The following is a 55201-nucleotide window of genomic DNA, read 5'->3' as shown; positions in this document are numbered from 1 at the left end:
CTGGGCATGGGCGTAGATGTCGGTCAGGCGCAGGCTGATCTTGCGTAGATGGGCGGTGATCGCCGGGAGTTCCTGGCCGCGGTGGCGCAGCGCGACGTAGATCAGGCCGCCGGCGTTGATCACGTAATCCGGTGCGTAAAGAATGCCGCGCGCCTCCAGCTCGTCGGCGATCTCGACACAGGACAATTGGTTGTTGGCCGCCCCGGCGACCGCCGAGCAGCGCAGCTTGCCGACGCTATCGGCACTGAGAATGCCCCCCAGACCACAGGGCGCAAGAATGTCGCAGGGCGTGCTCAGCAGCGCGTCGCTGGCCACCGGACGCGCCCCCAGTTGCTCCACTGCCAGTTGCACGCGGCCAGCGTCGAGGTCGCTGACCAGCAATTCGGCGCCCGCTGCGGCCAATTGCTCCGCCAGCGCATAGCCGACGTGCCCGAGGCCCTGGATGGCGATGCGCAGCCCTTCCAGATCGTCGCTGCCGAGACGCGCCTGGGCGGTGGCGCGGATTCCGGCGAACACGCCCATGGCGGTGTGCGGCGAAGGATCGCCCTCGCTGGTGGTGCTGGTGACATGGTTGGTGTGCTGGGCGATGCAGTCCATGTCGGCGCTGGAAGTGCCGCTGTCCACGGCGGTGATGTAGCGTCCATCGAGGGTTTCGATGAAGCGGCCGAACGCCTCGAACAAGGCGCCGCGATTCTCCAGGTGCGGCGGCCGGATGATCACCGCCTTGCCGCCGCCCTGGTCGAGCCCGGCCAGCGCGGCCTTGTAGCTCATGCCCTGGGCCAGGCGCACGGCGTCGCGAATGGCACTGCTCTCGTCCGGATAGGCAAGGTAGCGGCATCCTCCCAGGGCGGGGCCGAGGCGGGTGTTGTGGATGGCGATGATTGCCTTGAGGCCGGTGGCCGGGTCTTGGGCCAGATGCAACGCCTCAAGCCGGGCGGCTTCCATCATGGCGAACATGGCGGGGGCTCCCTTGCTGAATATTAAAAGCAGTATAGGCAGCAACCCCGGACGCGCCCGGCGACGACCACTGGCCGACCGCCAGCACTGGACGAAATTTGACCACCCGGCTACACCCCTAGGAAGTCCCTGTGGAGATTTCCATGAGCCCCCGCCAGGCCTGCCTCGACTGCCTTGATCGCGATCCGCCCGCCCTGCTCGAGGCCGCACTGTGGATCGCCGCCGAACACGATCCTGCGGCGAGCCCGGCGCAGTTGCTCCGCGAGTTCACCGACCTGCAGCAACGGGTCGCCGTCTGCCTGCCCGACCTGCCCGAGCGGGAGCTGGCCCAGCCGCTGCTGCGCCAGCTCAACGCGCTGGACTTCCACGAAGACGAGGGCTCCCCGCTGCGCCCGCAGGCCGCCCTGCTCCATCACGTGCTGCAACGCCGCCGGGGCCAGCCGCTGAGCCTGGCGCTGATCGCCCTGGAACTGGCCAGGCGGCTGCACATCCCGCTGGCCGGCGTGAACTTTCCCGGCCACTTCCTGCTGCGCGTACCCGGCGCCGACCACCTGCTCGACCCCTGCGGCGGTCGGCGCCTGTATACCCGCGACTGCCGCGAGTTGCTGGCGCGCCAGTTCGGCCCGCGGGCGGAACTCGACGCCGGCCACCTGCACACCTGCGACGCCCGCGCCATGCTGCTGCGTCTGTCGCGCAACCTGCGCCACCTGCATCTGCAGGCCGGCGATGCGCTGGCCGCGCTGAAAGATGCCGAGCGCGTCCTGCATCTCGGCCCGCCGACCGGCGCCGACCACCTGGCCCGCGCCGATATCTATCGCGAACTGGACTGCCCCCAGGCCGAGCGCTATGACCTGCAGCGCGCCCTGCTGCTCAGCGACGACGCGGCGCAGCGCCTGCAGCTGACCCAGCGTCTGCACCGGCTGGCCCGGGCACCGGCCCTGCATTGAACAGGCAGCCCGCCGTCGGGCATGCTGCCGCCTCCCCTCGCCCACGGAAACCGCCCCTATGCCAGCCTGGCGCCAGATCAGCCTATGGATGGATCGCCTCGACGAAGCGCTCGAACCGAGACCGGCCTTGCATGGGTCGCTCGACGTCGACGTGGCCATTATCGGCGCCGGCTACACCGGCCTGTGGACCGCCTACTACCTGAAGCGCCAGGCCCCCGAGTTGCGCATCGCCATTCTCGAAGCCGAAACCGCCGGTTTCGGCGCCAGCGGACGCAACGGTGGCTGGCTGATGGGCAACCTGCTCGGCGAGGACCGTCTCCTCGCCGGCCTGCCGGCGGCGCAACGCCGCGCCGGCTTCGACCTGCTGCACAGCATTCCCGATGAGGTGGCCGAGGTCCTGGCCCGCGAAAGCATCGACTGCGATTACCGCAAGGGCGGTGTGCTCTATTGCGCGGCGCGCTACCCGGAGCAGGAGGCCCGCCTGCGGGCCTGGCTGGACGCGTTGCATGGCGAAGGGCTGAGCGAACATGACTACCGCTGGCTGGCGCCTGCCGAGCTGAGCGAACAGCTACGCATCGCTGGCGCCCTCGGCGCCATTTACAGCCCGCACTGCGCGACCATCCAGCCGGCCAGACTGGTGCGAGGCCTGGCCCGCGCGGTCGAGCGACTCGGCGTGCAGCTGTTCGAGCGCAGCCGGGTCAGCGACTGGCAACCCGGCCGGGTGCGGACCTGCCACGGGGAAGTCCACGCCCACTGGGTGGTGCCGGCGGTGGAAGGCTACGCTGCCGAGCTGCGGCCGCTGCATCGCTACCAATTGCCAGTGCAGAGCCTGCTGGTGGCCACCGAACCAATGCCGGCGGACGTGTGGGCTGAAATCGGCCTGGAGCACGGCCAGGCCTTCAGCGAATTCAGCCGCCAGGTGACCTACGGCCAACGCAGCGCCGACGACCGCCTGATCTTCGGCGCCCGCGGCGGCTACCGCTTCGGCGGCCGGCTGCGCCAGGATTTCAACCTGAGCGCCGATGAGATCGGCCTGCGCCGCCATCTGTTTGGCGAGCTGTTTCCGCTCTTGCGGAACGCGCCCATCAGCCACGCCTGGGGCGGCAACCTGGGCATGGCGCGACGCTTCCAGCCGCACATGCTGATCGACCGCACGCAGCGCGTCGCCCTCTCCGGCGGCTACGGCGGCGAAGGCGTCGGCGCCAGCAACCTCGGCGGACGCACCCTGGCGGCGTTGATCCTCGAACAGGACAGCGCCCTGACCCGCCAGCCCTGGGTGATCCAGGACCGCCCGCTGCGCAGCCTGCGTGCCTGGGAACCCGAGCCCCTGCGCTGGCTGGCCTACGGCGCGATCATGCGCGGCTTCGTACATGAGGACCGGGTGCTCGCCGATCCTCACAGCCCGCCCTGGCGGCGCCGATTGGCGCAGAAATTGGCGGATGGACTGGAAGGATTGATGGGGCCTTGAGCCAGGACATGCAGACTCCCGGCATCGGCACTGCCTGCCCCTGGGTACCGGCCTACGCCGGCACGACGAGGTTTTCTCATCTGCAACGAATGACCCAGGCCCCGCCCATGCCGACCGACTGCGCTACTCCCTCACACTCGTCTCCCCGGCGCAGGTCGGGGCCCAGGCGCGTGGGCTCCAGGCATCGGCGCTGCCTGCCCCTGGGTACCGGCCTGCGCCGGCACGACGAGAACTTCTCATCTGCAGCGGATGATCCAGGCCCGCCCATGCCGACCGACTGCGCTACTCCCTCACACCCGTCTCCCCGGCGCAGGTCGGGGCCCAGGCGCGCGGAATCAAGTCATCGGCGCTGCCTGCCCCTGGATACCGGCCTGCGCCGGTAGGACGAGGTATTTTCATCTGCAGCGGATGATCCAGGCCCCGCCCATGCAAAACGCTGCACTACTCCCTCAAACCGTCTCCCCCGCGAAGGCCGGAGCCCAGGCGCGCGGACTCCAGGCATCGGCACTGCCGGCACGACGAGGTTTTCTCATCTGCAACGAATGACCCAGGCCCCGCCCATGCCGACCGACTGCGCTAGTCTCCACACCCGTCTCCCCGGCGCAGGTCGGGGCCCAGGCGCGTGGGCTCCAGGCATCGGCACTGCCTGCCCCTGGGTACCGGCCTGCGCCGGTAGGACGAGGTATTTTCATCTGCAGCGGATGATCCAGGCCCCGCCCATGCAGAACGCTTGCACTACTCCCACAAGCCCGTCTCCCCGTCGAAAGCCGGGGCCCAGGCGCGCGGAGGTCGGGCGTCAGCCAGCCAGTCCCCCACATAAGGCTAGAAGGCCCCGTGCCGCCCCTGCCCAGCCTTGAAGCGCTGTGCACCGGCCAGGGTTTCGCCCGTTTCGATCACCCCCAGGCCGCCGCGGAATTCGTTGAGCAGAGCCTGTTGCAACGGCAACTCCCATTGCCGATAGGCGCTCGCCCGGTCGGCGAGCATGCAGCGCTGCGGGAACTCGGCTATCTGCCGGGCCAGCTCTTCAGCCACGGCACGGGCCTGGCCCCTGTCCGCCACGCGGTTGGCCAGGCCCATCTGCAACGCTTCGTCTGCCTGTACCGGACGGCCGGTGAGAATCAAGTCCAATGCCCGCCCTTGCCCGACGATGCGCGGCAGACGCACGGTGCCGCCGTCGATCAGCGGTACGCCGAAGCGCCGGCAAAACACCCCGAGCACGGCGTCCTCGGCCATCACCCGCAGATCGGCGAGCAGCGCCAGCTCCAGGCCACCAGCCACCGCGTAGCCTTCGATGGCGGCGATCAGCGGCTTGCTGAGCAGCAGGCGGCTCGGCCCCATGGGGCCGTCGCCATCCAGCGCCAGTCGATTGCGACGCCTGCCATCCTCGGCCACCGCCGCCAGGTCGGCACCGGCACAAAAGTTACCGCCGGCGCCGGTCAGTATCGCCACCCGCGCCTCGTCGTCCGCCTCGAAGGCACGCAAGGCCGCGGACAGGGCGTCGGCGGTGGGCCGATCGACCGCATTGCGCACCTGCGGGCGATCAATGATCACCGTGGTGACCGGGCCGTTTTTCTCGATGATGACGCTCATGTCTCCCTCCCGCGCTGAAGTCCTGGTAGGGGCGAATTCATTCACCCGAGGGCTGTCTAGCAGCCCCCGGATGGGCCGCCAGTGGACTGCCTGGCGAATAAATTCCCCCCTACAAATGAAAAGGCCGGCATCGCTGCCGGCCTTTCACCTTAAGACCCTGACGCCCGGAAGCCAGCCCGCTGGCCGATTCCCCCGCCAATCTGTCCGATCAGAGGGCGTACTTCTGCAGGTTCGCCATCATTTCCTTGAGCGCTTCGAGGTTGTCTGCCGGGTGCACGGCGTTGTCGAAGTCGCAGATGCGCTGCCAGTTGGCCGCCACGTCTTCCGGGCTGAAGCCCTCGCGCGGGTCGAAGCCGACACCCAGGCTGCGCTCCCAGCGGGTCTTGCCGACCCAGCCGCCGCCGACTTCGAACAGCCCGGAGGTCTCCTGGCATTCGGCGCTGGCGAGGTACACCACCAATGGGCTGACCAGCTCGGGCTTGAGCTGCTCGAACATCTGCGGCGGCATCAGCCCTTCGGTCATGCGGGTACCGCCGGTGGGGGCGATGGCGTTGACCAGAATGTTGTTCTTGCGCCCTTCGATGGCGAGGGTACGGGTCAGGCCGTAGAGACCGAGCTTGGCCATGCCGTAGTTGCTCTGGCCGAAGTTGCCGTAGATGCCGGAGGTGGACGAGGTGAAGATCACCCGGCCGTAGTTCTGCTCGCGCAGATGCGGCCAGGCGGCGCGGGTGACCTTGTAGGAGCCCTCGACGTGAACCTGGTAGACCAGCTCCCAGTCGGCATCTTCCATCTTGTGGAAGGTCTTGTCGCGCAGGATGCCGGCGTTGTTCACCAGCACGTCGACGCGGCCGAAGTGATCCAGCGTGGCCTGCACGATCTTCTCGCCGTCGGTCACCGAGTCGTGGTTGGCCACGGCCGTGCCGCCGGCTTCGCGAATCTCGGCGACCACGCGGTCGGCAGCGGAGGCGTTGGCGCCCTCGCCATGGGTGCTGCCGCCCAGGTCGTTGACCACCACCCTGGCGCCATGCTTGGCGAACAGCAGCGCGTGGGCGCGACCGAGACCGCCGCCGGCACCGGTGACGACGACGACTTTATCTTCGAAACGAATGGCTTCACTCATGGGCAGGCTCCTGAACGGGTTCGGCAATGCACCGAGTGTCGGTCAGTCACCGGCCCGTCACAATCAAGCGACCGGCGCTGAATGGTGCGCGATAAGGCGTGGGGATGATCAGGCCGGCCGGATCAGGCTCAGGTGGTTGTACAGGTGCAGCACATGGGCCTGGGCATAGGCCTCATGATCGAGCGCACCGTAGGCGAAGTGTGGCTGCAGGTCGCCGGTATGGCCGGCGAAGCGCTCCAGGGCCGCTTGCAGGCGCTGCAGGGCGGCCTCCTGGGTGGCCGGCTCGACCAGCGCGGGCGCTCCTGGGATCGGCTCGCCCAACGGGTGCCGCATCGCGCCGCGGGCACTGAACAGGGCGAACGCCGCCGGGCCGACGCTGTGGCGGAACCAGGCGGGCTTCAGCTGGGGATAGCCATCCAGCGAGAACTCGATGCTCTGCGCGCAATGGTTGAACACTTCCGCCGGGCTCCACCCCTGCACGCTGGCCAGCGGCCGTCCCGCCAGACCGGCCAGGACCTGCCGCGCCCCGTCCAGGCTGACCGCGGCCGGCGCCGTGCCGCCGGGCAGGGCCCAGAAACCGCCGGCAACGATCGCGACGCCGCCGAGGGCGGCGCCTTGCAGCACGGTTCGTCTACGCATGAGCGGCGCTCCTTGACTCTCGAAACTCCAGATAGTGGACCAACACCTGTTGAGGTGCCTCGGTCTGCGGATAGTGGCCGATGCCGTCGAGCAGCACGCAATCGGGATTGGGGATCAGCTCGCGATAGCGCGCCACCATATGGGCGCCGGAGATCGGGTCGACCGCGCCGTCGATCACCCGCAGCGGCACGCCGCCGCGCTGCATGGCCGCCACCCAGCGGTCACGCTGCACGCGTCGCTCGGGCATGTAGCGGATCAGCCGGTGCATGATCGCCGGACCATCGCGCTGGGCGACCAGGCTCCAGAAGGCGTCCAGCTCGTCCGCGCTGGGCTGGCTGTTCGGTCCGAAGATCTTGGCGAAGCTCTCGGCCAGCCTGGCCCGCGAGAACAGTCGGCCGAACAGAGGCCCGAGCGGGCTGAGCAGCAGCTTCTGCACCAGCACCGGGCGATGGGTTTCCGGAAACAGCCCGCCGTTGAGGAAGACGCAACTGGCCAGCCGGAAGCGCCCTTCGTGATGGCGCGCCAGCAGTTCCTGAGCGACGCTGTCGCCGTAGTCGTGGGCCAGCACGTGTACCGGGCCGTCGATCCTGAGCTCCGCCAGCAGCGCCTGTTGCAGGTCGGCCTGCTCCAGCAGGCTGTATTCATGGCCGCGCGGCTTGGCCGAGTCGCCGAAGCCGAGCATGTCGCAGGCGATCACCCGGTAGCGCTCGGCCAGCGGCGCCCACAGATAGTGCCAATCCCAGCTGGCGGTGGGAAAGCCATGGATCAGCAACAACGGCTCGCCCTGCCCGGTCATCCAGTAGCGAATGCGCTGAGCTTTGAAGGTGAAGTCGCGGCCCCGGGCACGCCAGTCGCCCAGGGGGATGCCGACCGCGCTCAACGGCGGTAACCCGGGTCTTGCTGGTCCAGCTTGCGCAGCAGCGCCGGCCAGGCCAGTTGCCCGCCCATGCCCTGGGCGCTGCGAGTCACCCCGGCGACCATCGCCTTGGCCCCGGCCAGGATCGGCTGCGGGATCGGGATCAGCTCGGCGCCGCCGCTCTGGGCCATGACCTGGATGTCGCAGGTGCGCTGGAAGATGAACATCATCAGGAAGGCGTCCTGGATGCTGTTGGCACAGGTCATCAGACCATGATTGCGCAACACCATGAAGTTGGTCTCGCCGAGGTCGGCCTGCAGGCGGGCCTTTTCCTCGTGGTTCAACGCCACGCCTTCGTAGTCGTGGTAGCTGAGGCTGGAGAGCACGAACAGCGACTGCTGGCTGATCGGCAAAATGCCCTGCTTCTGCGCGCTGACGGCAACGCCGGACGCGGTATGGGTATGCAGCACACAGGCAACGTCGTGGCGCACCTCGTGCACCGCGCTGTGAATGGTGTAGCCGGCCGGATTGATCTCGTAGGGGCTATCCATCAGCTTGTTGCCGGCCTGGTCGACCTTCACCAGGCTGGAGGCGGTGATCTCATGGAACATCAGCCCGTAGGGGTTGATCAGGAAGTCCTCGGTGCCTGGCACCTTGGCGGAGATATGGGTGAAGATCAGGTCGTCCCAGCCGTGCATCGCCACTAGGCGATAGCAGGCGGCGAGGTCGACGCGGGTCTGCCATTCGGCGGCACTGACCTGGTCCTGGACATCCAGCGGGGGCAACGCATGGGCGATCGACACGGCAACTTCCTCGACTGTTGTTGTGGATGGAGTCGAGTCTAGCGGCGCCTGGCGGGAGCGGAAGTCGCCTTGGCAGCCAGGATGGTGGCCGTGCGGGTCAGCCCGAGGTGGCCCGGGCCAGTCATTGCACGCGGGCGCAGCGCGGGCATGGCCCGCGACTACAGAAAGGCTCGGTCGAGCAGCGGCCAGTCGCGCTGGGCCTGGGCATCCTCGGCCAGCAGGCAGAAGCCATCGAACTCGAACCCCGGCGCCACGGTGCAACCGACCAGGCTGTAGGCGCCCAACGCCCGTGCAGCTTGCCAGGCATGCGCTGGCACCGCGCGCTGTGGCAGGCAATCGGTGGCGAACGGGCCGAGCAGTTCCCGCCGCACCGAGGCCGGCGAGTCGCCGATCAGCAGTTCCAGCGGCTCGCCTTCGTAGAAGTGCCACAGCTCGTCGGCATCGATGCGATGCCAGCGGCTGATCGCCCCGGCCGGCAGCAGGAAGACGATCGCCGACGAGCAGGCGCGCCCGCCCGGCAGACGCTCGGCGGACTCGAACAGGCGACGGTAGTAACCGCCCTCCGGATGGGCGATCAGTTGCAGCTCGCGGATCAGCTCGGCGGCGCGCGGGTGCATCAGGCGCTCAAGGCCGCGGCGAACTCGGCCAGCCAGGGCTCGGCGTCGGTTTCCGGGGTGACCGTTTCGCTGGCATCCAGGCGCAGCATCGCCACGACTTCGCGAATGCCCAGCTCGACATACAGCTCGCGCACCTGCTCGCCGCCGGCGCAGAAGGTGTCGCCATAACTGGAGTCCCCCAATGCAATCACCCCGCCAGGCAAGCCATGCCAGGCCGGCAGGTGATCGCGAATGGCGTAGTACAGCGGTTGCAGGTTGTCCGGCAGCTCGCCCATGCCGGTGGTGGAGGTCACCGCCAGGAAGGCTTCGGGGGCGAACGCCAACACATCGTCCAGTTGTGCGCGGGGATCGTGCCAGGCTTGATGCCCGGCGGCGGCGAGGACCCGCTCGGCATGCCGGGCGACTTCCTCGGCGGTGCCATAGACCGAACCCGAGAGAATGGCAACTTTCATGCATGACTCCGCAGCAGTGGCAAAAACGCCTCGCATTATGCCGCAACCGTCTGGCTCGGGGGGCGGAACAGCGACGCTGGTCGCAAAAGCGGCACGATCGTCTAACAACGGGTCTTTTCCGCTGTCAGACTTCCCTGCCTTTCACCTACCCGTTTACCGAGCGCAGCGATGATGGAAGATCCGCTTCTCACCAAGGACGAACTGGCCTTTATCCGCCAGATGCAGCAGGAGACCACCCAGGCCGCTCGCCTCGGCGTGCCGAGCTTTCGCATCGACGGCGGCACCCAGGCCAATGCCGCGCTCACTCGACTGGCGGCCCAGGCCAACCTGAGCCTGGAAGCCAACCTCGATGGCCAGCGCATCAGCTTTCCGCTGCACTTGGTCGAGGACGAATTCCACGCCCTGCACCTGGAACTGGGCGCGCCCGGCATCTTCGAAACCGGCCCGGTGCTGCGCTCCTGGCGCCTGCCGATCGAGCAGCCGCTGACCCTGCTGGAAGAAGACGGCACGCCCAGCCCACTGCGCGTGCACGAGCTTTCCCCCACCGGCTTGCTGGTGGAGGTACGCGGGCAGAAACCGCCGCCCAAGCACTTCCTGTTCTGGTTGCCGATACCGGGGCAGGAGTCCCTGCCGCTGCGCGGCACCCTGGTGCGCAAGACCGGCGCGAAGCTGCTCGCCTACCGCCTGGAAATGTGCCACCACAGCCATAGCGAGCGCCTGCGCCAGTTCATCTTCGAACAGCACCGCAAGCTGCACCCGCGCCTGCACTACACCACCGACCTGGCCTGAACCCCCGCCCGGGTCGGCGGCCTCGTCGATCGTTCGAGGCCGTCATCGGGATGCGCTGGCAAAATTCCGCGAATCCGGAATAATCCTTGCCTGTTTTTTCCCGCAGCCCACCACCCCGGCGCTGCGCGATGCGGGCCTGCCTATCCGGCTGGCCCGCCTGGCTTACGGAGATTGACCATGTCCCCTGTCACCCTCATGGTGGCGCGCCGCGTCGCCCCTGGGCGCTACCACGATTTCACCGCCTGGCTGCGCGAGGGCGAGCAGCTCGCCGCCCAATTCCCCGGCTACCTCGGCTCCGGCGTGCTGGCACCGCCGCCAGACGACAATGAATTCCAGATCGTCTTCCGCTTCGCCGACGAATTCTGCCTCGGCGCCTGGGAGCACTCCGCGTTGCGCCACGCCTGGCTGCAACGCGGCAACGGGCTGTTCGCCGAACCCCAGGAAAAGCGCGCCTTGGGCCTGGACGCCTGGTTCGGCAGCAGCGAACAGCGGCCACCGCGCTGGAAGCAGAGCGTCGCCATCTGGCTGGCATTCTTCCCGGTATCCCTGGCCTTCAACCTGCTGTTCGGCGGCGCCATGGACAGCTGGCCGTTGCCGCTGCGCGTGCTGCTCAGCACCCTGGCGCTGACACCACTGATGACCTACCTGTTCATTCCCTGTTCCACCCGCCTGCTGGCGCCGTGGCTGCAGGGTCGGCCGGCGCGCCAGTGAGCCTTGCGGTTGTGCCACGGCAGCGCCTGCGCTACCTTCAGCCAGGCGCCGGGCTTCGTGGCCGACGCCCCCATTCCCAGCCTTAGAGCGGCACCGACGCTTTTCGCCCATGCCCGAATCCCCCGCCCCGATCCTGATCACCGGTGCCGGCCGCCGCGTCGGCCTGCACTGTGCCGAACGCCTGCTCGACGACGGCCACCGGCTGATCGTCAGCTATCGCAGCGAGCGCGAAGGCCTCGTGCGCCTGCGCGAGCGCGGTGCGCTGACCCTGGCGGCGGACTTTTCCAGCGAGGCGGGCATTCTCGCCTTCGTTGCCGACCTGAAACGCCATACCGACAGCCTGCGCGCGGTGGTGCACAACGCCTCGGACTGGCTCAGCGAAAGCCCCGGCCGTGAAGCCGAGGTGTTCCAGCAACTGTTCACCGTGCACATGCTGGCGCCCTACCTGATCAACCTGCACTGCGAAGCGCTGCTGCGGCGTTCGCCGTGCGCCGATATCGTGCACATCGGCGACGACGTGACCCGCAAGGGCAGCGCGAAACACATCGCCTACAGCGCCAGCAAGGCCGGCCTGGACAACCTCACGCTGTCCTTCGCCGCGCGCTTCGCCCCCCATGTCAAAGTGAACGGCATCGCCCCGGCGCTGGTGCTGTTCCACGAACACGACGATCCCGAGTACCGCGCCAGGACGCTGGCCAAATCCGCCCTCGGCATCGAACCCGGCGCCGAGGTGGTCTACCAGAGCCTGCGCTACCTGCTGGACAACCCCTACGTGACCGGCACCACCCTGACCGTCAACGGCGGCCGCCATCTCAAATGAGTCGCCGCGAGGACCCTACCATGCATCCCGAAATGCCAGAGCACTACCGCGAGATCCTCCTCGGCCTCGGCGAAGACCCCGAGCGAGAAGGCTTGCGCGACACGCCCAAGCGCGCCGCCAAGGCCATGCAGTACCTCTGCCATGGCTATCAGCAGAGCCTCGACGAGATCGTCAACGGCGCGCTGTTCGCCTCAGATAACGACGAAATGGTGATGGTCAAGGACGTCGAGCTCTATTCGCTGTGCGAACACCACCTGCTGCCCTTCATCGGCAAGGCCCACGTCGCCTACCTGCCGACCGGCAAGGTGCTGGGGCTGTCCAAGGTGGCGCGCATCGTCGACATGTACGCGCGGCGCCTGCAGATCCAGGAGAACCTGACCCGGCAGATCGCCGAGGCCATCCAGCAGGTGACCAATGCCGCCGGCGTCGCGGTGGTCATCGAGGCACAGCACATGTGCATGATGATGCGCGGGGTGGAGAAGCAGAACTCGGTGATGAGCACCTCGGTGATGCTCGGCGCCTTTCGCGAATCCAGCACCACCCGCTACGAATTCCTGCAACTGATCGGACGGAGCAAGTAACTCATGCCGCGACTGCAACCAGGCATGGCGCGCATCCGGGTCAAGGACCTGCGCGTGCGCACCTATATCGGCATCAAGGACGAGGAGATCCGCAACAAGCAGGACGTGCTGATCAACCTGAGCATCTTCTACCCGGCGGGCGATGCCGTGCAGGTCAACGACATCGAGCACGCGTTGAACTACCGCACCATCACCAAGGCGATCATCCAGCATGTCGAGGACAACCGCTTCGCCCTCCTGGAACGCCTGACCCAGGAGCTGCTGGACCTGGTGATGGCGAACCCGGCGGTGCGCTATGCCGAAGTCGAGGTGGACAAGCCCCACGCGCTGCGCTTCGCCGAGTCGGTATCCATCACCCTCGCCGCCGAGCGCGATTGAACCGCGCTCCACAAGCCCTAGGTTGATGCTGAGCACAGCGTAGCCAACGAGTCGGCACAAGAGCTTGGCCCAGAATGGCAAGCTCCTCAAAGCAGCGCCAGCACCCCAAGTAGAACCAGCAGGGCCAGCAGGGCCCAACCGATCTGGCTGCGATGCATGCTCAACCACAACTGGCGGCTGTGGTCGTGGGCCATATGGTCGAAGCGGCCATGGCTGCCCATGTCCCGGTTCACCGGCTGGAACAGATTGTCCGGCTGGCCCGGCGGCTGCGGTTCGTCGGTCTGCTGGCCGCTGTAGCCCATCTTGCTCAGAACCCGGTCGGCATAACCGGGCACCAGCATGTTGCCGAAGATGGTCTTGACCGCCGGAAAGCCGATGCACATCTCCCGTCGCCGGTGATAGGCCGCCCAGACGATGCCGCGCGCGGCCACTTCGGGCTGGAACACCGGAGGAACCGGCATCGCACGCTTGGGCATGCGCGTGCGCGCCCAGTCGAACTGCGGAGTGTTGAAGGCCGATAGCTGCACCATGGTGAGAGTGATTGCGCTGCCGTCATGCATCAGTTCGACACGCAAGGAGTCGGTGAAACCGCGCACCGCCGCCTTGGCCGCACAATAGGCCGACTGCAACGGAATCGAGCGATAGGCCAGTGCCGAACCAACCTGCACGATGCTGCCGCGATTGCGTTGGCGCATGCGTTTGAGCGCCGCGCAGGTGCCGTACACGGTGCCCAGGTAGGTCACCTCGGTCACCCGTCGGTATTCCTCGGCGGTCATCTGCTCGACCGGCGACAGCACCGTGACCATCGCATTGTTGACCCAGATATCGATGGGTCCCAGCTCGGCCTCGATGCGCTCCGCGGCGGCCTCGACCTTCTCCGCGTCCGCCACGTCCACCGCGATGACCAGGGCCGAACCGCCCGCCGCCTCGACTTCCGCCTTGGCGCCCTGCAGGCCCGCCTCGCCGCGGGATAGCAAGGCCAGGCGGGCGCCGCGCCGGGCGAACTCCACCGCCGTCGCCCGGCCGACCCCGGCGGATGCGCCGCTGACCACCACCACTTCGCCGCCCTTGCTCGCCATCAGGCCTCTCCCCGGACCGCAAGGGCCCCCTCTGCAGGTTGTTTCAGTGCGATCATCGGGCCCTCCTCACGCTGCGCGGGGTCATTGTCCAGGTACCTTGGAACAGGTCTTGGGTGGGCTTCGGTCGTCAGCAAAAGTTCCCCTTCGCGGCCCGGCGCCTATGCTGGTGACTGTCACCCGAGCCGGAGTATGATCGCGCCCGTTAGCCGTTCCCCCCTATCGGAATCGGGATTTCGACCACCGTCAGCCGAGACAAGATGATGACCGACGAACAACGCCTGGAACTCGAAGCCGCTGCCTTTCGCAGCCTGGTCCAACACCTGCGCAGCCGCCCCGACGTGCAGAACATCGACCTGATGAACCTCGCCGGCTTCTGCCGCAACTGTCTGTCCAAGTGGTACAAGGCCGCGGCCGACGACATCGGCGTGGAAGTCAGCCCCGAGCAGGCCCGCGAAGAGATCTACGGCATGCCCTACAGCGAGTGGAAGACCAAGTACCAGAAGGAAGCCACCCCCGCGCAACAGGCCGCCTTCGACAAGAGTTCCAAGCAATGACCGCGCTCGCCGACTTTCGCGCGCGGCTGCGCAGCGAACGCCATCTGTTCGCCGAGACCCTGGCGTTCATCGCCGAGCATTACGACTACCAGCCCAGCGCCTTCGTCAACGGCGGCGTGGAGAATGCCGCCGGGCAGAACGAGGGTTCCTGCAAGACCCTCGGATTCGCGCAACTGGAAGGCCTCAGCCTGGAAGAGACCCTCAGCGCCTTTGGCGAACACTACCGCGCGGTGCTCGCCACGCCCGATGGCAGCGATCACGGCAATATCCGGGCATTGATGGCGAACGGCCTGGGCGGCGTGCGTTTCGCCCGGCAGCCGCTCATACGCAAGGCTTGAGAAGGCGTCGGCCAGATCATCACCCGCGCGACATCCAGCCAGGCAAAAAGTTGCGCACTGTCGGCAAAAGCTGACAGACATCACAAAAAAACCGAGCTACTCTTCGCACCTGTGATCGGGACCGCCAAGGAGGGGGTCCCTCGGCGCCAGCCGCTCCCTCCTGGTTCCCGAGCCCTTACCTGGCTTGGAGTCGCTAGAAAATGCAGCAGACCTTGGTATGGAAACCCTGGAACAATCCCGGAGTGGAAAACCTGCGCTTGAAGGTGGATGACAACGGCATCCATGTCAGCAGTCACCTGATGCAGAGCCTCAACGGCCACAGCATCGCCGCCTCCTACGTGCTCGACTGCGATCCGCGCTGGCGCTTTCGCCGGCTCTGGCTGAAGGTCGACAACCACGGGCAACGTACCCTCGACCTGCGCCGCGACATTCGTGGCCAATGGTTCCACAACGGGATGCCCCGCCCGGACCTCGCCGAATGCCAGCAGGTCATGCTCTCCGCCTCCCCCTTCACCCATACTCCCGCCTTGCAGCGCTGCGCCCTGGAAGCCGGGCAGAGCGAGCAGATGCAGGTGGCGTACGTGGACCTGTTGACCCTTGAAGTCAAGCCGCGCAGCCAGCGCTACCACTGCCTGCAACAACAGCCGGGGCAGACCTTGTACCGCTGCGAGGCGGAAGGCCGGAAGCCCAACGAACTGACCGTCGACAGCCACGCACTGCTGATCAGTGCCAACGATCAGTACCGCCGGACCGGCGCGCGGGTCTTGTCGCTGGACGCCGTCGCCTGAAAGCCGGAAGCCCCGCTGAGTGCAGGGCTTCCGGCTTGTGGCGGTCGAACCTGGTGCGTCACAGACCGTCGAGGTAGCGCTCCACGTCCAGGGCCGCCATGCAGCCGGCCCCCGCCGAGGTGATCGCCTGGCGGTACACGTGATCGGCCACGTCGCCGGCAGCGAACACGCCGGGCACGCTGGTGGCGGTGGCATTGCCGTCGCGCCCGCCGCCCACCACCAGGTAGCCATCCTTCAGCGCCAGCTGGCCCTCGAACAGTGAGGTGTTCGGCGTATGCCCGATGGCCACGAACAGGCCCTCGACCGCCAGCTCGTCGAGCGAACCGTCGTGTCGCTTCAGGCGGATGCCGGTAACGCCCATCGGCGTGCCCAGCACCTCGTCCACCTCGGCGTTGAGCTTGAGCTCGATCTTGCCCTCGGCAACCCGTGCCATCAGCTTGTCCTGGAGAATCTTCTCGGCCCGGAAAGCGTCGCGGCGGTGCACCAGGGTCACCTTGCTGGCGATGTTGGCCAGGTAGAGGGCCTCTTCCACGGCGGTGTTGCCGCCACCGACCACCGCCACTTCACGGTTGCGATAAAAGAAGCCGTCGCAGGTGGCGCAGGCGGATACGCCCTTGCCCATGAACGCCTCCTCCGAGGGCAGGCCGAGATAACGGGCACTGGCACCGGTGGCGATGATCAGCGCATCGCAGGTGTACGTGCCGCTGTCGCCGGTCAGGGTGAACGGCTGGCCGGCCAGGTCCACGCCGTTTATATGGTCGTAGACGATCTCGGTCTCGAAGCGCTCGGCATGGGCCTGCATGCGCTGCATCAACGCCGGGCCGGTGAGGTCGTGGGGATCGCCGGGCCAGTTGTCCACCTCGGTGGTGGTGGTCAATTGACCGCCGGCCTGCATGCCGGTGATCAGCAGCGGCTTCAGATTGGCCCGCGCCGCATAGACGGCGGCGGTATAGCCGGCCGGGCCGGAGCCGAGAATGATCACCCGGGCATGACGGTTCGCAGACATCGCAAGCTCCTACAGCCGGCCTGCCGGCTTGTGCAAAGAAAAGAGGCCACCACCGTGAAGGAAGGGACGTGGGGCCTTGGGAAAACCGGAACTGGCGCCAAGACTACGCAGCGGCGGCAGGCCGAGGAAATGCCGAATATCAATGCCCGCCATAGCCAGCGTCTATTCCGGCCCTACCGCCCAGCGCGGCTATACTTCAAGGGCGACCGCGCGCTGCGCGGCGCTCGCGCCCGCCGGCAACGGTTGTTCTCTTCGCTGCGGTATTCCTGTCGATGACCTTGCGTAACCGCCTGCTCTGGCTTTTCGCTCCACTGCTCGCGCTGACGCTGACGATCGTTTATGCGTTGTCGGAAAACATCCTGCTCGGTCGCTTCGACCGCCAGGACCAGCAAAGCCTGCTGGCCGAAGCCGGCCAGTTGCACCTGCACCTCGACAGCGAGATCAGGAGTCACCTGAACATGCTGCGCAGCTATGCCTGGTGGGATGCCAGCTACGCCTTCGCCCAGCACCCCTCGCGCGACTTCATCCGCCAGCACGTGGAAATGGACGTGCTGGTCAATCTCGCGTTCGACTTCGTGGTCTATTTCGACGAGCGCGGCAAGTCGATCGGCGAGATGTGGTCCCAACCCGACCCTGAGTCCCTGCTGGTGCTCGGTGCCGCAGAGCCGCCAACGGCGCAGCGCCTGCACGATGCCATTCTTCTGCGCGCCCAGCGCCTGGGCGGCCTGGAGCACCATGGCGATCCGCGGCACGCCCTGGCCCAGTTCGCCGTGGTACAAGGCGTGCCGTTGTTGCTGGTCAGCAGCGCCATCAGCAACAACCTGGGCACCGCACCGCCGGTGGGCACCATTGTCGCCGGCCACATCATCGACAAGGTGCGCCTGGCCAGGCTGCAGGAAGGCGCCCAGGGCCGCCTGCACCTGCTGCTGCCCAGCGAGCAGGCCGTCGACTGGGCCTACCTGCCGGCACGCCAGCCGGAGCTGTACCCACCGGCCCAGATCAGCACCCGGCACCTGCTGGACGACTCGCATCAGCAGATCAATCTGTTGTTCCGCAATGTCGACGGCGAGCCCGAACTGCATCTGCGCATCGACAAGCCGCGGCTGTTCTACCAGGAGGGCCGCCAGGCAATTCGCTTTTTTCTCGCCGCGGCCCTGCTGGTGGGCGGCAGCGCCGTGCTGCTCATCTACCTCGGGCTGGACCGCTGGATACTGCGGCGCCTGCAGCGCATGAACAGGGAAATCGCCGTCATCGACACCGACGCGGCCCACCTGGACCGCTTGAGCGACCAGGGCGACGACGAGCTGGGCCACCTGGCCCATGAGCTGAACCGGATGCTGGAGCGCCTGGAACAGAGCGAGGCACGCGACCGGCTGATTCTCGACACCATCGAGGACGGCTATTTCGAGATCGATCCACAAGGCATCGTGCGCACCGCCAACCGCGCCCTCGGACGCCTGTTCGGCCGGCAGCCGGAGCAGATGATCGGCCGCTCCTACAAGGATGTGCTCAACGCCGAAGATGCCGAGCGGGCGCGCAAGATGTTCCTGCAAGTGGACGGTCAGGCCGGCGCCACCACCTTCTCCGCGCCCTACACCCGCGAGGACGGCAGCCCCGGCCATTTCGAGACGCGCCTGACTCAGGTCCAGGATGCCCACGGCCGGTTCGCGGGATATCGCGGGATCCTGCGCGACATCAGCGACCAGGTGTCCTACCAGAATCGTCTGCTGGACATGGCCTACCGCGACGCCCTGACCGGGCTGGGCAACCGCAAGGCCTTCATCGAACAGTTGCACGGCCAGCTGGAGCAGGCGCAGCGCAATCGCAGTTCACTGGCCCTGCTGTACCTCGACCTGGACCGGTTCAAGGAAGTCAACGATCGCTTCGGCCACGACATCGGCGACGCCTTGCTGGTGGCCATCGCCGAGCGCCTGCGCGGCGCGCTGCGCCAGACCGAGCGCCTCTACCGCCTGGGTGGCGACGAATTCACCCTGTTGCTGCCCGAGGCCAGCGGCGAGACGGCCTCGGCACTCGCCGAGCGACTGCTGGCGGCCCTCGGCGAGCCGTTCATGCTCAGCGGCCAGCGCATCGACTTCGTCACCCCGAGCATCGGCATCGCCCTGTACCCGGCCGACGCCGGCGGTGCCGAGAGCCTGATCCGGGCGGCCGATACCGCCATGTACCAGGCCAAGCAGCAGCGCAACCGCGCCTGCCTCTACCAGCCGGCGCTTTTCCCGGAGTCGCAAAGCCGATAGGCTCTGTTGCCGCCCGACGCCACTGCCGACAGCATGCTCGCAGCCGCTCTCGCCGAGTCGAGAAACCGAGGCACTGGCAACTTTCTATACGGAGATTCCCATGCCCCCTGCCCTGTCCGGCCCGCAATACCTGCGCGAAGGCCTGAAACTCGTGCTCAGCCCTGGCCTGCGGTTGTTCGTGCTGTTGCCGCTGACCGTCAACGTGCTGCTGTTCGGCGGCCTGATCTACCTGGCGATCCACCAGTTCGGCGGCTGGCTGGACGCGATGATGCCTAACCTGCCGGACTGGCTGAGCTTCCTCGAATACCTCATCTGGCCGCTGTTCGTATTGTTGGTGCTGGTGATCATCTTCTTCACCTTCACCACCCTGGCCAACATCATCGCCGCGCCGTTCAACGGTTTCCTCGCCGAAAAGGTGGAGGTGGTGGCCCGGGGCGAAGACAACTTCCCGCCCTTCCACTGGGCGGAACTGTTCGCCATGGTGCCACGCACCCTCGGCCGGGAGCTGCGCAAGCTCGGCTACTTCCTGCCGCGGGCGCTGGTGCTGCTGATCCTCTCCTTCGTCCCGGTGGTCAACCTGGTGGCGGCGCCACTGTGGATCCTGTTCGGCATCTGGATGATGGCCGTGCAGTACATCGACTACCCGGCGGACAACCACAAGGTTAGCTGGGACGACATGCTCGCCTGGCTGCGGGAGAAGCGCTGGCAGAGCCTCGGCTTCGGCGGCATCGTTTACCTGGCGTTGCTGGTGCCGGGACTGAACCTGCTGATCATGCCTGCGGCCGTGGCCGGGGCCACGCTGTTCTGGGTGCGCGAGCGCGGCGAAACGCTCGTCATACAGCGGTAACCCGCGCGTCATAATGGCTACATGGCGCCGGTCGAGACTGGCGCCATGAGCACATCCAACCTGCATATCGCCCTCATCAGCGAAACCTTCCCGCCGGAAATCAACGGCGTCGCCAACACCTTGGGACGCCTGGTGGACGGGCTACGCCAGCGCGGCCATCGCCTGCAGCTGATACGGCCACGGCAGGACGGCGAACCCGGCGCCGCCAGCGACGACCTGCTGCTCACCCGGGGCTGGCCGCTGCCCGGCTACGCCGGCCTGCAATGGGGCCAGTCGAGCCTGCACAAGCTGTTGCGACGCTGGCAACGGCAGCGCCCGGACGTGCTCTACGTCGCCACCGAAGGGCCGCTCGGCCTGTCCGCCCTGCGCGCGGCCCGGCGCCTCGGCATCCCGGTGGTCAGCGGCTTCCATACCAATTTCCAGCAGTACAGCGGGCACTACGGCTTCGGCCCGCTGACCCGCCTGCTGACCCACTACCTGCGCTGGTTCCACAATCGCTCGCAACTGACCCTGGTGCCCAGCATCAGCCAGCGCCTGGAGCTCGAGCGGCGCGGTTTCGAGCGCTTGGCACTGCTGGCGCGCGGGGTGGATAGCCAACTGTTCCATCCCGCGCGCCACTCGGCCGAACTGAGGGCGCAGTGGGGTCTGACCGATGACGACATTGCCGTACTGCATGTCGGCCGGCTGGCGGCGGAAAAGAACCTCGGCGTGCTCGGACGTTGCTTTCGCGCGCTACAAGCAGCCCACCCGCAGCGCCGGCTGAAACTGGTCTTGGTCGGCGACGGCCCGCTGCGGGCAGCCCTGCAATCTGAACTGCCGGATGCACACTTCTGCGGCCTGCAACGCGGCGAAATGCTGGCCTCGCACTATGCGTCGGGGGATCTGTTCCTGTTTCCCAGCCTCTCGGAGACCTTCGGCAACGTGGTGCTGGAAGCCCTGGCCTCAGGCCTCGGCGTGGTCGCCTTCGACCAGGCGGCAGCGGCCCAGCACATCCGCCACGGCCACAACGGCGCCCTGGCCAGCCCCGGCGACGAACAGGAATTCCTCGACGTGGCCAGTTGGTTGCTGGAAGACGCCGACACCTTGCGCCGGGTCCGCCTGAATGCCCGTCGGCATGCCGGCCAGCAAGGATGGCCAGCGATAGTGCAGTTGTTCGAACAGCACCTGCGAGGCGTTCTGACTCCGCTCGCGGCGGAGCCATCCGGACATCTAGGCATCGGCCAGGATATCTAGCCCCTTGCCGTCAGCCTGGGAAGCACTGGCCGACCATTGCCTGGATACCGGCCTGCGCCGGTATGACGGTACGTTTCCACACGCCGGCGCCCTGGCAGGCAACCTCAGTGCCGCCCGGCTGCTCTCCCCCTGCCCGTCTCCCCGGCGCAGGCCGGGGCCCAGGCGTGCGGAGGGCAAGGCATCGGCGTCACCTGCTGCTGGATACCGGCCTGCGCCGGTATGACAGTACGTTTCCACACTCCGGCGCCCAGGCAGCCTCAGTGCCGCCCGGCTGCTCTCCCCCTGCCCGTCTCCCCGGCGCAGGCCGGGCCCAGGCGTGCGGAGGGCAAGGCATCGGCGTCCCCTGCCGCTGGATACGGGCCTGCGCCGGTAGACGGTACGTTTCCACACTCCGGCGCCCTGGCAGGCAGCCTCAGTGCGCCCGACTGTTCCCTCCATCACCCCCGTCTCCCCGGCGCAGGCCGGGGCCCAGGCGTGCGGAGGAGCAGGCTCGGCATGGTTTCTTGAATAGCGGTCCGCGCCTATTGGGCCCGCTGTCGCAGGTACTCCACCACCGCTGCCTGCTCGCCGGCGAATTCGATGCGGCTGGCCTTGCTCTCGCGCTGGTAGGCGTACATCGGGTCGTAGTATTCCCGCAGCAAGCCTTCGATCCAGCCACGATGCAGACTCACGTCGCCCCGGCTGCGCTGTTCCGCCAGAGCAGCGTCCATGATGGCCGCCAGACGCTGGTAGCGTTCGCCACCGAGGCGCTTGACGATGTTCGACAGGCTCTGGCGCAGGCGGTCGGCGAACAGGGTGAAGCCGGTGTCTTCGCCGTGCACGGCAAGAAACTCGGCGCACAGGTCTATCACGTAGTCGCGCAGGATGCGCTCGACGCGGCCCTCGAAGCTGTCCTCCAGCCACACCAGCGGGTAGCCCTGCATGCCGCCATAGAGCGACAGCGGCAGCGAGCAGCTACCGACGATGCGGCCTTCGTCCTCCAGCACGAATTGCTCGCGGCCCGCCGCGCGTTTTTTCAGGATATCGATGGCCAGCCGGTTCTCGAAGTCGATCTGCGCCGGCTGCCCGGTGGCGCGCTTGCCGAAGCTGGAACCGCGATGGTTGGCATGGCCTTCCAGATCCAGGCTATTGTCCAGCTGGGCGATCACCTCGGTCTTGCCGGTACCGGTGAGGCCACCGACCAGCACGAAATCGCACTCGGCCACCGCCTGCTCGGTGGTTTCGATGAGGAAGGTACGCATCGCCTTGTAGCCGCCGATCACCCGCGGGTAGTCGATGCCGGCCTCCTTCAGCCATTGCTGCACCAACTGCGAACGCAGGCCACCGCGAAAACAATACAGATAGCCCTGGGGATTGGCCTTGGCGAAGGCGGCCCAGGCAGCGACGCGCGCCTCCTTGACCGGCCCGCAGACCAGCTTGTGACCGAGTTCGATGGCCGCCTGCTGGCCGTGCTGCTTGTAGCAGGTGCCGACCTTCTGTCGCTCGATGTCGGTCATCAGCGGCAGATTGACCGTGTGCGGGAAGGCCCCCTTGGCGAATTCCACCGGCGCGCGAGCGTCCATCATCGGCAGGTCGTGGAGGAAGATCTCGCGGTAGTCGGCGGTGTTCTCGCGCATCAAAGCACCTCTACCGCGTGGGCCTGTCGCTCCACCAGATCGCCCAGCGGCGCCAGCGCCAGGCCCAGCTCGGCCGCCACGGCGAGGAACTCGGCCTCGCCGTCCGGCGCCACCGCCAGCAACAGGCCGCCACTGGTCTGCGGGTCGCACAGCAACAGCTTGTGAGCCTCGGCCAGCGGCGCGAGCTTGTCGCCGTAGCTGTCGAAGTTGCGGTGGGTGCCGCCGGGCACGCAGCCCTGCTCCAGGTAGTGCTCGATGCCGGGCAGGCGCGGCACGCGGTCGAAGGCGATACGCGCGGTCAGGCCGGAGCCTTCGGCCATTTCCAGCAGATGGCCGAGCAGGCCGAAGCCGGTGACGTCGGTCATCGCTCTGACCGCCGCGAGCTTGCCGAAGCGGCTGCCGGGCTTGTTCAGGGTGCACATCCAGTCGCGGGCGAGGCCGACATCCTCGGCGCGCAGCAAGGATTTTTTCTCGGCAGTGGTCAGAATGCCGATACCCAGTGGCTTGGTCAGGTAGAGTCTGCACCCGGCCGTGGCACTGTCATTGCGTTTGAGGTGACGCTTGTCGACGATGCCGGTCACCGCCAGGCCGAAGATCGGCTCAGGCGCGTCGATGGAGTGCCCGCCGGCCAATGGAATGCCCGCCTCGTCGCAGACCGCGCGGCCGCCGCGAATGACCTCGCGGGCTACCTCCGGCGCCAGCACGTTGACCGGCCAGCCGAGAATGGCGATGGCCATCAGCGGGTCACCGCCCATGGCGTAGATGTCGCTGATGGCGTTGGTGGCGGCGATGCGGCCGAAATCGTAAGGATCGTCGACGATCGGCATGAAGAAGTCGGTGGTGGACACCACGCCGCGTTCGTCGTCGATGGCGTAGACCGCCGCATCGTCACGCGAAGCGTTGCCGACCCAGAGCCGGGGATCGAGGTTCTGCGCGCCGCTGCCGGCGAGAATCACGTCCAGCACCTTGGGGGATATCTTGCAGCCACAGCCGGCACCGTGGCTGTACTGGGTCAGGCGGATCGATTCGCTCATCGGGGGTCTCTTCTGCAGCGACAACTGGCGGCGGATTTTACCTTGGCGCGCCAATTGTGCGCGCGTATTGTCGGAAACATGGATCAGGGGATTGAGCATGAGTAAGCGAGTGGCGTTGGTGCTGGGCTCCGGGGGCGCCCGCGGTTACGCCCATATTGGCGTGATCGAGGAGCTGGAAGCACGCGGCTACGAGATTGCCTGCATCGCCGGTTGCTCGATGGGCGCGGTGATCGGCGGCATCTACGCCGCCGGCAAGCTGCACGAATACCGCGAGTGGATCGAAAGCCTGGACTACCTGGACGTGTTGCGCCTGCTCGACGTGAGCTTCCGCCTCGGGGCGATTCGCGGGGAAAAGGTCTTCGGCCGGATTCGCGAGATCGTCGGCGACATCGATATCGAGGAGCTGCCGATTCCCTACACCGCGGTGGCTACCGACCTCACCAACCAGCAGGAAATCTGGTTCCAGGAAGGCTGCCTGCACAAGGCGATGCGCGCCTCGGCGGCGATCCCCAGCCTGTTCACCCCGGTGCTGCAGGGCAATCGCATGCTGGTGGACGGAGGCCTGCTCAACCCGTTGCCGATCGTGCCGGTGGTCTCCAGCCACTGCGACCTGATCGTCGCGGTGAATCTCAATGCCGACACCCAGAAGAACTACCAGTTGCCGATCATCGAACGGCCGCCCGCGCTGAAGGGGCGCTTCGACGTACTGATGACCTCGCTTGGCTCGCGCCTGCCGTCGTTCCGGCGCAAGACCGAGGAGACCGAGGTGCTGCTGCTCGAAGACGGCTCGGAAGCCCTGGCCAATCCCTGGCAGGGCCAGGAGGCCCCTGCGCCGCGCCCGGAAAGCGACGGCGGTGCCTCGCCCAAGTCCGCCAGCAGCTCGACCGTCGCCGACATCGGCGGCCCGGCCTCGCTGCTGGAGCTGATCAACCAGAGCTTCGAAGTGATGCAGACCTCGCTGGCGCAATACAAGATCGCCGGTTATCCGCCGGACATCCTGATCAACGTGCCCCGGCGGGTCTGTCGCTTCTTCGAGTTCTACAAGGCGCCGGAGCTGATCCAACTGGGTCGCCAGGTCGCCAGCGACACCCTGGACCGGTACGAGCAGGATAGGCTTTGAAGAAGGCTCGGCATACGAAGCACGCGATGGAGACGACTAGTCATCCCCAGTGGCGTTGACCACCGCGAAGCTCAGTCGCTGGCTTTGAGCCGTACCCGTTGGGCTTCGTCGCTGCGCTCCTCAGGCTGCGCGCCCCGCCGCAAACTACGCGGCTCCAGGCCCGCATGGCTGTAGGTTGTGGTTGAGCGCAGCGAAGCCCAACGAGGTGCGCGCAGCGCTCCTCTAGGCGGGTGGATTCTCCGAGGCTTCGGTCGTTTCCACCTTCACCCAGTCGCTGAGCAGGCTGTAGGCCACCGCCAGCAGGGTCGGGCCGAGGAACAGGCCCATGAAGCCGAAGGCGAGAATGCCGCCGAACACGCCGAGCAGCACCACCACCAGCGGCAGGTTGCCGCCGCGGCTGATCAGGTAGGGTTTGAGCACGTTGTCCACGCCGCTGATGATGAAGAACCCCCAAACGCCGAGGAAGACCGCGAAGCCATAGTTGCCCTGCAACGCCAGCCAGACGGTGGCCGGCACCCAGACCAACGGCGGGCCCATGGGAATCAGGCTGAGCACGAAGGTGAGCATGCCCAGCACCAGGGCACCCGGTACGCCGGCGATCCAGAACCCCAGCAGCGCCAGCAGGCCCTGGGCCGCCGCGGTACCGATCACGCCGTTGACCACCCGTTGCACGGTGCCCGCTACCAGTTCCAGGTAGTGTTCCGCACGCGGGCCGATCAGGCGATCCAGCAGGCTGTGCACGAACTCGGCCAAGCGCGGCCCGTCGCGGTAGAAGAAAAACACCAGCACCAGGCTCAGCACCAGTTCGAGCATGCCGCCGCCGATGGCCGCGCTGCGCGCCAGCAGCCAGTTACCGACCTGGCCCAGGTAGGGCCGCGCGCTGGACAGCAGCGCCGCGCCCTGTTCGTCGACGGTGGCCCACAGCGCCAGCAGACGGTCGCCGAACAGCGGCACTTCGCCCAGCCAGGTCGGCGGTGCGGGCAAGCCTTCGACCCGCAGGTTCTTGATCAGCAGGGTGCCCTCGCGAACGTAGTCGGCCATGTTGAAACCGAGCCACACCAGCGGCACCGCCACCAACAGCATCCAGCCGCCGGTCAGCAGGGCCGCGGCGACCGCCTGGCGACCGTTCAACCAGCGGGTCAGCAAGCGCATCAGCGGCCAGCTGGCGAAGGCCAGCACCGCGGCCCAGAACAGCGCCGACCAGAATGGCGCCAACACCCAGAGGCAGGCACCGAGCAACGCCAGGAGCAGGATCTGCACCAGCAGGCGGTCGTTATTGAGCATCGAACAACACTCCAGAAAGCAACGGCGGAAGCACGTCGGGCAACGAAGGATTGGAAAATCGCTATTTCAGCAACAGCACGCGCAGGCCCTCGCCCTGGGTCTCACCCAGCTCCAGCCGGGCGGCACGCACGCCCTGCTCCACCAAGGCCTGACGCCAGGCGTCGGCCAGGGCGCCCTCCAGGCTGACGCGCAGGGTGCTGTCGAGATTGAGGCTGCGCGCCAGCAGGTTCGCCCAGACTGGCGTGGACTCGCCCAAGTGCAGTTTGATCGCGCCGTCGCTGCGCAGCTGGCGCAGCAGGGTGGCCGGCGACGGCAGGAGTTCGCCCAACGGCATTGCGGCGACGAATTGCTCGGCGTGCAGATAGGCCCGGCGGTTACCACGGGTGATGCCGTAGAGCGCCACCAGCGAGTCTGCCTGCGGTTCGCCGAGGCGCAACAAGGCGTAGCCCTGGCGGTCGTCGAGGCCATACAGGTTGGACTTGCCGAACACCGCGTTGGCCCACAGGCTGCTGGAGCCGCAATCGCGCCCCTGGCACCAGTAGAGCAGCTCGGCGCCTTGGTCATGCAAGGCTTCACGGGCGAAGGTGAAGGCTTGTTCGGAGGAGCTCTCGGGCGGCAGACGGTAGGTCACTGCGGTCAGCTGCCCCAGCCCTTCCACCTGGCGCTCGTAGCGCAGGTCGCCGCTGATGCGGCGCACCGAGCCCATGGGATAGATGCGCTCTTCGCTGTCAGCCTGGCGAAAATCGACGATCTCCGCCCGGGGAAAACGTGGCAGGGCTTCCAGATCGCGGCTGCCGGGCAGGTCGGCGGCCAGCGCCGCGCCGCCAGCCAGGATCAGGACAAGCGTACAGACCAGACGCATGCACGGCCTCATTTGGTCAGCATGGACTGGGCGGTGGCGATCAGCTTGTCGCTCTGCTCCTCGCGGCGCGGCACCAGCAACCCGCGCTGTACCGCCGGACGCCGGTCGATGGCGGCCAGCCAGCGCTGCAGGTTGTCCAGCCCTTCCACCGAGACGCCAGCCCAGTCGTGCACGCGCACCCAGGGAAAGGTGGCGATATCGGCGATGCTGTAGTCGCCGGCCAGGTACTCGACCTCGCCGAGACGGCTGTCGAGCACTTCGTAGAGGCGACGGGTTTCGTTCTGGTAGCGGTCGATGGCGCCCTGCAGCTTCTCCGGGAAGTAACGGAAAAACACATTGGCCTGGCCCTGCATGGGGCCGACGCCGCCCATCTGGAACATCAGCCATTGGATGACGGAGGAGCGCCCCTTGACGTCCTGCGGCATCAGCCGGCCGGTCTTCTCCGCCAGGTAGATAAGGATGGCGCCCGACTCGAACACGGCGAAGTCGTCGCTATCGCGGTCGACGATGGTGGGAATGCGACCGTTGGGATTCAGCTTCAGGTATTCGGGAGCCTTTTGCTCTTTCTTGTCGAAGGACAGCGCGTGCACGCGGTAGTCCAGTCCCAGCTCTTCGAGGGCGATGGAGACCTTATGGCCGTTGGGGGTGGCGGCGGTATACAGATCGATCATGGTGCTCTCCCTTTCAATCCGCCCAACCTTCCCCAGTTGGCCCGGGCAAGTCAAGGCGAGCCGAAGAATCTATTGAAACAGTCTGCAACGGCGATGGCCCCGGCCTCGTCGTCCAGATGCAGGTGGTGGCCGCCGGGGGCCCGATTGACCTCGAACGGCATGCCGGCCAGCACCTCGAGCATGCGCGGCTCCACCTTCATGATGCCGCCCTCGGCCAACACCAGGCTGACCGGGCACTGCACCGCACGAATGAATGCCATGGCGTGGGCACGGGTCAGGCGCAACGGCGAAGGCAGGGTAAGGCGGCTGTCGCTGCGCCAAGTGTAGCCACCCGGTACCGGCATCAAGCCGCGCGACGCCAGCAGCTCGGCGGCCTCGCGGCTCACCGTGCCGCCGCCACGCGTTGCCTGCATGCGGGCGCGCACCGCACCGTCGCGGCTGGCATACACCGGCTTGCGCTTGTCATGCACCGCAAGCTGGGCCTTGAGCGCCTCGCCCAGCCTGGCCGGCGCGCCGTCCGCTTCGCCGGTGTAGGGAATCAGGCCGTCGATCAGCGCCAGGCGCTCGATACGCTCGGGCATCGCCCCGGCCAGCACCACCGAAACGATGGCGCCGAGGGAATGGCCAAGCAGGGAAAAGCGCTGCCAGCCGAATTGCTCGGCGACCTGCAGCACGTCGTAGGCATAGTCCCACAGGGCATAGTCGGCACCGGGCGGGCGGTGATCGGAATGGCCATGGCCGGCGAAGTCCAGCGCGACGATGCGCAAGCCGTCCAGCTTCGGCGCCAGACGGGCGAAGCTCATGGCATTGTCCAGCCAGCCGTGCAGGGCGATCACCGGCTGGCCGTCTTCCGGACCAAACAGGTGGGCGGCCAGCTCGATATGCGGCAGACACAGGCGGATTTCTTCGAATGGCGTGCTCATGCGGACTCCTGGTCTTCGGCGTGGCCTGCCCAGCGGCGGAACAGCTGCCGCAATAGCGCGGCGGTGTCGTGCGGCCGCTCCAGCGGAAACATGTGGCCGCCAGGCAGGCTCAGGTACTCGCCCTTGGGGGCACGCCGCACCGGGCGCGCATGGTGCGGCAACACGACCCGGCTGTGGCGGCCGCGCACCACCGCCAGCGGCACGGCCAGCTGTTGCGGACGGCCGGGGCTGATGTGCGGCACGCTGCGATAGATACTGATCTCGGTCGCCGGGTCGAAGCACAGCCGCAGGCGCTGCCCGCTGGGCTGCAGCCCATGGCGTACGTAGGCTTCCAGGCAATCCGGATCGAAACGGCGGAACAGCGACTTGCCGGCGAAATAGCGGCGCGCTTCCTCCAGATCGGCGAATTCCTCGCGGCGACCGAGGGTCCGTCCGGCCGGCGTGATGCGGTCGATGAAGCCAAAGCGCTTGGCGGCTCGAATGACGATACGGTCGGCGAGGGTCAGCACCGGCGAATCCAGCATCACCACCCCGCGGTACAACTCCGGCCGGCGCAGTGCCGCGTGGTAATGCAGCACGCCGCCGAGGGAATGGCCGACGCCCCAGACCGGCTCGCCGAGGGACTCCAGGTGATGCACCAGCTCGTCCACCAGATTCTCCCAGTTGTCGTCCACCGGGAAACGCGGATCGTGGCCGTGCTGCGGCAGGTGCCGAACCTCGTAGTCCGGCGCCAGGGCGGCGAACAGCTTGCCATAGGTGGCGGAGGGAAAACCGTTGGCGTGGGCGAAAAAGACGGATTGCGGCATGACTGCTGACCGGCGATTGAACGTTGCACGGATTGTCCGGCAGCCATCCCGATGCGGCAATGACATATCGGCCGGTGAATCAGGGCACTCCTGCCAAAGGCTATGGGGTGGCGGCCAGCTGCACGGAAATAAGGAAACCCCGAGGCGCCCCTGGGTACCGACCTGCGTCGGTACGACGGGCTCGGGAGTTTCTGCATCAAGCCAGGGCGCCATTGGGTTACCTGGCTTGATATGTAAAGGCGGCACGCAGATTTCCCGCTCGAACGACCCTCCCGCCACCCCGGCGAAGGCCGGGGCCCAGGACAGGCAGCCGGGCGCCTGCCACTCGCACCGTGCCTGAGAGCCCGTTGGAAGCTGGACGCTTCAAACTGGCCTACCCCTGGGTACCGACCTTCGTCGGTACGACGGGCCAGGGATGCTTGCATGGAGCGTGGAAGCCCCTGTGCCGCTGAGATCGATACTTGTAGGCCGCGCACAACTTCCCCCCTTACTCGACCTTTCACCCCCGTCGCTCCGACGAAGGCCGGGGCCCAGGACAGACAGCCAGTCGCTCGTCGCTCGCGCCTTGCCTACTAGCCCGCTGGAAGCCAAGTACTCAGGTGCCGCTACCAACGAAACCGCCTACCTCACACACCAACAAAAAAGCCCCGATGTGCCGGGGCTGAAGTGCGGCGGCGAAACGCCGCCCAGGGAAGCGCGGATCAGGCCAGGGTTTTCAGGGCATCACGGCTGAACGGCAGGATGTCCTGCTCGCGACCGTCGCGGACCTTCAACGCCCAGTCCGGATCGACCAGCAGCGCGCGGCCCACGGCCACCAGATCGAATTCCTGCTTGTCCAGGCGCTCGAGCAAGCCTTCCAGCTTGGCCGGCTGGGCCACCTTGTCAGTGCTGACCATGAACTGCAGGAACTCGCCGTCGAGGCCGACGCTGCCGACGGTGATGGTCGGCTTGCCGGTCAGTTCGCGGGTCCAGCCCGCCAGGTTGAGGTCCGAGCCTTCGAACTCCGGCTCCCAGAAGCGGCGGGTCGAGCAGTGGAAGATGTCCACGCCGGCATCGCTCAGCGGCTTGAGGAAGGCCCCCAGCTCTTCGGCGGTCTGTACCAGGCGCGCGCTGTAGTCCTGCTGCTTCCACTGGGAGAAACGGAAGATGATCGGAAACTCCGGGCCGACCGCGGCACGCACGGCCTGGATCAACTCGATGGCGAAGCGCGAGCGCTGGGCCAGGTCGCCGCCGTACTCGTCGGTGCGCTGGTTGCTGACCTCCCAGAAGAACTGGTCGATCAGGTAGCCGTGGGCGCCGTGGATCTCCACGCCGTCCATGCCGATGGCCTTGGCGTCGCGAGCGGCCTGGGCGAAGGCGGCGATCACGTCGCGGATGTCGTCCTGGGTCATGCCGTGCACGACCACCTTGCCGTCCTTGAGCTTCTCGCTCGGGCCATAGCCGGGCACGCTGGCATCCGGCTCGGTCCCCAGGCGGCGCACGTTGCCCACGTGCCACAGCTGCGGAACGATCTTGCCACCCTCGGCGTGCACCGCATCGACCACCTGCTTCCAGCCGGCCAGGGCATCTTCGCCGTAGAAGCGCGGCACGTTCGGGTAGCCATTGGCAGCCTTGTGACCGACCGTGGTGCCCTCGGTGACGATCAGGCCGACGCCGCCAGCCGCGCGACGGCGGTAGTACTCGACCACCTGGGCATTGGGCACTCCGCCAGGCGAAAAGGAGCGCGTCATCGGGGCCATCACCACGCGGGTCGGCAATTCCAGGGCGCCAAGGCGGAAAGGTTTGAACAAGGCTTGTACAGCGGTCATGTAGTCTCCTCTGGCCGATCAGACGACCGGTCGTCTCGGTATCGCATCAAAAAAAATCAGGCCTGCAGCAACCGCTCCAGGCGTTCCACGAAAGCATGCAAGGGCGCGCGGTTGGCGCCCACCTTCAAGCGGGTCAGCACACCCTGCCAGGCGTTGGCGATGAACAGCGCGAGGCCGGCGCAGTCCTCGTCGGCCGGCAATTCGCCTGCCTGCTGGGCCTGGTGCAAGCAGGCTTCGAGCAGGTCCACCGAGCGCTGCAGGATGGCCTCCACCTGTTCGCCGATGGCCGGCAGCAGTTCGGCCATCTCGAAGCTGAGGCTGCCAATGAAGCAGTGGTATTCGAGCTTGCCCTGGCGGTCGAAATGGCCGGCCAGCTCCCGGTAGTAGCCAAGGATGCGCTCGCGCGGGCTCAAGGCCTGGTTGCCCAGGGCTTCGGCGTAACGTTGCAGGCGCGGGGCATAGATGAAGTCCAGGGCCTGCAAGGCGAAGTCTTCCTTGCTGGCGAAGTAGTGATAGAAGGAGCCCTTGGGAATGCCCGCGGCCTGCACGATCTCCTGCACGCCGGTGCCGTGGTAGCCACGGCGGGTCATCACTTCGGAGCCTTTGGCGAGAATCAGGTCGCGCTTGTCGAGTCGAATGCTGTGCATGGCGGCGAGCATATGACCGGTCGTCTCGCTCGCCCAGCACTATTCATGGAGGTGATGCGGAGCTACAGCCTCCCCGCCTCAGGTGCGGGCTGCGCCGCCCTATCGCGGGCACGGCCCGCTCCTACAGGTCCGCTCCGAACTCCACGGGTAGGTTGCGGTTGAGGAGCGCAGCGACGAAGCCCAACGGGCAGACCGCCTGCCTAGGCCACGCTCCGCCGATGAGCCCGTCCGGCAATCAGCCGAGGGCTTTCTCGATGGCCTGGATCAGCGCCGGATCGTCCGGGGCGGTACGCGGAGAGAAGCGCGCCAGGACGCGGCCGTCCTTGCCCACCAGGAATTTCTCGAAGTTCCAGGTGATGTCGCCGGGGAACTCCGCGCCCTCGCCCGCCAGCAGGCGATAAAGGGGATGGCGCTCGTGGCCGTTGACCTCGAGTTTGCTGCCGAGCGGGAAACTCACGCCATAGTTGAGGCTGCAGAACTGGCGAATCTCGTCCTCGCTGCCCGGCTCCTGCTCGGCGAACTGGTTGCAGGGCAGCCCGAGCACCGCGAAGCCACGCCCTCGGTAGGTCTGGTAGAGCGTTTCCAGTCCGGCGTATTGCGGGGTCAGGCCGCACTTGGAGGCGACATTGACCACCAGTACCACTTGGCCCTTGAAAGGCGCGAGTGGCAGATCCTGGCCATCCAGCGCGCGTAGTGTGAGGTCGTGAAAGGCACTCATGACTGGCTCCTTGATAACAACGGAGGACAAAAAAGGCGCCCTGGGGCGCCTTTTTCTATTCTCTGCCTGGCGTGGTTCCAGCAGCTTAGCAGCAGAACAATCAGTGGTGATGACCACCTTCGCCATGCACGTGACCATGGGCGATTTCTTCGGCGTTGGCATCGCGCACGTCGACCACCTTGACCTTGAAGTTCAGGCGCTGACCGGCCAGCGGGTGGTTGCCGTCGACGGTGACATCGTCGCCGTCCAGGTCGCGAATGGTGACGATCTGCATGCTGCCGTCCGGGCCGGAGGCATGGAACTGCATGCCCACTTCCAGTTCGTCGACGCCTTCGAACATGGCGCGGGTCAGGGTGGCGACCAGTTCGGCGCTGTATTCGCCGTAGGCCTCTTCCGGCTCGATGGTAACCTGCACTTCGTCGCCCGCCTGCTTGCCGGCCAGCGCCTTCTCCAGACCCACGATGATGTTGCCGGCGCCATGCAGATAGACCAGCGGCGCGCCACCGGCGGAGCTGTCGATCACCTCACCGGCGTCATTGGTCAGGGTATAGTCGATAGAGACGGCCTTGTTGGGGGCGATCAGCATGGGGCGAGACCTTTTGCAAAAGAATGTAGAACGGGAAAGTGTACCTGCGCCCTCGCGGGATTGCGAACCGAGCACTGACGGACGGACCCAGCCCACCCGATTGGTAGCCTGGCGCCAGGACGAAGACGGTCACTGGATCGCGGTGCTGTCCTGCGGCCACACCCAACACCAGCGCCATCAGCCACCTTGGCAGTCGCGCCCCTGGGTCCTCGACCCGGCGCAACGCGACGCCCTGCTGGGCAGTTCCTTCGGCTGCGGCTGGTGCGCCCTCGAATCCAAAGAAAACCCTTAAGGAGCCCCGATGCCAGCCCGGAATATTCTGGTTATCAACTGTGGCAGTTCGTCGATCAAGTTCGCCCTGGTCAACGAGGCCCATTCGCAATTCACCCTCAGCGGCCTGGCCGAGCGCCTGGGCAGTCCGGAGGCCTCGTTGCACTGGCAACGCGGCAGCGGCGAACGCGACAGCCTGATGATCCCCGGCGCCGACCACCGCGTCGCGCTGTCGCAATTGCTGCCGCTGGTGCAAGGCGCCGCCGGCGGCAAGCTGCATGGCATCGGCCACCGCGTGGTGCATGGCGGCGAGCTGTTCACCGCCGCGCGCCGGATCGACGGCCCGGTGCTGGCGGCGATCCAGGCCACCGCGCCGCTGGCGCCATTGCACAACCCGGCCAATCTGCAGGGCATCGAAGCAGCGCTCAAGCTGTTCCCTACCCTGCCGCAGGTGGCGGTGTTCGATACAGCGTTCCACCAGAGCATGCCCGACTATGCCTATCGCTACGCGGTGCCGGAGTCGCTGTATCGCGAGCAGGGCGTGCGCCGCTATGGCTTCCACGGCACCAGCCACCGCTTCGTCGCCCGCCGCGCCGCCGAAATGGCCGGCCTGTCGTTCGGCGACAGCAGCTGGCTGTCGGCGCACCTGGGCAACGGCTGCTCGACCTGCGCCATCGTCAACGGCCAGAGCCGCGACACCAGCATGGGCCTGACCCCGCTGGAAGGCCTGGTGATGGGCACGCGCAGCGGCGACGTCGACCCCAACCTGCACAGCCACCTGGCACGCGCCCTGGGCTGGAGCCTTGAGCGCATCGAGAAGATGCTGAACAAGGAAAGCGGCCTGCTCGGTCTCTCCGGCCTGTCCAATGACATGCGCAGCCTGGAAAAGGCTCGGGACCAGGGCCACGCCGGCGCAACCCTGGCCATCGAGGTGTTCTGTTACCGCCTGGCCAAGTCCCTGGCCGCCCTCAGCTGCGCCCTGCCACATCTGGACGGACTGATCTTCACCGGCGGCATCGGCGAGAACTCACCATTGATCCGCAGCAAGACGGTTGCCCACCTGAAGTTGTTCAATCTCGTCCTGGATAAAGAAGCCAACGCCCGCTGCATTCGCGGCGTCGCCGGCAGCATCCACGCCTCCGGCCATCCGTGCGTGCTGGTGGTGCCGACCAACGAGGAACGGCAGATCGCCCTGGATACCCTCGCGCTGCTGGATGCCTGAAGGCCAGGGCCCGACCGATCGATTTGACAAGGACACCCTATGCAAACGTTTTTCATCGCACCGACCGGTTTCGGCGTCGGCCTCACCTCCATCAGCCTCGGCCTGATTCGCGCACTGCAGCGCGCCGGCCTGCGGGTTGGCTTTTTCAAGCCGATCGCCCAGCCACACCCCGGCGACCTCGGCCCGGAGCGCTCCAGCGAGCTGGTCGCCCGCACCCACGGCCTGAGCACGCCCCAGCCGCTGCCGCTGGAGCATGTCGAGCGGCTGCTCGGCAACGGCCAGCTCGACACCCTGCTGGAGGAGATCGTCAGCCTCTATCGCCAGGCTGCCGAGGGCACCGACGTGTTGATCGTCGAGGGCATGGTCTCCACCCGCCAGGTCAGCTATGCGGCACGGGTCAACGCCCACCTGGCCCGCAGCCTGGATGCCGAGGTGATCCTGGTCAGCGCGCCGGACCAGGACAGCGCCGACGAGCTGAAGGAGCTGTCCGACCGGGTCGAAGTGCAAGCGCAGTTGTTCGGCGGGCCAAAGGACCCGAAGGTGCTCGGCGTGATCCTCAACAAGGTGCGCGACCCGGCCGGCGTCGAGGCCTTCAGCGCGCGCCTCAAGGAGCATTCGCCACTGCTGAAGAACGGCGATTTCCGCGTCATCGGCTGCATTCCCTGGCAGGAGGAACTGAACGCGCCGCGCACCCGCGACATCGCCGACCTGCTCGGTGCCCGCGTACTCAATGCCGGCGACTACCAGCAACGCCGGGTGCAGAAGATCGTGCTCTGTGCCCGCGCCCTGGCCAATAGCGCCCAGCTTTTCAAGCCCGGCGTGCTGGTGGTGACGCCTGGCGACCGCGACGACATCATCGTCGCCGCCAGCCTCGCCGCAATGAATGGCGTGCCGCTGGCCGGCCTGCTGCTGTGCAGCGACTTCGCCCCCGACCCGCGCATTCTCGAACTCTGCCAGGGCGCCCTGCAGAGCGGCCTGCCGCTGCTGACGGTGACCACCGGCTCCTACGACACCGCCAACAACCTGCAGCGCATGAACCGGGAAATCCCGGTGGACGACCGCGAACGTGCCGAGCAGGTGACCGAGTTCGTCGCCGGCTACATCGACCACGATTGGCTGCGCCAGCGCTGCGGCGCCCCCCGCGAGCTGCGCCTGTCGCCACCGGCGTTCCGCTACGAGCTGGTCAAGCGCGCCCAGGCGGCGGACAAGCGCATCGTGCTGCCGGAAGGCAGCGAGCCGCGCACGGTCAGGGCGGCCGCCATCTGCCAGGCACGCGGCATCGCCCGTTGCGTGCTGCTGGCCAAGCCGGAAGAGGTGGCGGCGGTGGCCAAGGCCCAGGGCATCGACCTGCCGGCCGGCCTGGAAATCCTCGATCCGGACCTGGTGCGCGGTCGTTACATCGAGCCGATGGTGGAATTGCGCCGTGGCAAGGGTCTGAATGCGCCGATGGCCGAGCAGCAGCTGGAAGACACCGTGGTGCTCGGCACCATGATGCTGGCCCTCGACGAGGTCGACGGCCTGGTCTCCGGCGCCGTGCACACCACCGCCAACACCATTCGCCCGGCGCTGCAGTTGATCAAGACCGCGCCCGGTTACCAGTTGGTGTCCTCGGTGTTCTTCATGCTGCTGCCCGACCAGGTGGTGGTCTACGGCGACTGCGCGGTGAACCCCGACCCGTCGGCCGCCGAGCTGGCGGAAATCGCCCTGCAGAGCGCCGAGTCGGCCAAGGCCTTCGGCATCGAGCCGCGGGTGGCGATGATCAGCTACTCCACCGGCGAATCCGGCAGCGGCGCGGAGGTGGAAAAGGTGCGCGAAGCGACCCGCCTGGCCCAGGCCGGCAATCCCGAATTGCTGATCGACGGCCCCTTGCAGTACGACGCCGCGGCCATCGCCAGCGTGGCCCGGCAGAAAGCCCCCAAGAGCCCGGTGGCCGGCCGCGCCACGGTATTCATCTTCCCCGACCTGAACACCGGCAATACCACCTACAAGGCGGTGCAGCGCAGCGCCGACTGCGTCAGCGTCGGCCCGATGCTGCAAGGGCTGCGCAAGCCGGTGAACGACCTGTCCCGCGGCGCACTGGTGGACGACATCGTCTACACCATCGCCCTCACCGCGGTGCAGGCGGCCGGGCGCCGCTGACCCGACGCCTGCGGGGCGGTCAACCGCCCCGCAGGCCTTCCACCAACCAAACGCAGGGCTTGCAGTTGCATGGGCAGCCGGTACCCTGTGCCACCACTTCGTCCGTGGTGAGGGAACGCGGCGGGCGATCGACTGATTCCAGGCGGCCCAGACCGCCCCAATGCGGAGCTGACTTCCATGCTGCGTTTCCTGCCTGCCCCCCTGCGGGGTGTGCTCGCTGCCCTGATCCTGGCGGCCAATACCCTGATCTTCTGCTGGCCGCTGTTCTGCCTCGCCCTGCTCAAGCTGTTGCTTCCCTTCCGCGCCGTGCAACGCGCGCTGCGCAAAGGCATGCACTGGATCGCCGAGAGCTGGATCGCCGTCAACAGCGCCTGGATGAGCCTGGTGCAGCGCACCCAGTGGAATGTGCAGGGCATGCAAGGGCTGGATATGCGCCACTCCTACCTGGTCACCAGCAACCACCAGAGCTGGGCCGACATCCTGGTGCTGCAACGCCAGTTCAACCGGCGCATTCCCTTCCTCAAGTTCTTCCTCAAACAGGAACTGATCTGGGTGCCGGTGATCGGCCTGTGCTGGTGGGCCCTGGAGTTCCCGTTCATGAAGCGCTACAGCAAGGAATACCTGGCCAAGCACCCGGAAAAACGCGGCCAGGACCTGGCCACCACGCGCAAGGCCTGCGCACGCTACAAGGCCAACCCGGTGTCGGTGTTCAACTTTCTGGAAGGCACCCGCTTCACTCAGGCCAAGCACGACCAGCAGGCCTCGCCGTTCCGCCACCTGCTCAAGCCCAAGGCAGGCGGCATCGCCTTCGTGCTGGATGCCATGGGCGAGCAACTGGATGCACTGCTGAACGTCACCATCCACTACCCGGATGGCAGCCCGAGCTTCTGGGACTTGCTCTGCGGCAAGATCGAGCGGGTCGTGGTGCGCATCGAGGAAATGGCGATTCCCCGGCAGTTCCTGTGCAAGAGCTACGACCAGGACGATGAATACCGCCTGGCCTTCCAGCAATGGGTCAACCAGCTCTGGGAATCCAAGGACGCCCTGCTCGACCGCCTGCACCAAGAGTTCCCGTCCGGCCGGACGGCGCACTGACGCCCGGCAGGCCGTCGAAAACACCCGGCACTCCCGAACGGGACCGCACGCGGCCTGCCAACGAGCGATTCGAGCAGGCCGATATCAACGGCCTCGGCCAGGCCGCTAGGACTGCTCTTGCCGCACCAGCGTCGCCCACTCCACCGGATGTTTAAGCTGCTCGGCTTCCTTCGCCGGCCGCGCCGGCGCCACCAGGTAGCCCTGCATGATGTTGCAGCCGTGGGCCATCAGCCAGGCACGCTGGGCAGCGGTTTCCACGCCTTCGGCAATCACTTCCAGCCCCAGGTGACGACCCAGGTCGATGATGGTGCTGACCACCGCCGCATCCTTCGGCGAATCCAGCAGGTTGGCGACGAACAGCCGGTCGATCTTCAGCGTGTCCAGGTCGAAATGGCGCAGATAGGCCAGGGATGAGTAGCCGGTGCCGAAGTCGTCGAGCGCGATGCGCACCCCCAGGTCGCGCAACTCGGCGAGCTGCGTGTGGGTGTGCTCCATGTCGCTCATCAGCGCGCTTTCGGTGACTTCCACTTCCAGTTGCCCGGGTGCGAGCTGCAGCTCGTCGAGCACCCGGGCAAGATCGCTGGCCAGGCGCGGCATGCTGAACTGAACCGGGCTGACATTCAGGCTGACGACCAGTTGGTCGCCGAACTTCGGTTGCCAGGCATTGCATTGCCGGGCGCCCTCGTGAAACACCCATTCGCCGACCCGGTTGATCAGGCGGGTTTCTTCCAGCAGCGGAATGAACACGTCGGGCGCGATGGTGCCGGCCACCCGGTGCTCCCAGCGCAGCAGCGCCTCGAAACCGCGCAGTCGACCACTGTCCAGGTACACCTGGGGTTGGTAATAGAGCACGAAATCGTTGCGCTCGATGGCGCTGCGCAGGCTCTCCTCGAGCATCAGCCGCGAGCGGGCGCGACCGTTCATGTCCTGGGAGAAGAAGCGATACTGGCGCCGGCCGGCGCGCTTGGCCTCGTACATGGCGATATCCGCGGACGACAGCAGGCCGTCCACCGTCTGCCCGCATTCGGGGAAGCAGGCGATGCCGACGCTGGCACCGAGGGTCACCTCCAGTCCTTCCAGCTGGTAGCGCACCGAGATGACTTCGATGAGTTTTTCCGCCACCCGCGCGGCATCCTCGGGATGGTTCAGCGAGTCGAGCAGCACGGTGAACTCGTCGCCGCCCATGCGCGCCAGGATGTCGTAGGGGCGCATGCAGCTCTGCAACTGCTCGGCGACGCGCCGCAGCACCTGGTCGCCCGCCGGATGGCCGAGGGAATCGTTGATGCGCTTGAAGCCATCCAGGTCCAGGTACAGCAGGGCCATGCGCTTGCCGTTGCGGTCGATGCGCGCCAGCGCCGACTCCAGCGCCTGGTGGAAGCCGCGACGATTGAGCAGGCCGGTCAGGGCATCGGTGATCGCCTGGGATTCGAGCTGCTCGTGCAGGTCGCGCACCACCGACATGTCCGCGGCGATCACCACCATGGCGCGCTGCGCAGGGGCCAATGACGAACAAGCGAGCGACACCGGCAGCCGCCCGCCATTGGCGGTGCGCATGCTGGCGTCGTGCAGGCGGTAGGTGGTGCCGCGCCGCCAGTTGCGATAGAACTCGGTGGACTGCCAATCGTCGTCCTGGCGTGGCTCCAGCAGGTGGGACAACAGGTGGCTGCCCTTGAGGTCCTCGACCTTGCTGCGCAGCATGCGAGCGATGGCCGGGTTGGCGAAGTCGATCAGGCCCTGCTCGTTGACCACCAGGATGCCCTCGGCGGCATTTTCCAGCACCGAGGCGTTGAACGCCCGTGCGCTGTCCAGGCGCTGGTTGAGCACCTGCAGTTCATGCCGATTGCGCTCGTGCTGCAGCAGCGAGTTGATCTTGTGCCGCAGCACCTGGGTGTCGAACGGCTTGAGCATGAAGTCCACCGCCCCGGTGCTGTAGCCGCGCAGCACCGCATCCTGGGTCTGGGCGATGGCGGAGACGAAGATGATCGGCGTGTAGCGGGTGCGGGTGTTGCCGCGCATCAGGCGGGCCACCTCGAAGCCGTCCATGCCGGGCATCTGCACATCCAGCAGGACCAGGCTGATGTCCTCCTCCAGCAGGCACTGGAGTGCTTCCAGCCCCGAACTGGCGGTGCGCACGTTCCACTCTCCGTTATCGAGCACCGCCTCCATGGCAATCAGGTTTTCCTGGCGGTCATCCACCACCAACAGCGTTTGCTCGTAGTGCTGCGGTTTGCGCTGCGCTTGTCCCATCTCTTTCACCTCTCATGGCCCCGCCGGCGGAGCGCTTCGGGCTCCTCCGCGGCGGCGCCGCTCAGCCAACGGTAAAGCAGGTCCAGCAACTCCCGACGGTTCACCGGCTTGGGCAGGTAGTCGTCGGCGCCAGCGGCCAGACAATGTTCGCGATCGCCCTTCATGGCATGGGCGGTCAGGGCAATGATCGGCACGCGGCAGCCGTGCTCCTCTTTCAGCGCGCGTGTTGCGGCGTAGCCGTCCATGTTGGGCATGGCCATGTCCATCAGAATCAGATCGCAGGGGTAGCGGGTGAAGCAATTGATGGCATCCAGCCCGTCCTTGGCCGGGGTCACTTCCAGGCCAAATTCTTCCAGCAGCGCACTCATCGCATAGAGATTGCGCACGTCGTCGTCCACCAGCAGCACCCGTCGTTCCTCGAGCACGCTCAGGTCCTGCTCGCCGGACGACGGCTCGCGGCCAGGCGCGCGGCCGATACTGGCGAGAAAGCCCTGCACGGCCGAGCCAAGCGCGGCCAGGTCGCCCTCGCCCTTGCGCACGATCTGCGCCGAGTAGTGGCGCAAGCGCTGCAAGGTCTGCTGGGCGACATCCACTCCGGTGTTGAATACCACCCGCACACCGTCCAGGGGGCGTTCTTGTTCGAGCTCCTGCAACAGCTCGAAACCGTCCTTGCCGGGCAGGTCGAGATCGATCACCAGGGCGGCGAACGGCCCTTGCCGATATGCATGGAGCGCCGCGTCGGCGCTGTTCGCGGTGACCACGGTGAAGCCCATGTCGGCCAGGTGCTCGTAGTAGCGTTCCAGTTCCTGCGCGGCATCCTCCACCAGCAGCACCCGCAGCGGCTGGGCCTGGGCGGAATCCGCCAGCTCGCGCAGGACCTGCTGCAGGTCCAGGCGGGCGATGGGCTTGACCAGATAGCTGCCGACCTCGTCGTGCCAGCCCTCGGGCGGCGGCATGCAGGAAACGATATGCACAGGTAGCTGGCGATGGTCCTGCTGCGTGCGCAGGTAGCGATACACCTGCCAGCCGCTGCGATCCGCCAGGATGAGATCGAGGATCACCGCCACGAAGCGTTCCTGCCGCAACAGCTCCAACGCCTGTTCGGCACTGCGGCAAAGCACGCTGGAAAAACCATGGGCATGGGCTTCCTCGGCGATCACGGCGGCGAAGTTGCGGTCATCCTCGACGATCAGCAACGCCGGCCCCTGGCCGGCACGCAGCGGCTCATCGACTATCGCCTCGGCCACTGGCGCCGGCTCGGTGATCGGCAGGCGAACGGTAAAGCACGCGCCTTCGCCGGGAGCGCTCTCCAGGCTGATGTGCCCCCCCAGCACCTCGACCAGTTGGCGGGTGATGGCCAAACCCAGGCCGGTACCGCCGAAGCGCCGGCTGGTGGAGCCATCGAGTTGCTGAAAGGCGAGAAAGATGCGTTCGTGCTGCTCCGGCGGAATGCCGATGCCGGTGTCGCGCACCGCCAGGCGCAACCATTCGCGCCCGTCAGCCTCCGGCGGGTCGCTGCCGACCACCAGCTCCACCTCCCCCTGCTCGGTGAATTTCATGGCGTTGGACAGCAGGTTGCGCAGGATCTGATGCAGGCGCACGCGGTCGCCGTGGATCATTCGCGGCACCCCCGGCTCGATCCGCGTCAGCAGGCGCAAGCCCTTCAGCTCGGCCATCGGGCGCAGGCTGGCATCCAGCTCGGTCACCAGGTCGTGCACGTTCAGCGACTCCAGCTTGAGCTGCATGCTGCCAGCCTCGACCTTGGCGAGGTCGAGTACATCGTTGATCAGCCGCAGCAGATCGCTGCCGGCACGGTTGATGATCTCTGCGTGCATCACCTGCCGCTCGCTCAGGTTACCGGCATGGTTCTGCTTGAGCTGGTCGCTGAGGATCAGGATGCTGTTGAGCGGCGTGCGCAGCTCATGGGACATGTTGGCGAGGAACTCCGACTTGTAGCGATTGGCCTGGGCCAACTGCTCGGCCTGTTCGCGCAAGCGCTCCTCGGCGGCCTTGCGCTCGCTGATGTCGATGATCGAGGCCTGCACCAGCAGGTCGTTGCCGCTGCGCAGCGGCGCCAGGCCCACCTCCAGCGGTATCGAGTGGCCGTCGCGGTGCTGGCCGTACAGCTCGCGGTTGCCGCCCATGCGGCGCGGCTCGGGGCTGCTCAGGTAGCCCTCGCGCAAGGACACATGGCTGCTACGCAGGGCCTCGGGCAACAAGCGTTCCACCGGCTCGCCGAGCAGTTCCTGACGTCCGTAGCCGAACAACTGCTCGGTCTGCCGGTTGACCATGGCGATGCGGCCATCGCTGTCCACCAACACGATGGCGTTGGGCGACGCCTCGACCACCAGGCGGAAGCGCTCCTCGGCGGCCTTGCGCTCGCTGATATCGATGATCGAGGCTTGCACCAACATGGTGTCGCCGGCGCGCAGTGGCGCCAAGCCCACCTCCAGCGGTATCGAATGGCCGTCGCGGTGCTGGCCGTACAACTCGCGGTTGCTCCCCATGCGGCGCGGCTCGGGGTTGTGCAGGTAGCTCTCGCGCATCCCCGCATGCCCCTTGCGCAAGGTCTCTGGCAACAACAGCTCGACGGGCTGGCCGAGCAATTCCTGGCGGCTGTAGCCGAACATTTGCTCGGCCTGCCGGTTGACCATGGCGATATGTCCGAGGCTATCCACCAGCACGATGGCATTGGGCGAGGCCTCGACCACCAGGCGGAAGCGCTCCTCGGCCCCCTTGCGGGCCTTCAGATCGATCAGGTTGAGCAGAAAGCGCTCGCCGTCGTTGCTTTCCAGCGCCGTGAGGCTGAGGGCCACCGGCACTGACTCGCCGTCTTCGCGCAGGGCCTGGCTCTCGGCCAGCTTCGCTTCGTCCGTAGGGCTCTCCGGCAACACCAGCGTCTCGCCCAGAGCCGGCAGGAAGCGCCGCACCCGCTCACCCAGCAGCGCCGCCTGGGTCGTGCCGAGCAGGTCGGCGGCGCTCTGGTTGGCCAGCTCGATGCGTCCCTCGCCATTGCACAGCAAGGTCGCCACCGGCAACCGCTCGACAAGCATGCCGAAACGCTGTTCGCGCTCCAGCAGCTCCTCGCTGAGCCTCCGGCTCTGCCGCAGGGCACGTTCGCGCAGGTAGAGATAGCCACCGCACAACGCCGCCAGCAGGACGCAGGCGAGCAGCCCGACCCAGAGGCTGAAGGTGCTGCCGGTGTCATCCAGGCTACGCTCGTAGGCCGGCGTACTGGCGACCTCGAGCCGCCAGCTGCGCCCGTAGAGCCGAAGGTCGCGGCTGCGCTGGAATGTCGGCGCAACGGGGGGCGTGCTGGCGCCATTGAGCAGATCGCCGCCGCCCTCCCCCAGATCGATCAAATCGACGTGGTAGAGGTTGCTGCGCACGCCCAGCGTGCCCTTGAGCAGGTCCTGCACACGGAACGCGGCAAACACGGTACCTAGCCACGCCGCCTTGCGCTCTGCCGCGGTGGTCACCGGCGCCAGCGCACGGTAAACCGGCAGGAACAGGGAAACGCCGATCTGCTCGTTATGGTCGGCGTCCTCGGCGCGCTGCTGCGGGCCGCTGAGCACCGCTTCGCCGCTGTCGCAGGCCCGCTCGGCAGCGTACTGGCGAGCCTGCTCGCTGAGCATGTCATAGCCCAGCAGGCGACGGTTGCGCCAATCCAGCGGGTTGATGAAGCTCACCACCAGGTAATGATCCCGATCCCCCTCGGGAAACACGTGCATGGCCTGCCCGCTCTCATCGGCCTGCGCATCGATGAAGCCCTGCAACTGCCCGGCCTCGACGCTGCGTGCCCAACCGAGGGCCTGGATGCCGGGATAGCGGTCTTGCAGCTGCAACTGGTCGGTGGCCCGCTGCCATTCCGCTTCGGTCACCTGTTCCGAGCCCACCCACAGGCCCGAGAGGCCGCGCAGCACCATTTCGTAGGCGCGCATGCGGTCGCCGAGATTCTTTTCGATCTCATCTACCGTCAGGTCGAAGCGTTGCTCCTGCTCGACCCGTGTGCGTTCGTTCAACCCGTGCCATTGCCAGACGACCAGCCCACCGAGCCCCGTCAGCAATGTCAGCGCGACCAGCAGCGGAAGCCACGGTCTACGGGCCTGAAGAACGACTGTGTCATCCATGCGACCTCCTGTCCTGCGCCGCAACGGGCACCTCTGGTTACAGAGTTACCGCTGCCCCTATGGTTCCCCGAACCAGGCTAGACCACGCTCAGCATGGCAGTCGCCAGGAAACCGGCCGCAGCCAGTCGACGGACGGCAATGCCCGGCACGCCAACCACGCAGAAACGAAAAAGCCCCCGGCCACGCGAAGAGCGCGACCGGGGGCCTGCAGGGGCGGAATCAGTACTGCGCGTTGTTCAGCGGACGCAGGTTGATCTCGACCCGACGGTTCTGCGCACGCCCGGACTGGGTGGCGTTGCTCGCCACCGGCTGGTCCGGACCGGCGCCGCGGGTGCTGATGCGCGCGCCGCTGACGCCCTGGGCGGTCAGGTAGTTGGCCACGCTCTGGGCACGGCGCTGCGACAGGTTCATGTTGTACTGGTAGGAGCCGGTACTGTCGGTGTGGCCGACGATCTCGATGCTGTTCTGGTCGTATTGCTTCATCGAGTTGGCCAGGTTGTTCAGCGTCGAATAGAAATCGCCGGAAATATCCGCCGAGTCGGAGGCGAAGGTGATATTGCCGGGCATCACGAGCGTGATGTTGTCGCCCTGGCGCTGCACTTCGACGCCGGTACCCTGCATCTGCCGCCGTAACTCGGCCTCCTGCTTGTCGGCATAGTAGCCGTAGCCGGCACCGGCGGCGCCACCGACGGCCGCACCGATCAGCGCGCCCTTGCCGCGGTCCTTCTTGCTGGACGTCGCGGCGCCCACCGCGGCACCGGCCAGCGCACCGAGGCCGCCATAGATCGCTGTCTTGTTCGAACTGCCCTGCTGGTTCTCATAAGGGTTGTTCGAGGCGCAGCCGGCCAGCAAGGCGATGGCCGTGGCGCCGATGATCAGGCGGGGGGAAGTCTTCATGTACTGCTCCTGTTGGTGGTTCTAACACGCGGACTGGGCCCCATTAGAGCCACAAATCCGGGGTAAATTCCCAAAAGGCCATCACAGCCCGGCACGCACGAAGGGATTTTCCCGCATCTCGTCGCCCAGCCGGGTATCCGGGCCGTGACCGGTGACCACGGTGGCCTCCTCGTCGAGGCTATAGAGCCGCTGCCTGATCGAACGCTCGATGCTGGCGTAGTCGCCGCCCCACAGGTCGGTACGACCGATGCCGCGACGGAACAACGTGTCGCCGGCGATCAGCAACTTGGCCTGAGGAAACCAGAAGCTCATCGAACCCGGGGTATGCCCCGGCGTATGCAGGGCCACGCCACAGCCGCAGGCCAATGCCTCGTCATCCTTCAACCAGAAATCCGGCGCCGGCACCGGGGTGTAGGGCACGCCGAACATACGGCACTGCATTTCCAGATTGTCCCAGAGGAACTGGTCGCCCTGGTGCAGGTGCAAGGTGGCCCCGGTTTTCTCCTTCATCTGCCCGGATGCGAGGAAGTGATCGAGATGCGCATGGGTATGAATGATGCTGACCACCTTCAGCCCCAGCGCATCGAGGCGCGCCAGGATCAATTCGTGGTCGCCGCCCGGATCGACGACGATGGCCTGCTTGCTCACCGGATCGCCAATGATGGTGCAGTTGCACTGCAAAGGCCCGACAGGGAAGGTTTCTCGTATTAGCGCGGGTTTTGCGGCTTCCATGGGTATTCCTGTAGGATTAATGGCACATTTTTGGCACAGTGCGATTGAAGATGGCGACGATCAGGAAGAAAGGCCCATACCAGTGGCACGCCCAAATCAGGCGTAAAGGGTGGCCCCAACAGACCCGCACTTTCAACACCCAGGCCGAGGCGAAGGCCTGGGCAACGATGATCGAGCGCGAAATGGACGCTGGCGTGTTCGTCAGCCGCAACGAAGCGGAATCGACCTCCTTCGCCAAAGCCCTGGAGATGTACGCCGAGCAGGTTACTAGCAAGAAGCGCAGTAGCGATTCTGAGCTATCCCGCATCCAGGCTCTTCAACGCCACTCACTGGCCCTGAGATCGCTGGCCAGCATCCGTGGCGCTGACATGGCCAGCTACCGTGATCAACGCCTCGCAGAGGGGATGGCAGCAGCCACAGTACGCCGTGAGCTAGCTTTGATTTCGCACGTCTTCACCATCGCCCGCAAAGAGTGGCGCATGGAGTCCTTGAGCAACCCCGTGGAGCTGATTCGCCAGCCCAGTGTTGATGACGCCAGAGATAGGCGCATCTTGAGCGCAGACGTTTGGACACTGCGGGACGGCAAACTGATTTGCGAGCACCTGGACGAGCTGGAGATGATCTGTCGCTATGCTCGCTCGACCGAGCTACCTCTGATTGCTCGATTCGCCGTAGAAACCGGTATGCGCCGCAGCGAGATTTCGAGCCTGGTACGAACCAACGTCGATGTGAAGAAACGTACTGCGATTTTGCCAGTCACCAAGAATGGTTCTGCCCGTGGCGTACCACTCTCAAGCCTAGCCGTTGAGATAGTGACGAGCCAACCCATGCTTGAGGATGGCCGAGTATTTAAGAGCAGGCCAGACACCATTACAAAGGCCTTCAACGACGCCGCAGACTACGCTCGCCAAGCTTATGAGGAAGGACTTACCCTGCAACTACAGGATCAAGGCCTTCCTCAAAAGGAGGTCCAGCAACAGATCGACAATGATCCGTTCCTGTTAGAACTGCGGTTTCACGACCTGCGCCATGAGGCAACCTCGCGGCTAGCTGAAATATTTCCACTGCACGAATTGACTAAAATCACAGGCCATCAGGACACAAGGATGTTGATGCGATACTACCATCCCAGAACAGAGGATCTAGCCAAGAAGCTAAGCTAGCCAACTCAAATCTGAGCGATAATTTCATCAGCAATCCTTTCACGCTCCAGATTTGGCGCACCAATTCGCCCATAATATCTCGAAAAACGACTAACTACAGACTCTGCAAAAGGCGAGTCAAGCGTCGCAATTCTCTCAACTCTCGCAGCCCCCAAATCAGCCAAAGGAAAAGTTTTTACCCGCTGAAAGTCCACGACATGATTATCTAGGAAAACAGTTTTTGGAAGAAACTTATATCTTTCCGGCTGGGACTTCTGCCTATTGTCACCTATTAAATTCTTCAAAGCACCTATTTGATTACCATTAGGCTGCCCACCATCTCTTTTAGCATCAGCAACCCCCGAATACTCAACACACTGAGCCAAAGGAACGCACTCAGCCACAACTAACAACTCAACCTTACCCTGAACAAAGTCGCAGGCCGGATTAAGCACAAGAAAAATCTGACCCTCCACCCTGAGAATATCGCCGCTTTGGATTGAGTCACCTAAAGCAGGCCAAATATAAACCTCTGCTGGATGGGCAACATCTTGCACATCCCCCTCCTTCAAGAACTTGCGTATTGACGCCCCCTCAAGCGCACTGCCAAGCCGCCGCGCCAGCAAATAAGCCAAATCCCGAACATCGCAGATCGCCCCATCTCTTTTCCAAAACTCATCAACATGCGACCATAGATACAAGCGCTGCTGCTCCTGGATATATCTAATCAATTCCGGCAGCCGTGTTGAGAAAACATCTCTAACAGCTTGGCGAAGGCGATCAGCATCCTCATCTCCCTTAGCAACAACCTGAACAAAAGGAGTCTTCAGAGACTCAACCTTATGAGAGTGCCCCGTATAGAATACGACAGGAACGAAATGAGCCTCTCTCAAAAGATCAAGAACTTCCTGCCCCTTTAAATCTATCTTCCCCGCATCATCCCTCAAATCCAGGACGACGAGATCGTAGCGAGAAACCAGCACCTTCTCCTTGGCCAACTCAAAACTCGTGCAGACTTCACAAGTGATTTCGGCGCCATCCAAAGTCCTAGCACTTTGCAATATTTCAGCCGTCTGCTGGGCCATAGCTTCGTCATCATCAACAACTAGAAAATTCCATTTCATATTCAAACCCTCTTGCAAAGCCTTATTCTGAACGCAGCACCTGGCAAATCACCACCACTCAACAACTCCAAGCTTCCACCATAATAGTTGGATACCATCTCACCAACTATCGATAACCCTAAACCAGCACCATCTTTACGCGTAGAGTAATAGGCATCAAAAATCGAATCCCTATCCTCTTCAGGCACCCCCGGCCCGCTATCCGAGAAAAGCACATCAACAAAACCCTCAGCAGTACGCTCAACTGCCACAAATATCTTTCGAGCATCCACAGGAACGAATTGAAGCCAATAGATACTATTGTCAATTAAGTTGACAAACACCTGCTGCATCTCATGCGGATCAAGGCGAACCAGGGTCTGCGTATCGGACACGCCATAGCTTATAGAAGACGACTTAAGCTGACCCTCAAAAATATCAAAAGAATCTTGTATAATTTTCTCTAGGTAAAGCTGCGGGGGACGCCCAGATTTTCGCCCACCAAATGGCTCTATTCGTTTAAATATAAGACTGAGAACCTTTGATTGCTCCTTAATTCTAAGCAATCTCTGATATACGGTCTCTAGCTTAGACTCTCCCGAATAGCCAAAGTCCTCCAAATCCTCCTGCCCAAGCCCAGCCTGACCAGAAATAGTTGCAAGAGGCTGCCTCCCCTCATGCAAAACCGCATCAACTAACTTGCCCAAAGTGGCAAGACCACTATATCTAGCAACAACCTTCTTTATGCTTTCAATTCGCCGAGAAAAATCCGCCTCGACACTGTCAACTAAATTTCTTGCAAGAGCATCATTAGGGTGCGCTTTTTGCAGATGCTGTCTAATCCCCGAAAGATCCAACGCATCAAACAACCCCCCCTGCTTTACTCCGTCTTCACCTGCAGGAGAGGCAGGTTGTTTTCTAGACTTATAGCGGACGTCCTCCATCCTAGACAGAATGCAAAACATCAAATCTTTCAAGTCCGTATAAGCCTGACTTTCACGCATACCTTCACGATTAGACTGATCCTTTAGATCAGGATTACCATCCGCCGTAATAGATATGTAACCAACAATTTGGTTATTTGAAAGCCTATAAACTGGCTTCTGGACACGCCTCAAGTCCAAACGCAGCCAGTCATTATTAGGCTCACCATAGGGCATGACACGAAACCCATCCCTATAGATGTTTATACCTGCAAAATTATCAAGATCCTTTCGAACACTAGAAATTGTCCCACCAATCATTTGCTGAACATTTCCCAGCTCATCCCGATCCCAAACTCTCAGCTGAACCTTAAAAGCACCACACTCTGGCGGCCTGTAATTCTCTTCCATAGACTCGACGGAGAGGTCATCTCGCATCACCCACCCGGACTTAGGGTGATGAAAAAAAGCACCACGAGCCAATTGCTCAGCCCCTGATGCTAGCACTTGGTAAACAAAATAATACGTGCCATCAGCATTAACTTGGCCCTCCACCATATAGTGGGGATATTTAATAACTTGCGGCGGTGAAATCTCCGAGGAATACTGTTCAAAGCCGGCAGGAGCTTCAATTTTAATCTTAAAACCAGGCAACTCTGAAAATGGCGAAACTAATCTAGATAGCCCCCGCTGTATTTCATCGAAGCTGATATTTTTCCAGTCCCCCTTCAACCTCGACATACTTAGAGAGGTGCCGTGCTCCGCAATAGAGGCTGCAGGCCGCTCCTCAATCAAAACCCTAACTTCATCCAAATACTTCTCTTCATCATCAAACTGAGTCCAGTCAAATACAGCCCTGACCTCCTCAGCACCACCGCGCCGCCTACTAACAAGTTCAAGCTCATCAGCTAAACGAGAGGCAGCGAATCTTCCAATACCCTTCTCACCAAGAACCCTACGACCACTCTCCGATACTTTATTTTTTACCTTACTTGGCGTCGCCGGCTCCATCCACGCTCTTTCCACCGTTAATCTATCCATGCCTTTTCCATTATCAATGACATGAATACTGCCCTCTCCCTGCTTAAGAGGGCCAACAAACTTTACAAGAACTTCACTAGCGTCGGCATCATATGCATTTTTAACCAGCTCAATAATGGCAACACTATCACTACTGATTAGTTCTTCCCCTAGAGTCTTCATAATTCTTGCTCTAGGCCTAAAGGCTGAACCCGACATAAAACCTCCAAAAAAAGGCTCACACCCTTATGAGTGCAAGCCGCATTTTATAATGGTCACGCCTTCACATCATGCAGCTTCTTTATTCTTCAAAAGAGCCTGTCGCCGAATAGATGCAACAATTGCCTCCATCACAGGCGAGCAAACTGCATTGCCCATCAGCTTAACCTGCTCACGCCTTGTAACTTCTGGAAAGCGATAATTCCCAGGAAAACCCATTGCTTTCCTTAACTCATCAGGCTGCAGCATTCGCATTTTATGCCCCTCTGGGGATGGAGTGACAAAAGCAAATCGATCGATTGTCGTTACCGTTCGCAATGGCATATCCATTCTTTGCCACCCTCCTCCCCCATCACTGCCGTAATAAACTATGAGAAATGACTCATTCGGCCCCAGTTCCTCAATAGCCCTATCAGCTCTAGCAAGAGTGTCCTTTGCACGCCGGGGAGTCCTAAGCGGACTCATCTTATATTTCCCACTGAGATCCAGAATATCCCAGACAGTTTTATGACTATTATTGAGCGGCAAGATCAATTCAGGCTCATCCTGGAGATCCGCAATCATAAAAAGACGACGGCGACGCTGAGCAACACCAAAGTCTGATGCATCAATTATTTGTTCACGAACTTTGTAATTAAGGCGCTTCAACTCTGACATCAACTCCTGATAGCGAGGCCAGGGTTTCATATGAACAACATTCTCAAGAGTAATCCACCGCGGTTTCATTACCTCTGCATAGCGAATCACCTGAAACGCAGTTTCTCGGCTTTCTTCGGACCGAGGTTTAGCACCCCGAGCACAAGTATGGTGAGTGCACTCAGGAGATGAGATAAGAAGGTCAATCGGGCCGGTTTTTCCGAGAACTTCTTCAGGCGTCAAATCACGAAGATCTTTATGAAAGACATGAGCCTTAGGGAAGTTTATCTTGAAGGACTCAATGGCCGGCTGCCAAATATCAACCCCACCAACGATAGTAGCGCCCCCGTCCCTGGCCCCCAAGCTGGCCCCACCGGCCCCGCAGAACATGTCAAAAGCGCGAATTTGATCCATTGAACAACCTTCCGTTTTATCTACTGGCCAGGCTACCAGGTTCCCGGCACCATGCAACCTTTAATATGACCAAGGACAGTCAATGAGCGATAACCTGGTGTACTCCCTGGAGGAGCTTGAGGACGCAGACCTAGTAATCGATGCCCGCTATGCAGGAAGCCGCAATGGCAACGCCAGTGATGACCCTCTAACCCGGTTGCTGAGCCTGAGCAATCAAGGTGGCTTCCGGATTCGTGGTACTCGCAATGACCCGAAGCTGATTGCCCTGATCTCCAGCATGGAAGACCAGGACTGGCCCGATGGTCTCGATTTATCAACCGGTGTGTTCACCTACTACGGGGACAACAAGCAGCCCGGCCGCAGGCTGAACGAAACGAACCGCTATGGCAATAACCTCCTGGAGCTAGTTTTTGGCCACTTGCATGCAGGAGAGCGCCATAAAATTCCGCCGATCCTGGTCTTCACCAAAGCCGGTGTGTATCGGGATGTGGTGTTCCGCGGTCTTGCTGTACCAGGTGCGGTTGGCAGCACTCATAACGATGACTTGGTAGCCATCTGGCACACCACCAAGGGGCAACGATTCCAGAACTACCGGGCAACGTTCACGATCCTGGATCTGCCACGCATCCCCCGCGCTTGGCTCTTCGACATTATTCAGGAAGGCGTCCGCGGAAGCGAAAGCGCCCACGCCCCGCTGGAATGGATGAGATGGCTGAAGTCAGGCCAATACACCCCTCTGATTGCCAAGCGCTCACAACCGATACGCTCGAAGAAAGAACAGCTCCCCTCCTCCAAGCCAGACACAGACATGCTGACGGCTTTGCACCAACACTTCCAGGCAGACCCCTACAGTTTTGAGGCATGTGCTGCACATCTAGTCCGTCTTTGCCTGCCTGATACGGTCGAGCTGGATCTGACGCGCCCATTTCGGGACGGGGGCAGGGACGGGATTGGTAAGCTGAGAATCGGCAGGGCCGAATCATCCGTGCTTGTTGATTTCGCAATCGAAGCCAAATGTTACGCAACCAGTAGCTCGGTGGGTGTACGCGAAGTCTCTCGTCTGATTTCTCGCCTGCGTCATCGCCAGTTCGGTGTGCTGGTCACCACCTCCTGGGTTCACGATCAGGCATACAACGAAATCGTTGAAGACGGCCACCCAGTAATGATTCTTGCCGGGAAGGACATCATCGATCTCCTTAAAGAGGCTGGATTGAAGAGCGAGGAGGCCCTCAGGCAATGGCTTGAATCCAGCTTCCCGCTCAGCAAACCTTGAGCTATGTGCGCAGACATTCTCACACCTGCAGAACGTTCCCTGATGATGGCGAAGATCAAAGGTCGCCACACCAAACCCGAGCTGGTCGTTCGATCACTTTGCCATTCGATGGGATTGAGGTACCGGCTCCATCGAAAGGATTTGCCTGGCTCACCAGACCTTGTATTCCCCAAACTCAGACTGTGCCTGTTCGTCCATGGCTGCTTCTGGCATCAACATCCCGGCTGCAAATACGCTTATAAGCCCAAGAGCAGGCAGGAATTCTGGCTACCGAAGCTGGCAAGGAATGCGGAAAGAGACAAGGAAAAGGGGGAAGCCCTACAAGGAATGGGGTGGAGAGTGGGAGTTATTTGGGAGTGCGAAACAAAGAATCCTCACCAGCTACGGGAGAGGATCCTGAGTTTACTTGATCGGAAGGTCAGCCCCTTCGATTGAGCGAGCTACAAGTGGAACAGTGATACAACCATACGATATGGTTCATGATCTTCTTCTCTCCAAAATCCGTCTTGTAGAAGGCCGCGATGCTGAGAGGAGTTGAACGCAACAGCGCCCCCGATGGACAGTTTTCTGGACGAGGAGCCCCCAAGTCGACAGGGCGCAGTCCAACCCCGCAAATGCTCCCACCAACACGCTCTTCCAACCCAGAAATTGATGCTACTGGCATTTCCAGGGCGCTTTTTGGAATGATACCCAAGGTAGCTGGATCAAAGCCTTTGTATATCGCCGACCTAAATTCTGGCAGTTCCTCTGCCCCCAGATTCGCCTTAACACTGAAAGAGCGAGCAGGCATTTCCGTCACACTCTGGTACTTCACGACAAGCGAGCTATCCGGATCTCCCAGCATGTGTTGAACCCCCACCTCAGCCAGCACCACATTCGTTGGATTGTGATTCCGGGTAACGATGTCCTGATAGCTTTCACGATCAGGAATCAGACGCTCTGTAATATTGAAGAACTTTTCCACCCCCCCCCTAAAAGAGCCACGATGACGATACCTGCAGCAGTCAGTTTTGTCAGATTACTACGTCGTTTACCAATGCTCATTCCCACGACTCTCCTGGATATGCGTTTGTTGGGCAGTAGTATGGATAACGTTCCAAACCGAATTTTCAAGTCAGGGCGAAAGCTTATTTTCCCTAACTAAGCGGTCCCGCGCCCTGATCACAACGTCCAGAGCAAGCCATAACGCCCCTGGCGTTGGATCATCAAGCGCGGCCTGCAGGTAGGCCCGAATAGTCTCCTCGTCCTTAAGGTGGGCGACAGCGTCGAACGATTGCAGCCCCCGACTAGGCTGCATTTCATTATCGTGTCGCATCATGCTCCCCTGTTGAGCCGTAGGCGAATAAAGCAGGTGGTGAGGTGGACGGTAGGCCTACCTCACACATCCTGCCCTGACCCAAAAGATAACAGCCGCAAACCAACTCGTCACCGCATGTAATCAGTAGGCACTTTTCACGCCATCATGCTGCACTTATACGTCACCTCCATGCCATTTAATTGCAACCAAAAACCATCAGAGCCAACTCGTGCAATACACCGCAAGCCATTGTTGACCTACGCAACAGACGATGCATATATTTCCCCAAAACCAATACAACAAGACCAACCAGATGCCAGCGCCAACAGACAGCAAAAAGCCGTTAAAACTTCGAACGATTTCGCTTATGAACATGCTAAGAGTCGAAGTCGGCGCTAAAAATCCCCACCAATTCAGCGCATGGTTCCAAGAGAGCGCCACGAACTTTAACTGGCCAGACTTAGTTGACTCCAACCGACTATATAAATACTTCAAAGGCCGAGTCAGCCGACACCCTTTCCAGATACTTAAGATGCTTGGTCAAGTCTTCAGCGATGTCGACAAAAAGTACTGGGAGGGGCCAGAGGGACTATGGATATCTCTATGGGGAAGCCATCTTGAACTATCTACAATTATCAAGAAGACATGCAACTCTTCTGAGAGAGACTCCATTGATAACGCAATAAAAAACTTTTTTACACGAATACTCGTGCATGGAGAAAGCAACCTACCTGCATCAGTTTCGATATATAGATATTTATCAATCACCGATCCTTACTCTCGATTTTCGGACGGCAATGGATTTTCAATGGCCTACAGCGCGTATCAGCAGGCTCTTAAAGATTTAGAGACAGCAGAAATCAAGAACACTCTTACTGAACTGGGGGTATACGAAGGCGTCCGGCAAGAGATCATCGAAATAGAGAGGACACGGATTGCCTCTAAGCCCACCTGGGTCACTCCGCTAGAGTGCGAACGCTTTTAGTCGTGGCGGGATGCGATCAATACCCGCTGGATTACCTGCTTGGACCAGAAGTTATCCACAGGCCGACTAGGTAAATATAGGGTAGAAGAAAGGTAGGGAGCATTTACCACCTCTGCAGCCCCCGCCAGCCGGGGTTGTCAGCCTGAGGGGAAGAATGCAACCCCGATACCGATGGAATGCAACCCCGATAGAATGGAATCCAACCCCGATACCGGTGGAATGCAACCCCGATGGCTAGGCGGCGCTACAACCGTACCCACACGGCCTGCTCCTCCCCCTTGGTGCTCATCTCGATGCGCGCCGCTGCGATGATCTCAACGCGCTCCAGCTCCTGCATGGCAGCCTTGAGTGACAGCCTGAACTTGCACATTGGGCTGCAGTACTGGAGACGCTCCTTCAGCCAGCTCAAACGGAAGCGCTGCACACGCTCATCTGATGTCGACACCAATCGCTGCAAAGCCTTGGCGATGTCCTGCCTGATCTTGCCCAGCAATCGTGGACACGTGTTTAAGCCCTCATCCTGGCCTCGAAGCCCTCTGGGCTGATGTGCCCCA

The 55201-nt window shown here is 63.9% G+C and carries 52 protein-coding genes (1 of these 52 cut by a window edge); 22 read left to right on the top strand and 30 right to left on the bottom strand.

What is annotated here, in order from left to right:
- On the bottom strand, positions 1 to 957 hold the 5' portion of the coding sequence (locus ACWKV7_RS17470) for a Leu/Phe/Val dehydrogenase (protein WP_483858970.1). Its footprint begins 66 nt before the window's first position; 957 of the gene's 1023 nt are visible here — the first part of the coding sequence; it begins with the start codon at positions 955 to 957; its stop codon lies beyond the left edge, outside the window.
- A gap of 143 nt (positions 958 to 1100) precedes the next feature.
- Between ACWKV7_RS17470 and ACWKV7_RS17465 the strand changes: the two genes are divergently transcribed.
- Together ACWKV7_RS17465 and ACWKV7_RS17460 are read left to right on the top strand one after the other, a co-directional pair.
- Entirely contained in the window at positions 1101 to 1904 is an 804-nt protein-coding gene (locus ACWKV7_RS17465) for a SirB1 family protein (RefSeq protein WP_483858969.1), read from the top strand.
- Positions 1905 to 1962: 58 nt separating this feature from the next.
- Positions 1963 to 3372 carry an NAD(P)/FAD-dependent oxidoreductase gene (locus ACWKV7_RS17460; protein WP_483858968.1) on the top strand — a complete coding sequence of 470 codons (1410 nt, stop codon included), beginning with the start codon at positions 1963 to 1965 and terminating at the stop codon, positions 3370 to 3372.
- 822 nt (positions 3373 to 4194) lie between these two features.
- Here the strand turns inward: ACWKV7_RS17460 and ACWKV7_RS17455 are convergent.
- From ACWKV7_RS17455 to ACWKV7_RS17425, 7 genes are all read right to left on the bottom strand, one after another.
- Entirely contained in the window at positions 4195 to 4962 is a 768-nt protein-coding gene (locus tag ACWKV7_RS17455) for a crotonase/enoyl-CoA hydratase family protein (protein ID WP_483858967.1), read from the bottom strand.
- A gap of 208 nt (positions 4963 to 5170) precedes the next feature.
- Positions 5171 to 6082: an SDR family oxidoreductase gene (locus ACWKV7_RS17450; protein ID WP_483858966.1), complete on the bottom strand. Its 912-nt coding sequence runs from the start codon at positions 6080 to 6082 to the stop codon at positions 5171 to 5173.
- Positions 6083 to 6190: 108 nt separating this feature from the next.
- Positions 6191 to 6721, bottom strand: coding sequence for a DUF1569 domain-containing protein (locus ACWKV7_RS17445; protein ID WP_483858965.1), 531 nt, complete (start codon positions 6719 to 6721; stop codon positions 6191 to 6193).
- On the bottom strand, positions 6714 to 7601 hold the full coding sequence (locus ACWKV7_RS17440; protein ID WP_483858964.1) for an alpha/beta fold hydrolase: 888 nt from the start codon (positions 7599 to 7601) through the stop codon (positions 6714 to 6716). The genes ACWKV7_RS17445 and ACWKV7_RS17440 overlap by 8 nt, the downstream gene beginning before the upstream one ends.
- Positions 7598 to 8380, bottom strand: a complete 783-nt coding sequence (locus ACWKV7_RS17435; protein WP_483858963.1) for a class II aldolase/adducin family protein — start codon at positions 8378 to 8380, stop codon at positions 7598 to 7600. The genes ACWKV7_RS17440 and ACWKV7_RS17435 overlap by 4 nt, the downstream gene beginning before the upstream one ends.
- A 158-nt stretch (positions 8381 to 8538) precedes the next feature.
- Complete coding sequence (locus ACWKV7_RS17430; RefSeq protein ID WP_483858962.1) at positions 8539 to 8997, bottom strand: cupin domain-containing protein; 459 nt, start codon at positions 8995 to 8997, stop codon at positions 8539 to 8541.
- Complete coding sequence (locus ACWKV7_RS17425; protein WP_483858961.1) at positions 8997 to 9449, bottom strand: flavodoxin; 453 nt, start codon at positions 9447 to 9449, stop codon at positions 8997 to 8999. Before ACWKV7_RS17425 ends, ACWKV7_RS17430 begins: the two co-directional genes overlap by 1 nt.
- A gap of 171 nt (positions 9450 to 9620) precedes the next feature.
- On the opposite strand from ACWKV7_RS17425, the gene ACWKV7_RS17420 reads away from it, so the two are divergent.
- The 5 genes from ACWKV7_RS17420 to folX all read left to right on the top strand — a co-directional run bounded on the left by ACWKV7_RS17420 (position 9621) and on the right by folX (position 12728).
- Positions 9621 to 10238, top strand: a complete 618-nt coding sequence (locus ACWKV7_RS17420) for a hypothetical protein (RefSeq protein ID WP_483858960.1) — start codon at positions 9621 to 9623, stop codon at positions 10236 to 10238.
- A 171-nt stretch (positions 10239 to 10409) separates the two neighbouring features.
- Positions 10410 to 10949, top strand: coding sequence for an antibiotic biosynthesis monooxygenase (locus ACWKV7_RS17415; protein ID WP_483858959.1), 540 nt, complete (start codon positions 10410 to 10412; stop codon positions 10947 to 10949).
- Between the two features lie 109 nt (positions 10950 to 11058).
- Positions 11059 to 11769, top strand: a complete 711-nt coding sequence (gene folM / locus ACWKV7_RS17410) for a dihydromonapterin reductase (protein ID WP_483858958.1) — start codon at positions 11059 to 11061, stop codon at positions 11767 to 11769.
- A gap of 20 nt (positions 11770 to 11789) precedes the next feature.
- Positions 11790 to 12350 (top strand): GTP cyclohydrolase I FolE, encoded by a 561-nt coding sequence (folE, locus tag ACWKV7_RS17405; RefSeq protein WP_483858957.1) that lies wholly within the window; start codon positions 11790 to 11792, stop codon positions 12348 to 12350.
- 3 nt (positions 12351 to 12353) lie between these two features.
- Entirely contained in the window at positions 12354 to 12728 is a 375-nt protein-coding gene (folX, locus tag ACWKV7_RS17400; protein WP_483858956.1) for a dihydroneopterin triphosphate 2'-epimerase, read from the top strand.
- Positions 12729 to 12814: 86 nt separating this feature from the next.
- Here folX and ACWKV7_RS17395 read toward each other — a convergent pair whose 3' ends face one another.
- Positions 12815 to 13807: an SDR family oxidoreductase gene (locus tag ACWKV7_RS17395; protein WP_483858955.1), complete on the bottom strand. Its 993-nt coding sequence runs from the start codon at positions 13805 to 13807 to the stop codon at positions 12815 to 12817.
- A 260-nt stretch (positions 13808 to 14067) separates the two neighbouring features.
- On the opposite strand from ACWKV7_RS17395, the gene ACWKV7_RS17390 reads away from it, so the two are divergent.
- From ACWKV7_RS17390 to ACWKV7_RS17380, 3 genes are all read left to right on the top strand, one after another.
- Positions 14068 to 14361, top strand: coding sequence for a DUF1244 domain-containing protein (locus ACWKV7_RS17390; RefSeq protein ID WP_483858954.1), 294 nt, complete (start codon positions 14068 to 14070; stop codon positions 14359 to 14361).
- Positions 14358 to 14699: a HopJ type III effector protein gene (locus ACWKV7_RS17385; protein ID WP_483858953.1), complete on the top strand. Its 342-nt coding sequence runs from the start codon at positions 14358 to 14360 to the stop codon at positions 14697 to 14699. Before ACWKV7_RS17390 ends, ACWKV7_RS17385 begins: the two co-directional genes overlap by 4 nt.
- Before the next feature lie 200 nt (positions 14700 to 14899).
- Complete coding sequence (locus ACWKV7_RS17380) at positions 14900 to 15487, top strand: putative glycolipid-binding domain-containing protein (RefSeq protein ID WP_483858952.1); 588 nt, start codon at positions 14900 to 14902, stop codon at positions 15485 to 15487.
- Positions 15488 to 15545: 58 nt separating this feature from the next.
- On the opposite strand, the gene trxB is transcribed toward ACWKV7_RS17380, so the two are convergent.
- Positions 15546 to 16493, bottom strand: a complete 948-nt coding sequence (gene trxB, locus ACWKV7_RS17375) for a thioredoxin-disulfide reductase (RefSeq protein WP_483858951.1) — start codon at positions 16491 to 16493, stop codon at positions 15546 to 15548.
- A gap of 272 nt (positions 16494 to 16765) precedes the next feature.
- On the opposite strand from trxB, the gene ACWKV7_RS17370 reads away from it, so the two are divergent.
- From ACWKV7_RS17370 to ACWKV7_RS17360, 3 genes are all read left to right on the top strand, one after another.
- Positions 16766 to 18748, top strand: a complete 1983-nt coding sequence (locus ACWKV7_RS17370; protein WP_483858950.1) for a sensor domain-containing diguanylate cyclase — start codon at positions 16766 to 16768, stop codon at positions 18746 to 18748.
- A 100-nt stretch (positions 18749 to 18848) separates the two neighbouring features.
- Positions 18849 to 19595: a sulfate transporter CysZ gene (gene cysZ / locus ACWKV7_RS17365; protein WP_483858949.1), complete on the top strand. Its 747-nt coding sequence runs from the start codon at positions 18849 to 18851 to the stop codon at positions 19593 to 19595.
- Between the two features lie 21 nt (positions 19596 to 19616).
- Complete coding sequence (locus ACWKV7_RS17360; RefSeq protein WP_483858948.1) at positions 19617 to 20828, top strand: glycosyltransferase family 4 protein; 1212 nt, start codon at positions 19617 to 19619, stop codon at positions 20826 to 20828.
- A gap of 521 nt (positions 20829 to 21349) precedes the next feature.
- Here ACWKV7_RS17360 and mnmH read toward each other — a convergent pair.
- Positions 21350 to 22444: a tRNA 2-selenouridine(34) synthase MnmH gene (mnmH, locus tag ACWKV7_RS17355; RefSeq protein ID WP_483858947.1), complete on the bottom strand. Its 1095-nt coding sequence runs from the start codon at positions 22442 to 22444 to the stop codon at positions 21350 to 21352.
- Positions 22444 to 23478, bottom strand: a complete 1035-nt coding sequence (selD, locus tag ACWKV7_RS17350) for a selenide, water dikinase SelD (protein ID WP_483858946.1) — start codon at positions 23476 to 23478, stop codon at positions 22444 to 22446. The genes mnmH and selD overlap by 1 nt, the downstream gene beginning before the upstream one ends.
- A gap of 97 nt (positions 23479 to 23575) precedes the next feature.
- On the opposite strand from selD, the gene ACWKV7_RS17345 reads away from it, so the two are divergent.
- A complete protein-coding gene (locus tag ACWKV7_RS17345; RefSeq protein ID WP_483858945.1) occupies positions 23576 to 24598 on the top strand; it encodes a patatin-like phospholipase family protein in 1023 nt (340 codons plus the stop codon).
- 222 nt (positions 24599 to 24820) lie between these two features.
- On the opposite strand, the gene ACWKV7_RS17340 is transcribed toward ACWKV7_RS17345, so the two are convergent.
- The 9 genes from ACWKV7_RS17340 to ACWKV7_RS17300 form a co-directional block, all read right to left on the bottom strand.
- Entirely contained in the window at positions 24821 to 25882 is a 1062-nt protein-coding gene (locus ACWKV7_RS17340; protein WP_483858944.1) for an AI-2E family transporter, read from the bottom strand.
- Between the two features lie 61 nt (positions 25883 to 25943).
- Entirely contained in the window at positions 25944 to 26744 is an 801-nt protein-coding gene (locus ACWKV7_RS17335) for a DUF4892 domain-containing protein (protein WP_483858943.1), read from the bottom strand.
- 8 nt (positions 26745 to 26752) lie between these two features.
- A complete protein-coding gene (locus ACWKV7_RS17330; RefSeq protein ID WP_483858942.1) occupies positions 26753 to 27415 on the bottom strand; it encodes a glutathione S-transferase family protein in 663 nt (220 codons plus the stop codon).
- A 50-nt stretch (positions 27416 to 27465) separates the two neighbouring features.
- Positions 27466 to 28338: an alpha/beta hydrolase gene (locus tag ACWKV7_RS17325; protein ID WP_483858941.1), complete on the bottom strand. Its 873-nt coding sequence runs from the start codon at positions 28336 to 28338 to the stop codon at positions 27466 to 27468.
- A complete protein-coding gene (locus tag ACWKV7_RS17320; RefSeq protein ID WP_483858940.1) occupies positions 28335 to 29144 on the bottom strand; it encodes an alpha/beta fold hydrolase in 810 nt (269 codons plus the stop codon). Before ACWKV7_RS17320 ends, ACWKV7_RS17325 begins: the two co-directional genes overlap by 4 nt.
- A gap of 701 nt (positions 29145 to 29845) precedes the next feature.
- Entirely contained in the window at positions 29846 to 30952 is a 1107-nt protein-coding gene (locus ACWKV7_RS17315; protein WP_483858939.1) for an NADH:flavin oxidoreductase, read from the bottom strand.
- Between the two features lie 56 nt (positions 30953 to 31008).
- On the bottom strand, positions 31009 to 31599 hold the full coding sequence (locus ACWKV7_RS17310; RefSeq protein WP_483859033.1) for a TetR/AcrR family transcriptional regulator: 591 nt from the start codon (positions 31597 to 31599) through the stop codon (positions 31009 to 31011).
- A gap of 235 nt (positions 31600 to 31834) precedes the next feature.
- Complete coding sequence (locus ACWKV7_RS17305; protein ID WP_483858938.1) at positions 31835 to 32317, bottom strand: glutathione peroxidase; 483 nt, start codon at positions 32315 to 32317, stop codon at positions 31835 to 31837.
- 100 nt (positions 32318 to 32417) lie between these two features.
- Positions 32418 to 32903 (bottom strand): FKBP-type peptidyl-prolyl cis-trans isomerase, encoded by a 486-nt coding sequence (locus tag ACWKV7_RS17300; RefSeq protein WP_483858937.1) that lies wholly within the window; start codon positions 32901 to 32903, stop codon positions 32418 to 32420.
- Here ACWKV7_RS17300 and ACWKV7_RS17295 point away from each other — a divergent pair.
- The 4 genes from ACWKV7_RS17295 (at position 32902) to ACWKV7_RS17280 (ending at position 37629) form a co-directional block, all read left to right on the top strand.
- Positions 32902 to 33195, top strand: coding sequence for a DUF3565 domain-containing protein (locus ACWKV7_RS17295; protein ID WP_483858936.1), 294 nt, complete (start codon positions 32902 to 32904; stop codon positions 33193 to 33195). The genes ACWKV7_RS17300 and ACWKV7_RS17295 overlap by 2 nt on opposite strands.
- A gap of 9 nt (positions 33196 to 33204) precedes the next feature.
- Positions 33205 to 34395 (top strand): acetate kinase, encoded by a 1191-nt coding sequence (locus ACWKV7_RS17290; RefSeq protein ID WP_483858935.1) that lies wholly within the window; start codon positions 33205 to 33207, stop codon positions 34393 to 34395.
- A gap of 39 nt (positions 34396 to 34434) precedes the next feature.
- Positions 34435 to 36534, top strand: coding sequence for a phosphate acetyltransferase (gene pta / locus ACWKV7_RS17285; RefSeq protein ID WP_483858934.1), 2100 nt, complete (start codon positions 34435 to 34437; stop codon positions 36532 to 36534).
- A gap of 177 nt (positions 36535 to 36711) precedes the next feature.
- Positions 36712 to 37629, top strand: coding sequence for a 1-acylglycerol-3-phosphate O-acyltransferase, YihG family (locus tag ACWKV7_RS17280; protein ID WP_483858933.1), 918 nt, complete (start codon positions 36712 to 36714; stop codon positions 37627 to 37629).
- 105 nt (positions 37630 to 37734) lie between these two features.
- Here ACWKV7_RS17280 and ACWKV7_RS17275 read toward each other — a convergent pair whose 3' ends face one another.
- The 4 genes from ACWKV7_RS17275 to ACWKV7_RS17260 form a co-directional block, all read right to left on the bottom strand.
- A complete protein-coding gene (locus ACWKV7_RS17275; RefSeq protein WP_483858932.1) occupies positions 37735 to 39876 on the bottom strand; it encodes a putative bifunctional diguanylate cyclase/phosphodiesterase in 2142 nt (713 codons plus the stop codon).
- 5 nt (positions 39877 to 39881) lie between these two features.
- Positions 39882 to 44006, bottom strand: a complete 4125-nt coding sequence (locus ACWKV7_RS17270; RefSeq protein WP_483858931.1) for a CHASE domain-containing hybrid sensor histidine kinase/response regulator — start codon at positions 44004 to 44006, stop codon at positions 39882 to 39884.
- Between the two features lie 219 nt (positions 44007 to 44225).
- Positions 44226 to 44903 carry a YiaD family glycine zipper/OmpA-like lipoprotein gene (locus tag ACWKV7_RS17265; protein WP_483858930.1) on the bottom strand — a complete coding sequence of 226 codons (678 nt, stop codon included), beginning with the start codon at positions 44901 to 44903 and terminating at the stop codon, positions 44226 to 44228.
- Positions 44904 to 44984: 81 nt separating this feature from the next.
- Complete coding sequence (locus tag ACWKV7_RS17260; RefSeq protein WP_483858929.1) at positions 44985 to 45635, bottom strand: MBL fold metallo-hydrolase; 651 nt, start codon at positions 45633 to 45635, stop codon at positions 44985 to 44987.
- Between the two features lie 167 nt (positions 45636 to 45802).
- Between ACWKV7_RS17260 and ACWKV7_RS17255 the strand changes: the two genes are divergently transcribed.
- Positions 45803 to 46798: a tyrosine-type recombinase/integrase gene (locus ACWKV7_RS17255; RefSeq protein ID WP_483858928.1), complete on the top strand. Its 996-nt coding sequence runs from the start codon at positions 45803 to 45805 to the stop codon at positions 46796 to 46798.
- Between the two features lie 5 nt (positions 46799 to 46803).
- On the opposite strand, the gene ACWKV7_RS17250 is transcribed toward ACWKV7_RS17255, so the two are convergent.
- The 3 genes from ACWKV7_RS17250 to ACWKV7_RS17240 form a co-directional block, all read right to left on the bottom strand.
- Positions 46804 to 47901 (bottom strand): hypothetical protein, encoded by a 1098-nt coding sequence (locus tag ACWKV7_RS17250; protein ID WP_483858927.1) that lies wholly within the window; start codon positions 47899 to 47901, stop codon positions 46804 to 46806.
- Positions 47902 to 47903: 2 nt separating this feature from the next.
- Complete coding sequence (locus ACWKV7_RS17245) at positions 47904 to 50042, bottom strand: sensor histidine kinase (RefSeq protein WP_483858926.1); 2139 nt, start codon at positions 50040 to 50042, stop codon at positions 47904 to 47906.
- A gap of 69 nt (positions 50043 to 50111) precedes the next feature.
- Positions 50112 to 51092, bottom strand: a complete 981-nt coding sequence (locus ACWKV7_RS17240) for a DNA cytosine methyltransferase (protein ID WP_483858925.1) — start codon at positions 51090 to 51092, stop codon at positions 50112 to 50114.
- Positions 51093 to 51174: 82 nt separating this feature from the next.
- On the opposite strand from ACWKV7_RS17240, the gene ACWKV7_RS17235 reads away from it, so the two are divergent.
- Positions 51175 to 52365 carry a restriction endonuclease gene (locus ACWKV7_RS17235; protein ID WP_483858924.1) on the top strand — a complete coding sequence of 397 codons (1191 nt, stop codon included), beginning with the start codon at positions 51175 to 51177 and terminating at the stop codon, positions 52363 to 52365.
- 3 nt (positions 52366 to 52368) lie between these two features.
- Complete coding sequence (locus ACWKV7_RS17230) at positions 52369 to 52800, top strand: very short patch repair endonuclease (protein WP_483858923.1); 432 nt, start codon at positions 52369 to 52371, stop codon at positions 52798 to 52800.
- Here ACWKV7_RS17230 and ACWKV7_RS17225 read toward each other — a convergent pair.
- On the bottom strand, positions 52784 to 53329 hold the full coding sequence (locus ACWKV7_RS17225; RefSeq protein ID WP_483858922.1) for a hypothetical protein: 546 nt from the start codon (positions 53327 to 53329) through the stop codon (positions 52784 to 52786). The genes ACWKV7_RS17230 and ACWKV7_RS17225 overlap by 17 nt on opposite strands.
- Before the next feature lie 604 nt (positions 53330 to 53933).
- Between ACWKV7_RS17225 and ACWKV7_RS17220 the strand changes: the two genes are divergently transcribed.
- Positions 53934 to 54647, top strand: coding sequence for a hypothetical protein (locus tag ACWKV7_RS17220; protein WP_483858921.1), 714 nt, complete (start codon positions 53934 to 53936; stop codon positions 54645 to 54647).
- 244 nt (positions 54648 to 54891) lie between these two features.
- Here the strand turns inward: ACWKV7_RS17220 and ACWKV7_RS17215 are convergent.
- Positions 54892 to 55201 (bottom strand): hypothetical protein (locus ACWKV7_RS17215; RefSeq protein WP_483858920.1); only part of this gene is annotated, 310 nt, incomplete at its 5' end.

It is taken from the genome of Zestomonas ipomoeae, from assembly GCF_057128665.1.
Note: the sequence above shows the minus strand (reverse complement) of the source record. Positions and strands in the feature narration are given on the sequence as shown.

What these genes read in the sequence shown, in the direction of transcription:
- ACWKV7_RS17465 (WP_483858969.1), top strand. Translation starts at nt 1,101, where the DNA reads ATGAGCCCCCGCCAGGCCTGCCTCGACTGCCTTGATCGCGATCCGCCC.
- ACWKV7_RS17460 (WP_483858968.1), top strand. Translation starts at nt 1,963, where the DNA reads ATGCCAGCCTGGCGCCAGATCAGCCTATGGATGGATCGCCTCGACGAA.
- ACWKV7_RS17455 (WP_483858967.1), bottom strand. Translation starts at nt 4,962, where the DNA reads ATGAGCGTCATCATCGAGAAAAACGGCCCGGTCACCACGGTGATCATT.
- ACWKV7_RS17450 (WP_483858966.1), bottom strand. Translation starts at nt 6,082, where the DNA reads ATGAGTGAAGCCATTCGTTTCGAAGATAAAGTCGTCGTCGTCACCGGT.
- ACWKV7_RS17445 (WP_483858965.1), bottom strand. Translation starts at nt 6,721, where the DNA reads ATGCGTAGACGAACCGTGCTGCAAGGCGCCGCCCTCGGCGGCGTCGCG.
- ACWKV7_RS17430 (WP_483858962.1), bottom strand. Translation starts at nt 8,997, where the DNA reads ATGCACCCGCGCGCCGCCGAGCTGATCCGCGAGCTGCAACTGATCGCC.
- ACWKV7_RS17425 (WP_483858961.1), bottom strand. Translation starts at nt 9,449, where the DNA reads ATGAAAGTTGCCATTCTCTCGGGTTCGGTCTATGGCACCGCCGAGGAA.
- ACWKV7_RS17420 (WP_483858960.1), top strand. Translation starts at nt 9,621, where the DNA reads ATGGAAGATCCGCTTCTCACCAAGGACGAACTGGCCTTTATCCGCCAG.
- folM (WP_483858958.1), top strand. Translation starts at nt 11,059, where the DNA reads ATGCCCGAATCCCCCGCCCCGATCCTGATCACCGGTGCCGGCCGCCGC.
- folE (WP_483858957.1), top strand. Translation starts at nt 11,790, where the DNA reads ATGCATCCCGAAATGCCAGAGCACTACCGCGAGATCCTCCTCGGCCTC.
- folX (WP_483858956.1), top strand. Translation starts at nt 12,354, where the DNA reads ATGCCGCGACTGCAACCAGGCATGGCGCGCATCCGGGTCAAGGACCTG.
- ACWKV7_RS17395 (WP_483858955.1), bottom strand. Translation starts at nt 13,807, where the DNA reads ATGGCGAGCAAGGGCGGCGAAGTGGTGGTGGTCAGCGGCGCATCCGCC.
- ACWKV7_RS17390 (WP_483858954.1), top strand. Translation starts at nt 14,068, where the DNA reads ATGACCGACGAACAACGCCTGGAACTCGAAGCCGCTGCCTTTCGCAGC.
- ACWKV7_RS17385 (WP_483858953.1), top strand. Translation starts at nt 14,358, where the DNA reads ATGACCGCGCTCGCCGACTTTCGCGCGCGGCTGCGCAGCGAACGCCAT.
- ACWKV7_RS17380 (WP_483858952.1), top strand. Translation starts at nt 14,900, where the DNA reads ATGCAGCAGACCTTGGTATGGAAACCCTGGAACAATCCCGGAGTGGAA.
- trxB (WP_483858951.1), bottom strand. Translation starts at nt 16,493, where the DNA reads ATGTCTGCGAACCGTCATGCCCGGGTGATCATTCTCGGCTCCGGCCCG.
- ACWKV7_RS17370 (WP_483858950.1), top strand. Translation starts at nt 16,766, where the DNA reads ATGACCTTGCGTAACCGCCTGCTCTGGCTTTTCGCTCCACTGCTCGCG.
- cysZ (WP_483858949.1), top strand. Translation starts at nt 18,849, where the DNA reads ATGCCCCCTGCCCTGTCCGGCCCGCAATACCTGCGCGAAGGCCTGAAA.
- ACWKV7_RS17360 (WP_483858948.1), top strand. Translation starts at nt 19,617, where the DNA reads ATGGCGCCGGTCGAGACTGGCGCCATGAGCACATCCAACCTGCATATC.
- mnmH (WP_483858947.1), bottom strand. Translation starts at nt 22,444, where the DNA reads ATGCGCGAGAACACCGCCGACTACCGCGAGATCTTCCTCCACGACCTG.
- selD (WP_483858946.1), bottom strand. Translation starts at nt 23,478, where the DNA reads ATGAGCGAATCGATCCGCCTGACCCAGTACAGCCACGGTGCCGGCTGT.
- ACWKV7_RS17345 (WP_483858945.1), top strand. Translation starts at nt 23,576, where the DNA reads ATGAGTAAGCGAGTGGCGTTGGTGCTGGGCTCCGGGGGCGCCCGCGGT.
- ACWKV7_RS17340 (WP_483858944.1), bottom strand. Translation starts at nt 25,882, where the DNA reads ATGCTCAATAACGACCGCCTGCTGGTGCAGATCCTGCTCCTGGCGTTG.
- ACWKV7_RS17335 (WP_483858943.1), bottom strand. Translation starts at nt 26,744, where the DNA reads ATGCGTCTGGTCTGTACGCTTGTCCTGATCCTGGCTGGCGGCGCGGCG.
- ACWKV7_RS17330 (WP_483858942.1), bottom strand. Translation starts at nt 27,415, where the DNA reads ATGATCGATCTGTATACCGCCGCCACCCCCAACGGCCATAAGGTCTCC.
- ACWKV7_RS17325 (WP_483858941.1), bottom strand. Translation starts at nt 28,338, where the DNA reads ATGAGCACGCCATTCGAAGAAATCCGCCTGTGTCTGCCGCATATCGAG.
- ACWKV7_RS17320 (WP_483858940.1), bottom strand. Translation starts at nt 29,144, where the DNA reads ATGCCGCAATCCGTCTTTTTCGCCCACGCCAACGGTTTTCCCTCCGCC.
- ACWKV7_RS17315 (WP_483858939.1), bottom strand. Translation starts at nt 30,952, where the DNA reads ATGACCGCTGTACAAGCCTTGTTCAAACCTTTCCGCCTTGGCGCCCTG.
- ACWKV7_RS17310 (WP_483859033.1), bottom strand. Translation starts at nt 31,599, where the DNA reads ATGCACAGCATTCGACTCGACAAGCGCGACCTGATTCTCGCCAAAGGC.
- ACWKV7_RS17305 (WP_483858938.1), bottom strand. Translation starts at nt 32,317, where the DNA reads ATGAGTGCCTTTCACGACCTCACACTACGCGCGCTGGATGGCCAGGAT.
- ACWKV7_RS17295 (WP_483858936.1), top strand. Translation starts at nt 32,902, where the DNA reads ATGGGGCGAGACCTTTTGCAAAAGAATGTAGAACGGGAAAGTGTACCT.
- ACWKV7_RS17300 (WP_483858937.1), bottom strand. Translation starts at nt 32,903, where the DNA reads ATGCTGATCGCCCCCAACAAGGCCGTCTCTATCGACTATACCCTGACC.
- ACWKV7_RS17290 (WP_483858935.1), top strand. Translation starts at nt 33,205, where the DNA reads ATGCCAGCCCGGAATATTCTGGTTATCAACTGTGGCAGTTCGTCGATC.
- pta (WP_483858934.1), top strand. Translation starts at nt 34,435, where the DNA reads ATGCAAACGTTTTTCATCGCACCGACCGGTTTCGGCGTCGGCCTCACC.
- ACWKV7_RS17280 (WP_483858933.1), top strand. Translation starts at nt 36,712, where the DNA reads ATGCTGCGTTTCCTGCCTGCCCCCCTGCGGGGTGTGCTCGCTGCCCTG.
- ACWKV7_RS17275 (WP_483858932.1), bottom strand. Translation starts at nt 39,876, where the DNA reads ATGGGACAAGCGCAGCGCAAACCGCAGCACTACGAGCAAACGCTGTTG.
- ACWKV7_RS17270 (WP_483858931.1), bottom strand. Translation starts at nt 44,006, where the DNA reads ATGGATGACACAGTCGTTCTTCAGGCCCGTAGACCGTGGCTTCCGCTG.
- ACWKV7_RS17265 (WP_483858930.1), bottom strand. Translation starts at nt 44,903, where the DNA reads ATGAAGACTTCCCCCCGCCTGATCATCGGCGCCACGGCCATCGCCTTG.
- ACWKV7_RS17260 (WP_483858929.1), bottom strand. Translation starts at nt 45,635, where the DNA reads ATGGAAGCCGCAAAACCCGCGCTAATACGAGAAACCTTCCCTGTCGGG.
- ACWKV7_RS17255 (WP_483858928.1), top strand. Translation starts at nt 45,803, where the DNA reads ATGATCGAGCGCGAAATGGACGCTGGCGTGTTCGTCAGCCGCAACGAA.
- ACWKV7_RS17250 (WP_483858927.1), bottom strand. Translation starts at nt 47,901, where the DNA reads ATGAAATGGAATTTTCTAGTTGTTGATGATGACGAAGCTATGGCCCAG.
- ACWKV7_RS17245 (WP_483858926.1), bottom strand. Translation starts at nt 50,042, where the DNA reads ATGTCGGGTTCAGCCTTTAGGCCTAGAGCAAGAATTATGAAGACTCTA.
- ACWKV7_RS17240 (WP_483858925.1), bottom strand. Translation starts at nt 51,092, where the DNA reads ATGGATCAAATTCGCGCTTTTGACATGTTCTGCGGGGCCGGTGGGGCC.
- ACWKV7_RS17235 (WP_483858924.1), top strand. Translation starts at nt 51,175, where the DNA reads ATGAGCGATAACCTGGTGTACTCCCTGGAGGAGCTTGAGGACGCAGAC.
- ACWKV7_RS17230 (WP_483858923.1), top strand. Translation starts at nt 52,369, where the DNA reads ATGTGCGCAGACATTCTCACACCTGCAGAACGTTCCCTGATGATGGCG.
- ACWKV7_RS17220 (WP_483858921.1), top strand. Translation starts at nt 53,934, where the DNA reads ATGCATATATTTCCCCAAAACCAATACAACAAGACCAACCAGATGCCA.